Below are 55,320 nucleotides of genomic sequence, written 5' to 3'. Positions count from 1 at the left end.
GCGAGGTCCTCGACGACCGTGGTGATGCCCGTGGCGCCGAGGTTCTCGTCGAACTCGCTCCAGCCCACCAGGCCGTCGTCGGTCGTCACGCGGACGAAGTGGTAGTTTCGCCATCCCGCGTCGCAGTGTCGCGTCTCGACGGATCGGATCGTGGTCATCGTTCTCACACCGCTCGTCAAGCGGACGCTCGAAAAGCGTTCCGGCCGAAGCGTCGAGCGGGGACGGACGGTCGCGTCCGGAGCGTCCGAGACGTCGGGGTGGACGCATCCGAAGGCTGAACGCTTAAGAAGGACCCCGGACAACCGGCGGACATGATCCCGCTTGCAAGCGAGTCGCCCACGCTGGCGATCCCGGAGACCGCGACCGCCGTCCTGCTCGTGAGCCTGCTTCTCGTCGCCGTCTGGCTCGCGTACCTCTATCGGTAGGCCCGTTCCGCCCCGATAGTCAGTCGCCGTTCGTCGGCGAGGAACACTACTCGCCGGCGGATTCCGGATGGGTCACCCGGTCGGCGAGCCACGCCGCCGCCTCCTCGGCGACGGAGGGCGAGTCGGCCGTGATCTTCACCCGAACGGTCCCTCCCGGATAAGACCCGACCGTCACTCCGAACCGATCGCGAAGCTCGATAAGCCGGTCGACGAGGGCGCTTTCCGGCTCGTCGGCCTCGACCGTCGTCGTGTATTTCGGGGTCCCGTCGAACGCCGATTCGATCCGCTCGAACATCGCCTTCATCTCGTCGGGGACGCCCGGAAGCACGTAGACGCTCTCGAGGGCCGCGCCCGGCGCCACGCCCTCCTCGTTCGGGATCATGCGTGCGCCGGACGGCAGGTCGGCGGTCCCGTCGGTCAGGTCCGCGGCGCTGTATCCTCCCTCGCTTTCGAGCCACTCCACCGCCTCGGGATCCTGCGCGAGCGAGCGGCCGAAGGCGGCCGCGACGGCCTCCATCGTGACGTCGTCGTGGGTCGGTCCCAGTCCGCCGGTGACGATCACGGCGTCGTACTCGGCGCGGTACTCGTTGACGACTCTCGCGATCGTCGCCACGTCGTCGGAGATCGTCGTCACGCGTGCGACGTCGACGCCCCGATCGGAGAGGCGAGCACACAGCCAGGTGGCGTTCGTGTTCTCGATGTCCCCCGAAAGCAGCTCGTCCCCGACGGTGACGATCGCGACTCGCATGGCGACCCGTTGGCGTGGCGGGCTCAAAATCCCGTCGCTGTCGCGATCACGGACCGAGGCGCGTGTCCAGGGTGGACGATCGTGTCCGGAATCGACAGTCGTGATGCCGTATCGAGGATCGTGGTTCCGAATCGACGCCCGCTCCGGTCACCGCATTCCCGGCGGCGGCCCGTCGTCGCGGAAGTCGTCGGCTTCGTCCTCCTCCTCGACGTCGAGGCCCATCTCCCGGCGGGTCTCGCGAAGCTCCTCGAGCTGGCGTTTGAAGTAGAGGTAGCCGGCCGTCCCGATCCCGGTCGCGATCACGAGGATCCCGACGAAGATCGGGAGGTCGCGCTCGCGGTAGGCCTGCACGACGACGGCTCCGGACGTGACCTCCTCCCAGACGAGGCGCTCGCGTCCGTCGGCCGTCTCCTCGACCTCGTAGCCCCGCGGCGAGCCGTGTCCGAACAGCCAGAACTCGGTGGTGTATCCCTCCGGCAGGACGACCTCGTAGGAGCCGTCCACGTAGGTCCGCGCCAGGAATCGCCGCGGCGAGCCGTCGCCGGCGTAGGCGATCTGCCCGTCGGCCATCTCCTCGCCGAACCGCACCCAGACCTCGTCGGGCGTCTGTTCGATCTCGCCGCCGCGCTCGCGGAACTGCGAGCCGTTGATCACGGTGCCGTTCGCGTATCGGTACCGGAACGCCCGAAACTCGAGCGGCTCCTCGATCCCGTAGCCGGTCTCGTCGTAGAGGCGGAGCTCCTCGCGGTCGGTAACGTTGCTGACCGTGAGATACGTCCCGCCGGAGCGGAACTCGATGCGGACGTCCGCCTCCGTGTCCCACTCGTAGTCGCCCGGGGGCTCCGCGTCGAGCGTCTCGTTGGAGATCTCGCCGCCGCCGGTGACGTATCCGAGACAGCCGGCGCTCGCCGCGAGGAGAGCGACCGTGGCGAGCGCGAGCAGAAACCGTCGATTCACGTGTAACTGTGTGCGTTTGGAGGTGGTTCTCTCGATCAGACGACACACCGCATCTCGGCCGGCAGGTACGATCCGATCGCCGCGAGCAACCCCGGCGGGTCGGTCTCCTCCCGACAGATGACGCTCTGTTCGAGGAGGCCGAGCCGCTCCACGGTGACGATGTCGCGGGCGTGGCCGGCGCGGTTGATCGTGGCGCGAACCTCCCCGCGGGTCGCGGAGTTCACGTTGAGGCGGCCGGGGCCACGCTGCCACTCGTAGAGTCGGTCGCGTTCGGCGTCGGCGAGCCGGGAGGTCGCCGACGAGTTCGATCCGTCGCCGGTACCGTTCCCGTCGGCCTCGCCGCCTCCCGGATCCGCGTAGACGAACTGCATCGGGAGGTGTTGCACCAGGCCGAATCGTTCGACGACCTGTTCGGGCGTTCCCGTGCCGAGGCCGAGGCGATCGGCGGGGATCCGAACGTCCTCGCCCGCGTCGAGGACGAATCCGTCCGCGTCCCACGACTCGAGCGTTCCAACGTACTCCTCGCCGGGCTCGAACCCCTCGTCGTGGGCGACGATCTCGCCCCACTCCTCGGCGAGGGCGTTGCGTGCGACAGCGGCGTCCTCGCCGGTGAGATCGACCTGCACGAACCCGTCGGCGCGCACGCCGACCTGCCACTCGACGTGGAGGTCGCCGACCGCGTTCTCGACGAGCGATCCCATCCCGTCGAGCGAGCGCTCTCGGGCGTCGCCCTCGACGTAACACTTGGTCGCGAGGACGACCATCAGCGGGTCACGTCCACGTTGAGTTCGTCTCGCAGATCGTCGAGCCGTCGCTCCATGGACTCGACGAGCCGGTCGTTGTCCATCGACTCGATGGGCGAGCCGCACTCCGGACACTCGAAGCCGAGGTCCATCGCCTCGCCGAACTCGAAGCGGATCGAACACACCTCACAGAGGTAGAACTCGTGGGTGCGCTCGTACTCCTCGCGTTCCTCCAGGGCGTCGAGGAGCGCGTACATCTCCTCCTCGAGGTTCTCCGGGATGTTCTCGTACTCGAAGGTCCACAGATAGGTGAGCCACCCGGAGTCCTCGTCTCGAACGCGGCGGTAGGAGGCGAGGTCGTTCTCGTAGAGAATGAACAGCGCGCGACGGACGTCGTTGAGCTCCAAGCCGAGGTCCTCGGCGAGCTCCTCGTCCGTCACCTCGCCCTCCGGCGGCGCGGCGGCCACCGGCATCCCTGTCGGACCGACCAACTCGTGTAGGTACTTTTGAATGACGGGGTCGTTCAACAGGTCCTCAAAAGCCATTAGGGTCTCCTCCGGTCGGCGGTCGTTTAAAACATTCGAACCAGTCATCGACACGAGGGATTCCCCGTCCGTCGCCAGACTCTTGTGAGAACCGGTCGTGGCGACGAGCATGGACGAGGGCGCGAGCACGGACGGACAAGCGGACACGGAGCGTGGCGCCGGCGTGGGCGCGCAGGCGGACACGAACCACGGAACGAGCGTGGACGACGAAGCGGACACGAACGACGGAGCGAACGTGAACGACGGAACGAACGCGAAAGCCGGAACGAACGCGAAAGCCGGAACGAACGCGAAAGCCGGAACGAGCGGGAACGATGCGGCGGGGGTGGAAACCGACGGGGAACGAGACGGGGACGATCGCGGAACGCCCTCCCCCGCCGAGCTGGTCGGCGCGGCCCTGCTCGCCGCCGTCCCGATCACGCTCGCGGCAGTCCCCGCGGCGCTCGTGGCCCGTCTCGTCCCGGTCGACGCGATGGTCGCCGTTCCGGTCGCCGCGGGCGTCGCCCTGATCGGGTCCTACGCGGTTGGGCCCGCACTCGTCGATCGGGCGATCTCGGAGATGGCGCCGATGGAGGCGAACGGAGCCGAACGTCTGCGAGAGCGGGTTTCGGAGGCCGCACGCTCGAACGGCCACCCCCCTCCGACGGTCCGAGTCGTTCGGCGCTCGGCCGTCACCCTCGGCGTCGCGACGACGCGGACGGGAACGACGCTCGTCGTCCCCTCGCGGCTGTCCGAACTCGACGATCCGGCCTTCGAGGCGATGGTCCTGCACGCACTGGCGCGGGCGGATTCACGGAACGCGCGGCTCACGACGGCGCTGCTTCCCGCGGCGCTTCTGGTCGAGGCGATCCGGCTGCTCGCGAGCGGCCTCCTGTCGCACCGGCCCTCCGGCGGGGACGATCGCCCGCTGGCGTTCGGCGACGATGGCGGCGGCGATCGATCGATACCGTGGGTCGTATACGCCCTCTCCGGGGCGGTACTGCTCGTCGCCGTCACGCCGTGGTGGCTGCTGCTTGCGGTCGGCGACCGGCTCCTCGTCGGTCGGGGACGCGTGGCGGCCGATCGTGCGGTCGCGAGCCGTGGACGGGCGGACGAGCTCGCCGACGCGCTCGAGTACGCACGGGACGCGAGCGGCCACCGGGAGTGGGCTCCCGAGATCGATCGCCTCGCCGTGGTTCCGATGGGGGAGATAGAGAGCCGTCGGATGCGGGGCAGGGGTCGCGGCGGGCTCCGCGTCAGGATCGCCAAACTTCGATCGAAGCGGCCGGTGTGAACGGGTCCGCCGCTACTCCGTTTCTCCCTCATCCGCGATCTCCGAGGCGTCGACGACCGTCTTGCCGCGCGCCTCCGGACGGACGATGCGGTCGGCGTCGGCCCACTCGCGATCGAGCTCTCGACCCTCGAAGAGGCGGTCGAGGAACACGGCGAGCCCCGCGACCTCCGAGTGCGGCTGGTTGGTCACGGCGACGTTGAACGTCGCGTGTTCGTACAGCTCCCAGGGGACCTTCTCGCCGCCGACCACGACGAGCAGCGGGGCGTCGGCGTGGGCATCTCGAACGTCCGTTTCCACCGTCTGGACCGGCTCGCCGTACATGGTGAGGTGGGCGATCGCGCCGTCCCACTCGCGGACGAACGAGGCCTGGTCCTCCCGGAGTTCGACCTCGAAGGGGCCGCCGAAGCGGTCGGTGATGTCCCGGACGGTCTCGGCCGACTGGCCGGCGTTGTCGGGGAGGACGACCCGGTCGGCCCCGAGCGCCCGCGCCGTGAGCCCGACGTGGGTCGTCATGCGGTCGTCACGGCCCGGCCGGTGTCCGAACCGGAGGACCGCGACCTCGCGTGTCTCCTGCATGGACCGAAGTTCGCCGCCGGACGGGTAGTGGCTTTCGTCACGGACCGGAACGCACTTGCGGTGCGAACCGGGAGGTCGAGCATGGACCTCTCGGACGCGAACGTGCTGATCACGGGCGGGGCGGGGCTGGTCGGCAGCCATCTGGCGAGCGAGCTTCTCGGCGAGGCCGAAACCGTGCGGGTCATCGACGACCTCTCGAAGGGCGACCGCGACCGGATCCCGGAGGGCGTCGAGTTCGTCCGCGGCGACGTCACCGACACGGACGACCTGGCGGAGGCGCTCACGGCTGAGATCGACGTCGTCTTCCACTTTGCGGCCTACACCGACACGAACTACGACGACGACCGGACGCTCTTCGAGGAGAACACGGAGATGACCTACAACGTCCTCGAGCGGATGTCCGAGGTGGGCGTCGACGCGATCGCCTTCACCTCCTCCTCGACGGTCTACGGGGAGGCCCCCCGGCCGACGCCGGAGGACTACGCGCCCCTCGCGCCGATCTCCATCTACGGCTCCTCGAAGCTGGCCGACGAGGCGCTGTTGTCGACGTACGCTCACTCCTACGGGATGACCGTCTGGAACTTCCGGTTCGCGAACATCGTCGGCCCCCACCAGCGGGGCAACGTCGTGCCGGACTTCATCGAGAAGCTTCAGGCGGACCCGGGGACGCTCACCATCCTCGGCGACGGCCGCCAGGAGAAGTCGTACCTCCACGTGAGCGGGTGCGTCGACGCGATCCGCCACGTCGTCGAACACGCCGACGACGCGTTCAACGTCTACAACCTCGGAACCCGGACCACGACGTCGGTGACGCGGATCGCGGACATCGTAAGCGAGGAGATGGGCCTCGACCCGGACTACGAGTACACCGGCGGCGACCGGGGATGGACCGGCGACGTCCCGAAGATGCGGCTGTCGATCGAGAAGCTCTCGGCGCTCGGCTGGGAGCCGTCGGGCTCGAGCGACGAATCGGTCCGACGGGCGACCCGCGAGCTGATCGCGGAGATCGCTCCCGAGCACGCGGCCGAATAGGGACACACGGCCACCCGGCCGTGCAACATTCATAAGCGATCACGACCCCTTTCTCCATACGTGCAGGTCGTCGGATACGACACGGGCGTCGGCGGGGACGAGGGCTCTCGACCGGCGGGACTGCTCGTGGCCCGCCACGACGGGACGGGCGGCGAGGACGGCGGAAGCGACGAGGGCGGCGGAAGCGACGAGGGCGGCGGAGGCGACGAGGGCGGCGGAGGCGACGAGGACGAGCCATCACCTCCGGTCGAGCGCATCGATCTCGCGCCCGGGACGGACCTCGACTACTCGCTCGGCGAGCGCCGGTGTGCGGGAACGATCCACGACGGACGCCACATCTCGTGTTCGGCCGACCGGGCGCCCCGCTGTCCCTCCCACGAGGACGTCTGGGTCTGTGCGCGCTGTACGGGGACCTGCCTGAAGGCGGAGATGGACTGTCACGAGGAGCACGCGGTCTACCTCGCCGCGTTCGCCCCCGACCGGTTCAAGGTCGGCGTGACGCGCTCGTGGCGGCTCGCGACGCGCCTCGAGGAGCAGGGGGCCGACCGAGGCGTCCGGATCCGGACGGTCGAGAACGGCCGGATCGCCCGCGAGATCGAGGCGGAACTCGCGGGCGAGATCGACGGGCTCGTCGATCGGGTTCGCGTCGCCGACAAGCGGGCCGGGATCGCGGCGTCGATCGACGAGGCGGCCTGGAGCGATCTCCTCGAACGCTTCGACCCGGATCGCCGGTTCGCCTTCGACTACGGACTGGACCTCGCCGAGCGCCCGATGTCCGAGACGATGGCGTCGGGGCAAGTCCTGGGAACGAAGGGACGCCTGCTCGTCCTCGAGCGCGATGGATCGACCTACGCGATCGACCTGCGCGATCTGGTCGGCCACGAGTTGGTGGCCGGACGGTCGACGCGTGACATCCAGTCGAGCCTCGGCGCGTTCGATACGTGACGATCTCCCGAACACGATCGTTCGAAGACCGCGTTTCGTCCTCTCATCCGAGCGCGGCCGGCGAGCATCGATCGAGGGTGAGCCGGACGACGGCGACCGAGACGCACGCGAGCGCGACGGCCCCGACGACGACCAGATACACGCCGAGGTCGGCGCTGTCGATCGCGAGCCGGGCGGCGGCGTTCACCGGGCCGCCGTCCGCGAGCGAGCTGCCGGCGAAGACGGCGAGCACGCCGACGGAGTAGAGCAGCTGTGCTCCCCGACGGTCGGGAACGAGCAGCGCGACGGCGACCGCGAGCTCGACGACGACGGCGGCGACGGCGGTCGCGAGAACGAGCAGCCACCCGACGTTCGCCACCGGCGTCCCGTTGAACCACAACAGCGCGAGCCAGGCGGCCACCTGGGCTGGGACGATGCCCACCGCCGTGAGCGCCTTCCCGTCGAGGATCTCCGCGATCGTGACGGGCGCGACCCGGAGCAACTCCATCGTCCCCCGGTCGATCTCCTCCGTGACCGAATCGACCGCGAGCGAGCCGGAGATGAACACCGGCAGGAAGACCAGAAGCGGGACGAGCACGGTGTATGTGAAGCCGTAGTACGGGCTCGATCCGATCCGATCGGGAACGTCGAGGGGTCGGGACTCCAGATCGTCGACGCGACGGTCGCGTTCGCTCGCCTCGAGGGTTCGAAGCACCTCCCGAAGCTGGACGACGACCACCGTCGTCCGGACGTCGGAGTCGGGGACCGTGGCGTCGACGTGTATCCGACCCTCCCGTCGGTCGGTCTCCAGAACGGCGTCGACAACCCGCGCGTCGAAGGCGTCGTGGGCGGTTCCGGCGTCCTCGTAGGTTCGCGTCCGGACGCCTGGGACCTCCGCGGCCGCGGCCTCCATCCGGTCGACCGCCTCGCCGGTGACCGCGACGTCCACCTCCGCGCCGCCGAGCTCCCCCGGATCGTACATCGAGACGAGCCCGACGACGAGGAACGAGGAGAACGCGGCGATGAAGAGCTGGATCGCGAGCGCGAGGACGATCGTCTTCTCCGCGCGCAGCCCGGCCAGCTCCCGTCTCGCGATCGTCGCCCTGCTACCCATGGAGGCTCACCACCGAGAGGTTGTACGCCGCGTGGACGAGGGTGGCGATCGCGAGGGCGATCGCGTACTGCGAACGGCCGCGTCGCGCGCCCAACGCGGCGATCGACGTGGCGACGACGTGGAGAACGAGCGGCGCGAGAAAGAGGCCGAGCGCGACGAGCGCGACGAACCCGGGCGAGCCGGCGGGCAGCACGCCCGAGGGCGTAAACGCCGCACGCCCGAGAACGAGCTCCGAGAGGCCGACGACCTGAACGACCGCCGTGAGCTTCTCGCCGAGGAAGAAGCCGAGCCCGGAGGCGGCGCCCACGGCGAGCGCGCTTCGAGTCGACCGCTCGAAGGTCCCGGAGACGAACCCGGCGTAGACGGGGACGCTCTTCGCGATCTCCTCGATGAACGCGACGGCGACGAGGAGGATGGGCACGGAGACGGCGACCGGAAGCGCGAAGAGGACGGCGACGGCGAGCAACTCCGCGAGAAAGACGAACGGGATCGTACACGCGACGAGGATCACCATCGACCGAAGCCCGGAGAGGCGCACGGAGAGAGCGTCGAGGAACTTCGCGGGAACGCGTTTTTGGGAGAACATGTCCTCCTCACGATAGGTCCCCGCGCCGAGGACGAAACAGAGGGTGCCGGTCAGATAGAACGGGCCGGTCGCAAAGAGGTACTCCCCGACGGTGACCGCGGTACCCTGGAGGTCGCGGACCACGAGGGTCAGCGGGGAGATGGCGGCGATCGGCGTCACGTTCGTGAAGATGGCGGGGACGAAGACGTAGGTCGTGAGGAACACGGAGATGGCGACGGTCAGGAAGGTGAGCTCCTTGAACGACCGCGCGAACATCGCGGCGAGGAACGTGGCGGCGAGAAACACGAACGCCACGGGCACGACCGAGAGCACGGTGGTCGCCCCGCCCCCGACGACCGCCGCGATGCCGGCGGTCACGATCACCGCGGCGAGGAGGTACGGCAGTGACTTTCCGGCGACGATCTCCCCGCGGGTCGCCGGAGAGACGAGGAGCAGCTCCCCGCGGCGGTTGACCCGCTCGTCGAGGATGGCGGAGCCGTACGCCTGGATGAGGAAGTTGAACGGCACGAGGAACGCGAACGCGAGGAGCAGCGAGGCGAACGGGAACGGCGGCGAGATGGACGCCGGCGACCCGGACTGACTGCCGAAGAGGGCGTTCGTCCCGACGTTCGGAACGCCGGAGGCGTCGCCCTGCGAGCCATCGACTGCGTTCGAATCGTCGGTTCCGCCGCCATCGCCGTTCGTTCCGCTTCCCCCGTCACCGGCTCCGTCTCCGCCACCCCGGCTGCCGGTCCCGTCGGTTCTACTGGTTCCGTCGCTTCCGCCGTTCCCTCCGGTCTCGATCGCCATGGGCTCGTCCGCGTCGGGCCGCGAGCCGTATCGGAGCGTGACGCTCACGGGATAGGCGGCGGCCCGGTCGGACTCCGCCGCCATCAGCCGTTCGTTGTACGCGCGGACGGCCTCGCGAACCGTCGCGGCCGCGGCGTCGCCCTTCCGCGTTCGGCTCGCGTGGAGGCGAACGCCGTCCTCGGTGTCGACCACGATCACGTCGAGTTCCTCGCCGAGGGTGCCGGCATCCGGGGGACGTGGATCGAGCGCCGGATCGGCCTCGACGGCGTCGTGATACGGCGAGTCGGGAGCCACGCCGACCCGATAGACGTCGCTGTCAAGCGCGACACCGCCGACGCCGGCCGACAGCGTCGCGGCGCCGACCCCGCCCGCGACGACCAACACGACGATCCCGATCGCGGCCGTGCGACGGTCGATCCCGCCGGCGGTCCGGGTCGTCTCCCAGCGGGCGATCCGAGCGATCCGGCGAAGTCGTCGACGCGGGATCACGGCTCACCCGGTTCATCCTCGTCCGGCCTACCCTCACCAGATCCATGTCCACTTGGTCCACTCTCGCCCGGTCCATCCCCACCTGATCCATCGACCGTCGCCGAGTTGGATCCCGGGGTTCTGCCGTACCGGCTCGCCATTGGCCGGTCGACGATGGAGAGGAAGACCGACTCGAGGGTGGGCTCGTCGGTCCGAATGTCGACGACCTCGCCGCCGGCGTCTGCGATAGCCTCGCGGATCCGATCGACGTCGGCCATCGACGAGACTCGCGTTCGATATCGGCGAGCGCCGCCCGTGGACCCCTCCGGCGTGGCGTCATCGACCTCCGATCCTCCGCGACTGGACCGCTCCGCGTCCGGAAGTCTCGGATCGACGTTTGCGGGGTCGATCGTGGTGAACACGACGTACTCCACGGTCCCGTGCTCCTCGCGCAGTTCCGCGACCGTCCCGCGGGCGGCGATCTCGCCCTCGTCCATGACCGCGACCCGGTCACAGACCGACTCGACGTGGTGGAGGTTGTGCGCGGAGAGGACGACCGTCTTGCCGGCCTCGCGGAGCTCGCGGACGAACGCGAGCACGGAGTCGGTGGTGACGGGATCGAGTCCGGAGGCGGGCTCGTCGTAGATCAACACCTCGGGGTCGTTCACGAGCGAACGGGCGATCGCGACCTTCCGTTTCATCCCCTTGGAGACGTCGCCGAGACGTCGACGTCGGTGCTCGAGGTCCAGCCGATCGAGCGCGTCCTCGATGCGATCGTCGGCGACCGATCGGGGGACGTCATAGAGGTCGGCGAAGAAGCGGAGGTACGAAAGCGCCGTCATGTCCTCATAGAGCGGGGACTCCTCGGGGAGAAAGCCGAGCCGTCGCCGCATCTCGGGGTCGGCGGCGTCGTAACCCGCGACCCGAACCGTGCCGCTCGTCGGTTCGATGAGGCCGGCGAGCGTCTTCAGCGTCGTCGTCTTGCCGGCCCCGTTCGGCCCCACCACGCCGAAGACCTCGCCGTCGCCCACCTCGAAGGAGCTGTCGACGACGGCGGCGAAGTCGCCGTACGCCTTGTGGAGCCCCGACACCTCGATCATACCCGAGGGTGAGCGCAGATCCCCATAAATGCCCGCCCCGGACGGGTCGTCGTCCCCCGCGCTCGGTTTCGCGTCCGCTAACGTCGCGGACCAGCACCGTTCGACGGTCGCACCAGAACAGGGATTTATGCCAGGTACGAAGCCGGTAGTGATGATGAACCGCCGGACGGTACTCACGGGATCGGCGACGATCGGCGCGGCCGCGGCGACGGCGGGGTGCCTCGACCGACTGCCCGTCGGATCGGAGGACGAATCACCAGAACCGGTTGATCTCTCGGGGGGAAAGTTCGACGACGATCACGGAATGGAGATCGGCCCACACGGGGGCGCGAACGGGCAGATCTACTATGCCGAACACGCCCCCCAGGGCCGCGAGGACGGGCCGTTCTGGTTCCACACGCTCGTGTTCAGCCTCTTTCCGTTCCACTTCGATCGACTCGATCGCGGATGGGAGGCGGAGGTCGTCTACGTGACCGACTTCTCGGCCGTGGACTGGACGATCGAGGAACGGGACGCGGGACCGACGATGCCCTCCCCGACCGCCGCCGAGACGTTTGCCGACGCGAGGACCCTCACGTACGTGGTGGAAAGCGACGTGCGGGGCGGGATGGGACCCGGTCTCCATCCGTTCTCCGACGATGACGAGGCCGCGTCGTTCGTCGACGACCACGGCGGGCGGACGATCGGCTTCGACGACATCGATCGGACGCTCGTGCAGGGCCTGCGGGAAGACGAATGAGCGTCGCGTCCGTCCTCGGCATCGACGTGGCGTTGTTCCTCACGATCGGGCTGTTGGGCGGGGCCCACTGCATCGGGATGTGCGGACCGTTGATCACGGTCTATGCGGAGCGAATGTCGAAGACACCACAAACGGACGGCGCCACGAAAGCGGACGGCGGCGCGACGGTCACGGGATCGAACGTCAGAAGCGGTCACCTCACGCCCTACGAGGTGCGACAACACGCGCTGTTCAATCTCGGACGAACGGTGAGCTACACACTCCTCGGCGTCACCATGGGCGCGCTCGGGGGCGCGGTGTTCCTCGGCATCGGCGAGATCACCGCGGCCGCGAGTCTCGTTCGAGGCGTCATCGGGATCTGTATCGGCGTGTTCGTCGCCGTGATCGGGATGTACTACGTCGTGGGGCGCGCCTCGGTCGGGATCCATCTCCCCGGCGTAAAACGGGTCACCGGCGTCCTGACGAACTGGGTCGACGGCCTCGCGGGCGGCCCCGGGATCGTCCTCCTCGGCGCGATCCACGGGCTGTTGCCGTGTCCGATCCTCTATCCGGCCTACCTGTACGCGTTCGCGAGCGGCTCCCCGGCGGCCGGCGGAATCGCGCTCGCCGCACTCGGCGTCGGAACGATTCCGGCCGTGTTCGCCTACGGAACGGTGATTCAGGGACTGGGCGTCCGGAGGAGACGGATTCTCCACCGCGTGCTCGGCGTGGCCTTCGTGCTGCTCGGATACGTGCTCTTCGCACACGGATTGATGGCCGTCGGGATCCACGTCCCCCACCCGATGTTCCCGTTCTGGAACCCCCTCGAGGGGCCGGGCATGGCTCACTGAGCGCCGGTCGTCCCGCCGATCGGTTCGCCGGCAGTCTACTCGCCGCCGGATCCGCCATCGGTCGCCTCGACGACGGTCTCCACGTCGGTGGCGACGCGATCGCGGTCGACCGTCTCGCCGCGGTACGCCCGTTCGACGATCCCGTGTGGATTGACGAGCAGGGTGACAACGGAGTGCGTGAAGTCGTAGCCGGCGACGCGGGAGCTGTTCGTGTCGCGCTCGAACCCGATCCCGAGCCGGTCCTCCACGACGCGTTCCGCGGCGGCCGGCGACTCGGGGCGGAGGTAACGCCAGTTCCCGGCGTCCAGGTCGGCGCCGACCCGGCGAGCGTTCTCACGGAGCGCGTCCGCGTCGTCCCGTTCCGGATCGAAGGTGATCGAAAGGAACACGACCGAGTCGGTCAGCCCGCGTTCGTTGACGGTGGCCTGGACGTCCGCCAACCGATGGAGGAGGATCCCGCACTCGGCGGGACAGCTCGCGAAGAACGCCGTGACGATCGCGGTCCGATCGAGACTCCCGGCGTCGATAGGCGTGTCGGCCAGCGGGTCAGCCAGCTCGAAGGCGGGCAGGGGTTGACCGTAGGCCGGATAGGCCAGCTCCTCGCTTTCGGCCCGCTGATCCGACTGCGGGCCGAGCGCCACGTTCTCGGGGGTGTCGTCGAAAACCGACGAGAGGCATCCGGCCGTCGCGATGGTCGTTCCGGTCGCCATTCCGCACAGGAGTGACCGACGTCGCATGGTACGGATCGCGTCCGAGCCGTCCATAGGTGATCTGGTGCGTTCGACGAACGTACCACGACTCGAACGCGTTACCGCGTGACGCGCCGTCGCGTCTCGGTGGCCACCACCATCACCGATTCTCGGCGGTCGCAACCGACCCCGGAGCGTACATGTAGACCGCATAGAGCACGATAACGGCGGTCAGCAGGTCGAGCGAGTGGCTGATGAAGTGGTGTGCGGGCATCGGAACGAGGCCGAGAACGGTACCGGCCCCGACGACCGAGCGGACCCAGAGGGCGCCGATCGCGGCCGCGATCAGTCCGTACTGGGCTCGTCGACGGCGGCGATAGGCGACCACGCTGACGAGGAAGAGCACCCCGGTCCCGATCGACGCGAGCAGGATGACGCCGAGGATCGGGATGGCGGCCTCGACGCCCCACGTGGTGGTCGCTGGCGGCATCACGCGAGTCACGTCGGCACTACGAGCGCCCGCATAAGAAACACACCGGTCGTGTCGAGGGGAGACCGCGGTCGCCGCGTTCCCGTTCGGTGAAAACCATCACCACGAGTTTAACCGCTCCGGAGGAACGATACACCGATCAATGTCCGACACCAGGGATCGGATCCGGCGGCACGTCCACGCCACGCCCGGAGTGCACTTTCGACGGATCGGCCGGGAGCTCGATCTCGCGACCGGCCAGGTCCAGTACCACCTCAGGCGGCTCACGCGTGAGGGGTCGATCGTCGAGGAGCCCGTGGGCGGGAAGACCCACTACTTCGATCCCTCCTTCGATCCGTGGGAGCGTCGGGCGATCGCGTTCCTTCGGCGGGAGACCGCGCGTGGCATCATCGTTCGACTCGCCGCGGACGGACCGAAACGACCGGGCGCGCTCGCGAACGAGCTCGATCTCGCCGAGAGCACGATCTCCTGGCACCTCTCGACCCTGGAGGAGCACGACGTCATCGACCGATCGGCGACGTCGCCGATGACGGCATCGCTCGCGCGTCCGGAACGAACCGCGGAGCTGTTGGACGTGGTTTCGCCCTCGCTTCCCGACCGGATCGTCGATCGGTTCGTTCGCACGCTCGACGACATCCTGTGAATCGCACGGGGGTCAAGTGGTTCGAGAGGGCTACCGGTCGCGGACCGATCCCATCCGTCCCCGGAGCCGTTCGAGGCGATCGCCGACGGCCCCGCCGAACGTCATCGCGACGGTCGAGACGCCGACGCCGATCGCCGTCCAGCCCAGCAGGCTTGCGATCGCCCGGAAGGGCGAGACGAATCCGGAATCGGGAGGAAGAGCCACTCCGATGACGCGCTCGAAGACGAGCCCGCGAAAGGCGCCGTTTGGCGGTATCGCGACCCGAGTCGAGAGCACGCCGGCGCCGACGTCGTCGCCGAGGGACACGATCACCGCGAGATCGCCCCCGAGAACGCCGCCGACGAGAACGAGAGCGGCGATCGCGAGGGCGCCGCGTCGGCTTCCAGCGATCGTCCCGACGGCCATCGCCATCGACAGGTAGGAGAGCCCGAGTAGAACCACGAGGGCGAGAAAGCGGACGAACAGGACCGGCGAGTCGACGCCGGTGTGGATGGCGTAAATGCCCGTGTCCGGGCTCGCGGTGAGCCAGACGTACCCCCCGAGAAGCGCGATCGGCGCCAGCATGGCGACGAGCCCCGCGACCCGTGCGAGGAGGACGCCACAGACGTATTCGGGCATCGAGACGGGATAGGTCCGAATCATCGCCAGCTCGTCGCCGTCGGCCAGTAACGAACGATACCCGAGCACGACCGCGACCAGGGGGACGAGCACTTCCGTCGGGAGCAACAGGTCCACGATCGCGGGAACGAACCCCGTTTCGCCGCCCCCGCCGACCGCGAGGACCGCGGCGAGCACGACGAGGAGGCCGAAGGACAGGAGCCAGTACCCGGGCGTTCGACGGATCGTTGCGATCTCGCGGCGGAAGATCGTCCCGATCACGCGGGCTCGCGATCCCGTCATCTGTTCGACACCCCGGTGACGTGTATCGATTCGGTCGGATCCGTCGACGGCTCGGTCTCCGAGGTCGCCCCGTGGACGATCGAGCGGTAGAGGTCGGCCGCAGTGTCGGCGTCGTGTGCGGCGTACAACTCCGGGAGCGTTCCCGAGGCCGCCACCGAGCCGTGTCGCAAAACGACCACTCGATCCGCGTATCGATCCACCAGTTCGAGGTCGTGGGTGCTCACGACCACCGCGGTGTCCGCGTCCGCGTACTCCCCCGCCAGCTCGAATACCCGTTCGCGCATTCCGGGGTCCAGGCCGCTCGTGGGTTCATCAAGTACGAGGACGGGGGGATCGCCGATCGTCGCCTGCGCGATGCCCAGCAGTCGACGCATTCCGCCGGACAGCGCGTCGACCGACCGATCGGCCGCGTCGGACAGCCCGACGCGTTCGAGGGACGCATCCGGGTCCTCACCGAGCAGCCGCCCGTAGAACGCGAGCGTCTCACGGGCGGTGAAGGATTCCCGAAACGACGCCCGTTGCGGGAGGTAGCCGATCGGACGGGCCGCGTCCGAGCCACGATACCGGATCGCCCCCTCGGTCGGCGCGGTCTCGCCGACGATCGTTCGAAGCAGCGTCGACTTGCCGGAGCCGTTCGGCCCGATCACGGCAGTCACGCCGGGGACGACGTCGATCGAGACGTCGCTCAGCACCGCGACGCCGCCGTACGTGCGCGTGACGCGTTCGATCCGAACGAACAGTTGATCGCGGTGATCGTTGTGAACGTGCGGTTGATCGTCCGTCATGTATCGGTCGCCGTGCCGTTTTCCGTCATGTCGGTCCTCGCATCGTTTTCCGTCATGTATCGGTCGCCGTGCCGTTTTCCGTCATCGATCGTCACCATGCCGTTTCCGTCGTCCATCGTTTCCCTATCCGTGGTTGACGCGTTCGTCAGTTCCTCACGCCACTCCGGGTGGATCGGATCGGTCAAGTCGTCGGACCAATCCGTGCCGTTCAAACCGTCCGTGTCGTTCGAACCATCCGTATCGTTCGAACCATCCGGGTCGTTCACTCGCTCGATCCGGCCCGGCGAGTGTGGCGTTCGAGCCGGCGCCGGATCGATCACGCTTCCGGACCGGGACCCGGCGACCGATCCCCGAAGCTCGTAGAGCGCACGGACTGCGGGAGACTCCGCGAGCGTCGTGGCGGCCGGCTCGCGGTGTAGGGCGGCGTCGACCGGCGAGCTCGGCCGATACGCTCGATCGAGCGTCGCCGATCGCGTCCCGTCGGTCGTCTCTCCCGGATTCGATCCCCACCGGGCGGGCGATTCGTATGCGCCCTCCCAGTAGTTCCCGTGATCGCCGTCCGCCCAGATCCGCAGCGGTCCCGACCCCGCGGACGCGTGTCGATCGTTGCCGACGAAGTCGTTGCGGGCGATCAGACTCGAGGGGATCACGGTCGTCGATCGCGCGCCCATCTCGTTTTCGGCGATCACGTTGTACTCGTAGACGGACTCGCGTGCGCTCGTCGACAGTCCGAGCTCGTTGTCGACGAGCGTGTTGTACCCGACATAGCTTCGGATCCCCGACGGCTGGATCGCGGTCGGCGTGCGGCGGACGTCGTTCCCGACGATGGCGTTCCCCTCGGGACGCGTCATCACGGTGATCCCGCCGAACTCCTGGTCGCGAAACGCGTTGTCGGCGATCAGCGCGTCGCTCGTGTACATCAGGTGAACGCCGTACCGATCGTCGCGAAACGTGCTGTTTCGGATCACGGAGCCGTCGGCGCGGTGGAGGTAGATCCCGTCCCGGCCGCCGGTGAACGCACTCTCCGTGACGGTGACCCGGGAGTTCAACGCGGTGACGCCCATGAATCCGTTCTCCCAACCGGCCGTGCCGTTCACCCGAACGTTCCGGATCACCGCATCGGATCCGTTCCGGAGGAGGACGCCGCTCGCGTCGGCCTCGATCGCCGTGTTCGCGACCACGAGTCCGGACGAGTCGTCGGCCACGATCCCGGCGTCCCCGTATCCGTATCCGGTCTGGATGTGTTCGTCCCACGCCCCGTCATCGTCGTCCTCGGAGCCGGGGGGTTGGCGTATCGCCTCGTCGTTTCGCGTTCGGTTGCCGGTCCCCGAGATCCGAAAGCCGGTGATCGAGACGTTCTCCGAGCGGACCGTGATCACCGATCCCGTCCCGTTCCCCCGGAGAGCGGCGTCCCGGCCGGCGAGGGTGATCGGTTTCTCGATCCGTATCCGCTCCTCGTAGGTGCCCTCGGGAACGACGACCGTCGTGTTCGGTTCCGCGCGGTCGACCGCGTCCTGGATCGTATCCGCCTCCCGACCGACGACGACAGACGTCGGTCGATCGGTTCGCTGGCTCGCGCGGGCGATCCGTTCGTCCGCCCGGCGCCACCGATCGGGCACCTCCCGACGAACGGTCGCCGCCGTATCGACCTCGAAGGAGCGGTCGCGAACCGCCGCCCACGTGAGGATCGATCCGCCGTACTCCGCCGTGAACGACTCGGCCGCCTCGCGATGCTCGAACGGGACGACCGTTTCCCCGGCCGGGCTCCGTGCCCCGCTGTCGACGACGTAGACCGCCTCGTTCGGGGGCGTCCACGCCTTGGAACCGGTCGCCGTCAGGTGGCCGTTCCCGTCGATCGTCGGCGATGCGCCGTCGTAGGTCTGGACGTACGCCGCTATCGGATAGCCGAGCTGTCGATCGGTCGATGGGTCCTCGAAGTCCGAGACCATCGTCTCGATCCCCGCGTAGCCGACGACGTACTGGAACTGGGAGTAGAAGACCTGCGCTTTCGGTATCTCCCGTTCGCCGGCCATGGTGGCGTCCGTCTCGGCGGAGACGCCGAGCGCCGCGGTCCGGTCGTACGCGACGGGGTCCGGTGCCGCGGTCCCGACGTCGACGACGAACGAGAACGCGACGAGCGCCACGAGAAGCGCCACGAGGACCCACCCGAGACGGACGATGGAGGGTGAGCGATCACGATATGGATCGATCCGCGCCACGCCCGGAAGGACGGGAGGGATCGATATAGGCCGTCTGGTTCATTCCTCGAACGACACCGTGAACGACCCGACGTCGATCGAAAAGACCCCGCGTGTCACGGCGGCCGTTCGAGTTCGAACCGGTCGTCGGTTCGGGTGAACCAGTTTCCGGCCAGACGCCCCACGGCGTCGAGCTTCGTGACGTCGATCTTCCCCTCTGTCGTGACTGCCTCGTCGACGTGGGCGTAGACGACCTCGCCGAGGACGAGCGTGGAACCGCCGACCTCGACCGTCTCGCGAAGCTCGCACTCGAACGTCACGGCGGCCTCCTCGACCCGCGGGGCGTCGACGCGGTCGCAGTCGATCGACGTGACGTCCGCGCGCTCGAACTCGCTCTCCTCGGACGGGAGGGTCGCGGCGGACTCGTTCGCGGCCTCGAGGAGGTCCTCGGTCACGACGTTCACGGCGAACGCCTCGGTCTCGATCGCGTTCGCGAGCGAGTCCTTCGGCGCGTCGGGCGTCGCGACGGGCGCGAAGAGCAGCGTCGGGGGATCGACGGCCGCGACGGTGAAGAAGCTGTAGGGCGCGAGGTTCTCGCCCGCCGGGCCGCGCGAGGAGACCCACGCGATCGGTCGGGGAACGACGGCTCCCGAGAGCAGTCGGTACGGGGATCCGAACGCGTCGGGCTCGCCGCCGCGGACGCGCCGGTCCGGATCCGATCGCGGATTCGTCCCCGTCACTCCTCGTGTCCTTGCTCGAAGGGATCGATCTCCGATTCGCCCGGCGTCTCCTCGTCGACGCCGAAGCCGGGGCCGCTCGTGGCCAGCTCGAAGACGAGGCCGTCGGGATCGCTGAAGTAGATGCTCTTGAAGTAGGTTCGGTCCTTGATCTCGGAGACGCGAACGCCCCGCTCGCGGAGGTGGTCCCGCCAGGCCTCGAGCGTCTCCTCGTCCTCGACGCCGAACGCGAAGTGGTGGCTCGCGCCCGGCCCGGGGGCGCCACGGGAGTTCGGATACTCGAAGTAGGTCACGTTGGTTCCGGGCTCGCCCGCCGGCGTCGGCGAGAAGTAGTAGTGTTTGGTCCCGGGGTCGTCGTAGTTCTGCGTGCGCTTTACCGTGTGCCAGCCGAGCACGTCCTCGTAGAACTCGACGGTCTCGTCCATGTCGGTACAGATGTTCGTCACGTGATGCAGGCCGGTGGTGGGTGGCGCGTCGGTCATGGGGTATGAATGGACTCGATGTGGGATAACTGCGGTGGTGGTGAAGCGATTCGTGCAGCAACGGTGAAGCGATTCGTGCAGCAACGGTGAAGCGATCCGTCCGATCGCCCCGGGCGCCTACGGCCTTACAGGAACCCGACGCCGACGGCGTAGGGCCACTCGACCGCTGCGAGGCCGAGGAAGGCCAGCGAGGCGGCGATCAGCTGGACGTTCTTGAGGAAGCTCGTCATCTCGGACTGTTTTTGATCCTCGGGGACCGCCCAGAAGTCGTGCATCACGGGCGTCGTCACGAGCAGGAAGACGACGAGCGCTCCGGCCGCGAGAACGGGGTACGCGCCGAGGGCGATTCCGGCGCCGGCGACGACGAGCAGTCCGCCGGAAAGCACCACCGAGAGCGAGGGCGCGGGGACGCCCTTCATCTCGGCGTAGCCCGCCATGCTCTCGGCGTCGAGGAAGTGGTTGATCCCCATGAAGACCATCAGGCCGCCGAAGAGCACCCGCGCGATCAAGAAGATCTCGCCGGCGAGCGGGGCGTCGAACTGTAACGGTATCGTCGTGATTTCTGGTATCATCGTGTAACCTGCTGTACGAACCGAACTCTTATAGTCGTTCCCGGACGACACCACTACCAGGTAACATCGATGTCATCATCTGATCCGATCACGGCGGACCGGGAGGCGGACGGGATGGAATCGGACGCGAACGGAGCGAAAGCGGAGATGGACGAGGCGGCAGCCGCGAACCCGGACGCCTGCCCCGTCGTCGACTCGCTCGAACAGATCGGCTCGAAGTGGCGGCTGGTCGTGCTCCACGAGCTACAAAACGGCGAATCGCGGTTCAACGAGCTGAAGCGGGCGACCGAGGCCAACTCGCGAACGCTCTCACGGGTGCTCGACGACCTCCAGGAGATGGGGTTCGTCGACCGCCGCCTCGAGGAGGACGCGCCGGTCGCGACCTACTACAGCCTCTCCTCGAAGGGACAGTCGCTCTGTCCCGTCTTCGACGAGATCGAGCGCTGGGCGAACGAGTGGCTGGCGGCCTGCGACGGCGCGAACGCGGAGACGGACGGGAACGGCGAAACGCCGACGAGGTAGCGACGTCGAAGCGCCGGCGTCGCGGCGACGTCGTGCCGGCGTTGAATGCCGATAAGAGGACGCCACCCCCGGGATCGGAGCCGGCGACTGCGGCGTGCAACACGCGACATGGGGGCGGGACACGCGACGTGTGCGTGTCGATGGCACGCGGGAGACTTTTTAGGGCAGGGACGGTAGCGACCACCATGATATCGCTCGAGGATGCCGTGACGGCTCGGCTGGAATCCCACGGCGAGCGCTTCGAGGTGCTCGTGGACCCGGACGCGGCGTTGGCGATCAAACGCGGCGAGTTCGAGGGCGATCTCGAGGACGTCATCGCGGCCGAGGACGTCTTCGAGAACGCCTCCCGGGGGGATCGACCGGCCGAGACGGCCCTGGAGGAGGTCTTCGGGACGACCGAGCCGCTCGAGATCATCCCGGAGGTCATCGAACGCGGCGAGATACAGATCACGGCGGACCAACGCCGGGAGATGCAAGAGCGGAAGCGAAAGAACCTCATAAACACCATCGCGCGAAACGCCGTGAACCCGCAGATGGACGACTCGCCGCACCCGCCGGAGCGCATCGACCGCGCCCTCGAGGAGGCCGGATTCACCGTCGATCCGATGGAGCCGGTGGAGAACCAGGTCGACGACGCGCTCGAGGCGCTTCGTCCGGTGATCCCGATCCGGTTCGAGGAGATCACGGTCGCGGTCCAGCTGCCCCCCGAACACGCCGGATCCGGACAGGCCAAGATCCGCGAGTTCGGCGACCTCGAGCGCGAGGAGTGGCAAAACGACGGATCGTGGGTCGGGGTCGTGACCTTCCCCGCGGGGCTGCAAAACGACTTCTACGACCTGGCCAACGAGGTCTCCTCCGGGGAGGCGGAGACGCAGGTCATAAAGGACAAGGACGAGCTGAGCACGCGGTGAGACGGCCAGAACGGGGGGGAACACGCCGAACGGGAGGGACACGCCCCGCGTTCAACACGACCAGCCGCGGTCGGTCCGGTTGAGCCGCCGCGCGCCGTCCGCCGTGACGACGACGAGATCCTCGATCCGGATCCCGAACTCCCCCTCGAGATAGACGCCGGGTTCGACCGAGAGGACCATCCCGGGTTCGAGGATCCGATCGTTCCCGGCGACGGCGTACGGCTCCTCGTGTACGTCGAGGCCGACCCCGTGACCGGTGCGGTGGACGAACGCCTCGCCGTAGCCCGCGGACTCGATGACCGAGCGGGCGGCCTCATCGACCGCCGAGGCGGACACGCCGGGTTCGACCGCTTCGACGCCCGCCCGCTGTGCGCGCCGGACGATCCGATGGACCTCGCGAAACCGGTCGTCCGGCTCGCCGTCGAAGACGAGCGTGCGCGTCTGATCCGAGGGATAGCCGTCGACGCGCGTGCCGAAATCGAGAACCACCGGGTCCCCCTCCTCGATCGGTCGGTCGCCGCGGTGGTGGTGGGGCTTCGCCCCGTTTGCTCCCGAGGCGACGATCGTCTCGAAGGCCGGCGCCTCCCCGCCGCGCTCGGAGAGTCGATCGTCGATCAGCTCGGCGAGCTCCGCCTCGGTCATCCCGACCACGTCGGACCCGAGATCACGGAGGTCCGCGAGGACCGAATCGGCGATCCCCGAGGCGCGTTCGATCGCGGCGATCTCCGCGTCGTCCTTGCGAACGCGCACGTCGTCGAGGACCTCGCTCGCGAGCCCCCACTCGGCCTCGGGGGCGGCCGTACGCAGATCCTGGGTGAAGCGAGCCCACATCGTGTCGTCGACGAGGAGCCGTCCCTCACGGACGCCGCGATCGACGAGCAACCGGCGAACGGCCGGGACGGGGTCGTCCTCGTCGCTCCAGGATCGCACCTCCGTATCCGGAGCCGTCCCGCGAACGTCCGCGGCCGACAGCTCGGGAACGAGGAGCGCCGGGTCGCCCTCGATGGGGAGGAGATACAGGAAGTGGCGCTCCCCGGGCGTCTCCGCGATGCCGGTGAGATACCGGAGATTCGAGCTCGGGAAACAGACAACGCCGTCCGCCGCATCGTCGGCGAGCCGCTCGCGCACCGCGGCGACGCGTCGATCGAGCGCCTTCCGGTCGAACGGATCGGTCGAGCCGGACATACCGAGGGACGTCGCCGGAGGGACAAATACCGTACGGTCGCAGCGATCTCACACCATGACGCCGTGGCGGACGCCCGGATTCGCCCTCGAAGGTTGTTTAGACCCGCGCCGCCATCGACGACCATGACCTGGAGCGTTCGACGCGACGAGGAGGGATTGATCGAGTGGGAACGCCGTGACGGGCTCGCGACGATTCGAAGGCGACGCCGCGGCGGCGGGGACGGCTACGTCGTTCGGATCGACGTCCTCGAGCAGGCTCCCGAGGGCCGCACGTACCGGCGGAAGACCGTCGAGTCGGAGGGGGACGCCGACGAACACGTCGATCGGTGGCGCTCGGAGTTCGCACTCGAGGAGTGAACGCGAGAGGCGGCGATCAGCGTAATTCAAGGTGGAGCCTCCGACCTACTCGCTCGCTACGCTCGCTCCTTGAGGTCGGAGAGGAAACCGACACGGTACTACAGTAACTACGCTCGATGGCTCACCGACTCCCCTCTCTGAATCGTTACTAATATAAAAACATAGACTTACATCTGAAGTACGGATGGAGGTACGTCGCACCGTCCCCGTCAAACTCGACGTGGCCGACGGCGACGCCGACCTCCTCCACGAAACCATCTCCGAGTTCCTGTGGGCCGCCAACTACGTCGTCGACCACGCGTGGCAAGGCGAGTACAAAACCACGAGTAAAGCCGATCTCCAACGGGAAACCTACGACGACGTGCGGGCAGAGACGCGGCTGCAAGCGAATCTCGTCCAGAACGCCCGCAATAAGGCTGCTGACGCCATACAGAGCGTGGTTGCCCGTTGGAAGCAAGGTAACTACGCGGGGAAGCCGCACTTCACCGCTCCGACGCTCGTCTACGATAAGCGGTGTGCGACGTTCAACGACGACCACGCGACGCTCTCAACCGTCGACGGACGCATCACCGCCGAGTACGTCCTTCCCGACGAGAATCGCGAAACGCCCCACTCGGAGTACCTGTTCAACGACGATTACGAAGTGACGGGCGGAGAACTCCACTACCGCGACGGTGAGTTCTACCTTCACGTCCGCACAAAGGCGGACGTGGAGTTCGAGACTGCCGACGATGGCAACGACGGGCACAGCACAGTCCTCGGCGTTGACCTCGGTATCGAAAACGTCGCCGTCACCTCAACGGGTACATTCTGGAACGGGTCGGAGTTGAACCATTGGCACCGCGAGTTCGAGAAGCGGCGCGGGTCGCTTCAACAGCGTGGCACACGAGCCGCCCACGAAACTATCCAGTCCGTCGGACGCACTGAGACGGGCCGCTACGACCACTTCTTCCACACCGTCTCGAAGGAACTCGTCGCCGAAGCCGTCGAGTACGGCTGTGACGTAATCGCGTTCGAGAACCTGACGGGGATTCGTGAACGGATGCCTCGCGCAAAGAAGTTCCACGCGTGGGCGTTCCGACGCCTGGTCGAGTACGTCGAATACAAAGCCGAGGTGGTCGAGATCTCGGTCGAACAAGTGAGTCCCGCCTACACCTCCCAGCGGTGTTCGAAGTGTGGCTTCACTCACGAAAACAACCGCCCGAAGTCGGACGGGTAGGACGTGTTTGAGTGTTTGAAGTGCGGATACTCACCGCACGCGGACTACAACGCGGCGAAGAATATTGGTCTGAAACATCTCCGCTCGGCGCAAACGTCGTCGAGCGGAGGCGCACCCGTAAACGTGCGCTTGAATCGCGGGACGTTGAACGTGAACGGCGAGTATTCGCCTGCCAGCAATGGCCAGAACAGGAGTCCACGCGAAAGCCCCACCCTCAACGAAGCGAACGGCGAAGCCGTGAGCGAGTAGGGTGGGGTAGTTTACACGATCGACTCGTGTCCCTCGACGAGGTGTCGCTCGACGACCTCGGGGTCCAGTTCGACGCCCAGGCCGGGACCCTCCGGGAGGTCGACGTATCCGTCCTCCAGGATCGGGCCGCTGCCGCCGGTTCGGTCGACCATGTCGTCCCACCAGGGGATCTCACGGGCGTGGTACTCCATGCAGAGGTGGTTCGGGATCGACGCGGCGACGTGGGCGCCGGCGACGGTGCCGAGCGGGCTGGAGACGTTGTGCGGCGCGACCGGAACGCCGTGGAGGTCACAGAGGGTGGCGACCTCGCGCATGACGCGGAGCCCGCCGCAGTGGGTCACGTCGGGGGCCGCGATGTCGAGCAGCTCCTCGTCGAGCAGGGCCTTGAAGTCGCCGGTGCCGTGGATCTGCTCGCCGGTGAGGATGGGCGTGGTAGTGCGTTCGCGGACCTGGCGTTGCGCCTCCAGCTTTTCCGGATGAACCGGGTCCTCGATCCACGCGAGGTCGTACGGCTCCAGCTTGCGGGCGAGCCGCACGGCGGTCTCGACGGTGAAGTTCCAGTGGAGATCCACGCCGAGGTCCACGTCGTAGCCGATCTCCTCGCGGACCGCCTCGACGAGCGAGACCTTGTGCGCGATCGCCTCGTTGTCGAGCCGCCGCGCCGCGGTGTCGACGGTCGGGTCGGTGTAGACGTCGAGGTCGAACTTCAGCGCCTCGAAGCCCTCCTCGACGACCTCGCGGGCGGCGCGGGCGTACGACTCCGGCGTGTATATCTCGCGAGGGTCCCCGGATCCGGCCTCCGCCTTTCCGAGCCCCTCGCCCGCGTGCGTGTCGTTGTATATTCGCACGCGGTCGCGATACTTCCCGCCGAGGAGCTCGTAGACCGGGACGTCGAGCAGCTTCCCCTTGAGGTCCCAAAGCGCCATCTCGATCCCGGTCCAGGCGCCCTGACCGATCCGTCCGCAGTTGGTGTACGACTGGTTGAAAAGCTCCGTGAGCCGGTCGACGTCGAGCGGGTTCTCGCCGACGAGGTCGTGTTCGAGTCCCTCCGCGAACTCGAGCAATCCCCGAGGCGCGCGGTGAGTCTCGCCGATCCCGTAGTGATCCGTGTTCGTGTCGATCCTGACGATCCCCCAGGTGAAGTTCCCCGCGACCGCCATCGACCGGATCCCGGTGATCTCGACGTCCCGCTCCGGCGGCCGGTGGGTCTCGCTCACGTGCAGGTCCCGCCACGGAACGCCGCCGCTCTGTGAGATACGCGTGTCTTCGCTGTCGTCGGCGTCTGTCACGGCTACCCCAACAGACGAGATCCTAATATTCTTTCGGGAAGGTAAAGGGCAGTGGGGGTCACCGCTCGATCGGGGGCGACGGACGCCCGGACTTCGAACCGCCCGTCCCGACGCTCGATCCCGTCACCGGGAGTACGGCTCGCGGGGTCGCCTACATCGTCTCGACGATGGCCTCGTACTCCCGTTCCAGGGTCGCCGCGTCGTCGCGGGAGAGCGGGGACAGCGGCGGAAGCGGCGGCCCGACGTCGTGGCCGGCGAGCGCGAGCAGGCGTTTGAAGGCGGGGGCCGTCGGCATCGTACTGATGGCGTCCGTGAGGGGGTGCACGAACCGTTCCATCAGCTCGAGGGCGTCCTCGCGTTCGCCGGCGCGGTGGCGATCGTAGATCCGGACCATCTCCTCGGGAAAGACGTTCGCCACTCCGGGAGTCACGCCGTCACAGCCGAGATCGAGGGCGGCCGCCGCGAGGTGGGAGGTTCCCTGGAGGACGGCGAAGGAGGACGGGGTCGACGCGAGCACCCGATGGTGGTAGCCGAGATCGCCGCTCGAGTCCTTGATCCCGGCCACGGTTCGGTGCTCGGCCAGTTCGGAGACGAGTTCGACCGGCAGCGTCCGGCCGGTGTACGCCGGGATGTTGTAGAGGACGATCGGCAACGGAGCCTCGTCCGCGACGCCCTCGAAGAAGGACCGGAGACCCCGTTTCGACCCGGAGAAGTAGTACGGCGTCACGACGACGGCGGCGTCCGCGCCCGCGTCGGCCGCGTCGCGAACGTGGTCGATCACTCCGCCCACGCTCGTCCCGCCACAGCCGGCGAGGATCGGCGTGTCGTCCGCCGACGCGTCGGAGACGATCTCCACGACGGTCCGACGCTGTTCGCGGGTGAGGCTCGGAAACTCACCGGTCGAGCCGCACGGGAAGAGGCCGTGAACGTGTGGATCGAGGGACTCGACGTACGCGGAAAGCGCCTCGGCGTCGATCGCTTCCCCGTCCGCCTCGATCGGGGTCACGAGCGGGGGAATGATGCCGACGAGTGACATACCCCATCGTCGGATCTCGCGGGTAAAGCAGTTATGTAGGACGTTCGTCAATTCTCGCGGTTCGGTAGAAATCCCGATCCGGCACATCGGCTGAATCCGCCGGAAAAGGCGTAGTTCGTCCCTCAGAAGACGTACTCCGGTCCCTCGACGTACTCGAATCGATCGGCGTAGTCGTCCCTGAGCGTGAACCCGAGCCCCGGTCGATCCGGCGCGTACACGCGTCCGTCGCGGATCTCGTAGTCCTCCTCGAAGAGGTCGTACATGAGCGGCATGTGCGCCTGGCTCACCTCGAGGAGGTGGCAGTTGGGAAGCGCCATCGCGAGGTGGATGCTCGCCGCGAAGAGGACGCCGCTTCCCCACGCGTGGGGCGCGATCCGGAGTCCGCGGGCCGACGCCATCGCGGCGATTCGGCGGATCTCCGTGAACCCCCCGGCTCGCGCGACGTCCGGCTGGACGACGTCCATCGCGCGTTCCTCCATGAGGCTCAGGAAGTCGAAGCGGGTGAACTCGCGCTCGCCGGTCGCGATCGGGATGGTCGTGGACCGTCGCACCTCGGCCAGGCCGGCGTGATCGTCCGGCGAGACCGGCTCCTCGAACCACTCGATGTCGTAGGGCTCGAGGCGCTTTGCGAGCCGTTTGGCGGTCGAGACGTCGAGCGACCCGTGGGCATCGACCATGAGGTCGACGTCGTCTCCGATGCCGCGACGCGCCGCCTCGACGCGGATCACGGCGTTCTCGATGGAGAAGTCGTCCTCCCCGACGACGCGCATCTTCACGGCGTCGAACCCCCGTTCGGCGTAGCCGCGCATCTCCGTTTCGGCCCGTTCGCCGGGCGCCCAGCCGCCGCTCGCGTACGCCTGCACGTCGTCACGAACGGGGCCGAGGAGCGTGTAGACCGGCTGATCGAGGAGTTTTCCCTTCAGGTCCCAAAGCGCGATGTCGATCCCCGAGATGGCCTCGAGCGTGATCCCCCGTCGGTCCTCCCGCGGCTGTGAGTAGCCGCGTTCGAGCGACGGCTTCCACCGCGATCCGGCGTACATCCGCTCCCAGAGGCGTTCGGTGTAGAGGGGATCCGCATCGAGCAATTGCGGCGCAAGCTCGTGTTCGACGATGCTGGCGATCGTCGGCGGGGAGCCGAGCGCGGCTCCGACCCCCGTGGTTCCGTCCTCGGCCTCGACGAACACGAGAGTTGCGTCGGTCTTCACCTTGGTCCCGAGATCCGTCCGGTGGCGCTTCTCCTCCGGAACGGGATCGGAAACCGGCATCGCACGCACGTCCGTGATACGCATGCGGGTAGGCAACGTGGGTCGCGCGTAAATAGGTACCACACGAAGCCACGTTGTGGTCGAATACCGGTGACTCGATCACGGAAGTACGTCGAGGGATCACCGAAGCGCGTCGAGACGAGCGCCGAGCACGTCCCGCACCGCGCCGATCTCGTCTCCGACGCGGAGGATCCGATACCCGTCCTCGAGCGCGTTCTCGGCGTCGTCGACGCCGTGACGGGGCGCGCCGAGAGGTACTCCGGCGTCGAGACACGCCTCCTCGACGCGGTCGATCGCGGCGGTCACCTCGGGGTGGTCCGTCTCCTGTGGATACCCCATCGAGATCGAGAGGTCGGTCGGACCGACGAAGGCGAACCCGAGGTCGGGAACGGCGAGGATCTCCTCGAGGTTCTCGACGGCGGCCGCCGTCTCGATCATCGCGCCGACGAGGACCGTCTCGTCGGCTCGCTCCGTGAACCGTTCCGCGTCCGCGCCCCACGCCGCGGGACGGCCGCCGCCGAATCCACGGTTCCCCGGTTCACCGTCGTACTCGAACCGGGCCGCCCGCACGGCGCGTCGGACCTCGGCGGCGTCATCGATCTGGGGGACGAGGAGGCTCGTGACGCCGGCGCTCAACACCTTGTGGACGAGCGGCGGGTCGGCGTGGGGAACCCGCACGAGGAGTTCGACGTCCGCCGCCTCGGCCGCGCGGACGAGCGGATCGAGCGCCGTCGCGTCGTAGGGGCTCGCCCCGGCGTGTTCGAGATCGACCCAGACGAAGTCGTAGCCGAGCCGGCCGTACTCCTCGATCAGGATCGGCGACATCGAGTGGGTGCGGGCGCCGAGGGCCGTTCCACCAGACTCCAACCGTTCACAGACCGCGTTGTCGAGTGACATGGTGGTCGACTCATGAACCGGCGACAAAACGCTTTGGGTGGCGATCCCCCGACACCGCGAGCGGTGGACGCCGATCCGACGGAGGCGAGCTTATGAGGCCGGAGACGGAGGGGAACGTATGCGCGAACTCGAGTACGCCGAGGTGACACGTCGCGTCGTCGAACGGATGGGCGAACTGACCCCGGACGAGGAGGCCGTGGTCGTCGCCGATCCCGGGACCGTCGAGCTGGGACGAGCGCTCACCCGAGCCGCACGAGCGGCGGACGCGGACGGCACGCTGGCGATCGCTCCACGGCTCGACGGGCACGGGTCGGAACCGGTCGCCAGCGTCGCCGCCGCGATGACGGCCGCCGACGTCGTCTTCGTCGTCACCGAGCACTCGCTGGCCCATACCGCGGCACGAAAGGAGGCCGTCGCGAACGGCGCCCGCGTCGCGATCCTCAGGGGGGTCACCCCCGAGATGCTCGTCGAGGGGGCGATGACGGCGGACTTCGACGCCGTTCGGGAGACGACCGGGCTCGTCTGCGACGCGCTCGCGGCCGCCTCGGACGCCCGAGTCACCTCCCCGGAGGGAACGGACGCCCGGATGAGCCTCGACGGCCGTCCGTCGTTCCCGTTGGACGGGTTCTTCCACGACTACGGGTTCTCGAACCTCCCGCCCGGGCTCGCCGTTTCCTCTCCCGTCGAGGGGAGCGCCGAGGGACGCATCGTCGTCGATCACGCGGTGGACGGCATCGGAATGGTCGACGAACCCGTCGAACTGGACCTGGAGGCGGGTCGCGTCGTCGAGGTTCGCGGCGGGTCGTCGGCCGCGACGCTCCGCGAGACGCTCGACGGCGCCGACGACGGCGCTCGCAACCTCGCGGAGTTCGCTCCGGGAACGAACCCGGCGGCGCGGCTCACACCCAACCTCGCGGAGTGCAAAAAGCGCCTCGGCGTCCTCGACGTCGCCCTCGGCGACAACACGAGCATCGGCGGCACCGTCAAAAGCGGGATCCACGTCGACGCCGTCCTCACGCGACCGACGATCGAACTCGACGGACGGACGGTCCTGGCGGACGGCACCTACGACGAGGACGCGCTTCGGGCCGTCGCCGAGGGATGATCTCCGGAAAGGTCGGGTTTTAACTCGCCGTGGTTTGAGACGGTGAGCCATGAGACGGATCCACGCATCCGATCTGCGGCCGTTCGTGGCGGAGCTGGTGTCGGGACTCGACGCCTCCGAGGACGTCGCGGAGACGGTGGCGGAGTCGTTGGTCGAGGCGGACCTCCGAGGACACGGGTCACACGGCTCGATCCGGATGGGGACGAGCTATCTCGAGATGATCGAGACCGGGGAGATCCACCCCCGCGCGACGCCGGAACTCGAGCCGTTGAGCGGGGTGACCGCCCAGGTCGACGGGAACGGGCAGTACGGCCAGGTCGTCGGTCGACGTGCGGTCGAGGCCGGGATCGAACTCACGGAGGACCGTGACGTCGCGATGGTCGGCGTCCGGGACGCCTCCCACCTCGGTCGAATCGGCGAGTGGGCCGAACGAGCCGCCGAGGCCGGACGCTGTTTCGCCGCGTTCGTCAACACCGGCGGAACCGACCCGCTCGTCACGCCGCCGGGGAGCGCCGACCGGCTCTTCTCGACGAACCCGCTGGCGTTCGGCGTCCCCTCGTTCGGCGCGCTCCCCCATCCGATCGTCCTCGACATGGCGACGAGCCAGGTCGCCCACGGGAAGGTGACGAAGCGGGCCGTCGAGAATCGACCGCTTCCGGAAGGGTGGGTCGTCGACGAGGCGGGCGAGATCGTCACCGACTCCGACGAGTACGAGGAGGCCGGACGCGGCGCGTTGATGCCGCTCGGGGGGCTCACCAGCGGACACAAGGGGTTCGGCCTCGCCATGATCGCGGAGCTGTTCGCCGGAATCGTCGGCGATCACCCGGTGACGGGCCAGGGCGGCGGCGAGTGGGTGAACAACGGCGCGATGTTCGTCTTCGCCGACCCGGACGGGTTCTCGAACGAGGCGGCGAACCGCGAGCGCGTCGAGGCGCTCGCGGGGATGATCCGCGACGCCGAGGGACCGGACGCGGTGCCGATGGGCCCGTCCGCGAAGGGCGACCGCGCGCGCATCCCGGGCGAGCCCGAACACGAGACGAGGGAGAAACGGCTGGCGGAGGGAATTCCGTTCCACGAGGAGACCCTCGAACTGCTCGCGGACGTCGCCCGGGAGGTCGATGCGGAGGCGGCGATCCCCGACTCGTTCGGGGTCTGAGTCAGTCTCTGTGTCGGGAATCACTGCAGTCGCTTCGTCGTCTCGACGAGCGGGTGGCGGGCGTAATCGACGACCTCGACGTCCGAGAGCGACTCCAGGCCGGCCTCGCTGGCGGTCCGAGCCATTCCCAACTCGACGCGCTCGGAGAGGACGACGACGTAGGCATCCATCTCCTCGAGCCCCAGGTCCTGGGCCGCCATCACGCGGTGGTGGCCGTCGGCGAGGAACAGCTCGCCGTCGTTGTCGATCACGACGAGGGGTTCGGCGAGCCCGTTCTCGAGTTCGTACTTGCGTCCCTCGAGCTCGTCGGCGTAGACGCGTTCCTGGGTCGGGGTGAGCCGGTCGAGGCGAACCGTTCGGCGGTCCTCCTCGAGGTCGATCCCGTGGATCTGCTCGAGGGTGCGCATCAGCTTGCCGACCTTTCCGGGCGTGGCGCGTTCGATCTGTGACCGGACGACGTCGGTGTTCGAGATGATCCCGACGAGGTTCCCCGCGTCGTTGACGACCGGCAGCTTCTGGATCCCGGATCGGAGGATCACACGGGCGACGTCGTTGATCGCCATGTCCGGATGGGCGACGATCAGGTCGTTGCTCATCACCGTGAATATCTGGGCCTCCTCGTCGGCCAGGAGCAGGTCGCGAGCGGAGACGAAGCCCTCGACGGTCCGGCCGTTCGTGACCGGAAAGCCGTTGTGGCCCTCGTTGTCGACGACGCGCTGGGCCACCTCGCCGATCGTGTCGTCGGGCGAGACCGTCTTCACCTCGCGCGTCATGTACTCGGCGACGGTCGGCTTCCGACTCATTGGACCACCTACGTCGGAGACGACCTAAAAGGGTGGGGGAGAGGGGCGGCGAGGGAACGCCGGAACGACGCCTCGATCACCGCGACGTCGCGCCCGAGGAGGGGAACCCGCGCTCCTCTGTGAGCACGGCGAGGACGTACCACGCGATCGCGATCAACACGATCGTGCCGCCGGCCGGAAGCCCGGTGGCGTAGCCGACGAGCAACCCCGTTATCACGGATATCTCCCCGATAACGACGGCCAGGTAGAGCGCCTCACGGAAGCTCGAGGCGACCTGCGAGGCGGCCGCCGTGGGAACGACGAGCATCGCGGCGACGAGGATCACGCCGAGCACCTGCATGGATCCGACGACGACGAGCGCCGTGAGGACGATGATCAACGTGTTGTACGCGGAGACGTCGAGGCGGGCCACGCGGGCCGCCTGTTCGTCGAAGGTGACGTACAACAGCTGTTTGTACCGGCTCGCGACGGTCGCGATCACGAACGCCGAGATGGCGACCATCAGCCAGGCGCCGCCGACGGGGACGAACGAGATGTTGCCGAAGAGGAACGAGTCGATGTTCAACCCGGAGAAGCCGCCGCCCCACGAGATGACGATGGTGCCGAGCGCGAACGATCCGGTGAGCATTATCGCGATGGGCACGTCGCCGTAGGCGGCGGCGTGTTCGGCCAGCCACTCGACGGCGAGCGCGCCGAGGACGGCGGCGACGAGCGCCGAGAGCAAAAGCGGGGCCGACCAGTCGGTGGCGCTCGCGACGAGCAGCCCGACCGCGACCCCCGCGAAGGCCGTATGAGCCAGGGTCTCGCCGATGAGCGCCATCTCGCGGTGGACGATGTACATCCCGACGAGCGGCCCGACGACGCCGATGAGCGCACCCGTGACGAGCGAGTACCAGACGAACCGGAACGCGAACAGCTCCAGGCCGGTGACGGCGCCGAACGCGCGACCCGCGAGCACGACGAACGCCGCGAACCCGCCGCCGGAGAGCCCGAGCGTGCCGAGAGCGTCGCTCACCATGAACGCGAGCAGGAACGCGATCAGGACCGCGACGACCGCGATGAGTCCGCGGAGCAACCGAAATCGGGTAGTGTCGTGGCGCATGGTGAATCCGTTCCGCTCGCCTCAGTGGTGGTGGTGGACGACCGTGCCGGTCGCGCCGTAGGCGCGCTCCAGCGCGTCGCTCTCGACGAACGACTCCGTGTCGCCGTGGTGGTACAGCTCGCGGTTGAGACAGGCGATCCGCTCGGCGCGGTCGGTGACGACCCCGATGTCGTGTTCGATCAGGACGATCGCGATCCCCTCCTCGTTGAGCTCCTCGAGGAGCCCGTAAAACCGGTCGCGCGATTCGGCGTCGACGCCGACGGTCGGCTCGTCGAGGGCGAGGAGATCGGCCTCCGAGGCGAGCGCCCTGGCGATGTAGGCCCGCTGGCGCTGGCCGCCGGAGAGGGCGTTGATGCGCCGGTCTCGGAGGTCGAGCACGTCCACGCGCTCCATGGCCTCCTCGATTATTCGCCGGTCGTCCGATCGAAGCCGTCCCGAGCCGCGGTGTGGGTACCGACCCATCTCGACGACCTCCTCGACGGTGACCGGCATCGTCGAGCCCTTCTGGGTCGCCTGCTGGGCGACGTAGCCGATCCGGTGGCCGTCCTCGAACGAGGAGACGGGCTCGCCGAACAGCCGGATCTCGCCCGAGTCCGGCTCGAGCAGGCCCAACATGAGGTGGAGGAGGGTCGTCTTGCCGGAGCCGTTCGGGCCGATGAGCCCGAGAAACTCGCCGTCCGCGACGTCGATCGAGACGTCGTCTACGGCGACGGTGTCGCCGTATGTGTAGGTGACGTCCCGGACGGACACGACGGCGTTCACGCGTTGATCCCGAGCGCGGCTTGCAGCGCCGGGAGGTTTATCCTTTCCATCTGTTCGATGTAGCCCCAGCCCCGGTCGTTCCACTCGGCCGTCGTCCCCTCCGCCGGGGAGATGCGGCGGATCTCCGAGGCGTTCGAGTCGCCAATGATGGCGTTCGCCAGATCGGCCGACCCGAAGTGATCGACGAGGATCACGTCGATATCGTTCCGGTCGACGACGCCGACCGTCTCCTGTATCTCCTCTTGGGTCGGCTGTGCGTGCGGCGAGACGCCCTGCGGGGAGTGAATCTGCAATCCGTAGCGCTCCGCGAGATACTGGTAGGAGTCGTGGCTGGCGACCACGACGGTATCGCGCTCGCGGTCCGCGAGCCCCTCCTCGAAGGTCCGATGCAACTCGTCGAGCCGGTCGAGGTAGGCCTGTCCGTTTTCGGCGTAGACGTCCTCGTCGTCCGGATCGGCCGCCTGAAGCCCCTCGATGACGTTCTCGACGCTCTCGGCGGCCAGGACGGGGTCGGTCCAGTAGTGGGGATCGAAGTCGCCGTGGCGGTCCGCCGCGTCGTCGTGAGCGCCGTCCGAATGATCCTCCTCCTCCACGTGATCGTCGCCCTCCGTGTGTGTGTTGTCGTCCTCGTGTGTGTGGTCGTCCTCGTACTCGCGAAGCTCGATGCCCTCGAGGACGTCGACGAGTTCGACCTCGGGATGGTCGCGTTCGATGGTCTCGGCGGCGTCGAGGGCCCACCGCTGGAATCCCTCCACGTCCATGTAGAGGAACGCCCGGTGGGAGGCCACTTCCGTCGGGAGGTCCGGGCCGGGCTCGTAGCGGTGGCCCATCGTCCCGGGCGGGACCGGGTTCTCGACCGGGAAGACCTCGCCGCCGACGTGGCGCGCGAAGTCGTAGAGCGTGAAGAAGGCCGCATAGCCGCCGTCATCGAGCGTCTCCTCGCCGGCGATCTCCCGAAGCCGACCCGTGCATCCGGAGAGCGCCCCGGCGGCGAGCACGCTCGCCGTCCCCGAGAGCAGTCGGCGTCGCGTCCGTTTCATACCCACGGATCAGTCGTCCTCGCTTATGAATGTTATTATTGAGAACAAGATTTTTAATAACAAATCGTATCTTTGGAGTCTGTGTTAATATTCCGTCGCGTCGCCCCCGTCGGACGAGCGAGATGCTCCAATGGAAGACGCGAGGGATCGCAAAGAGGGGAGCGGGGAGTAGGAAACGGAAAGGGGGTGTGGAGAGCGGAAATCGGGGCGGGAGGCGGAAAGTGGAACGTTTTCGGCGGTTCGGTGGCAGGTCGCCGGATCCGTGCGGCCGTTCGGGTCCGTGATCGGCGCGGGCGATCCGTGCCGTCGATCAGTGCGAGTGACCCAGCGCGTCCTGGAGGGATTCGCCGAACCGCTCCTCGAAGAGCTCCTCGGCGGTGTCGTTGATCTCCTGGACGTCCTCGGGGACGTCGCCCTGCGAGTGGTGGGTGATGGCGTGTGCCTGCTGGGCCATCACGTTCAACAGCATGTCGGTGACGACGCGGGTCGGCCGCTCGCCCTGGTCGGAGAGCATGTCGACGAGCCCCGCGGGCAGCTCGACTGTGTCCTCGTCGCCGTCGGGTCCGGTCACGGTGTAGGTCTCGGTCTCGGCCATACTTCCCCCTCGTCATCGGGACGTAAGGGTCTGTGGGAATCGGTCGAGGTGCCCGACGTCGCGGCCGTCCCTCGAGTCGAACCTCTTTAAGCGTCGCCGCCGAAACCCGACTCAACCGATGGAGCTACTCGTCGTCGGCGCCGGGGAGATGGGGCGGTGGATCGCCGACACGGTCGCGTCCGTGGAGGATGATCCGGCCGTCTCCGTGACCTTCACCGACCTCGATCCGGAGCGTGCACGCTCCGCCGCAAAGGCCCGTGACGCTCGGGTGCTGGATCCGGAGGCGATCGTGGATTCGGTCGGGGACGAGGGGCCGATCGCGGGGCAGGACGAGGAGCCGATCGCGGGATCGGAGGCGACCTTCGACGTCGTCTGTCTGGCCGTCCCCATCTCGGCTGTCGAGCGGGCGATCGCGACGTACGCCCCGACGGTCGAGGAGGCGATGATCGACGTCTCGGGCGCGATGGCCGAGCCGATCGCGGCGATGCGCGAGCACCTCGACCCGTCGACCGAGCGCGCCAGCCTGCACCCGCTTTTCGCCCCGCCGCGCGTCCCCGGCAACGTCGCAGCGGTCGTCGACGAGGGGGGACCGACGGTGGATCTCGTGCTCGAGGCGATCGAGGCCGGGGGGAACGACGTCTTCGAGACCACGGCGGCCGAACACGACGACGCGATGGAGACGGTCCAGGCGGGCGCACACGCCGCGATCCTCGCGTGGCGCCTCGCCGGCGACGACGTCCGCGAGGAGTTCCACACGCCGGTCTCCGCCCTGCTCGACGATCTCGCCGACACCGTCACGGAGGGCTCTCCAGAGGTGTACGCGGAGATCCAACGTGCCTTCGACGGCGCGGAGGGAGTGGCCGGGGCGGCAGCCGATATCGCCGACGCCGACTTCGAGGAGTTCGCCGACCTGTACGAACGAGCCCGCGGCGACGCACCCGAACGCGAGCGACACGGATGAACGGAGCGAGTCGAACGCGGAAAGGCGATCACGACGACGGGGCGGAACGCCGATCGAGGACCACGGAGATAACGAAGACCACGAAGACCACCATGACCAGAAAAACGGACACTGAACGTGGAGTTCGAGGCGTCACGATGGACGCGACCGACGGGTGGCGTCCATGATCGACAGGGACGCGGTCCGGGACGCCGCGAGGTACCTCCGGCGGGTTCGCCCGATCGATCCGGACGAGATCTCGGAGTACGTCGAGGGCGGAGCCCACCCGGCGGTCGTCGAACGCGTCCTTCGCGAGGAGGCCTACGACCTCGGGCTTCGCGAGGGCGAGGACGGGACGTTCGTCCCGATCGAGGACGGCCCGGCCTCGCCGCCGGGGTGGGGGCCCGAGGCGCTCCCCGAGCGGTACGCGTTCGCCCTCAAGGACCGTCTCGTGGGCGAGTTCGGCGCGAACTGGCACGACGGGGAGTCGGGAGACGAGCTTCGGGAGGCGATCCGGCGGCTCAAGCGCGATTACTACTACGAGAATCACGTCGAGTACGACCGGATCGCGGCGCTCGGATACGCGATCTACCACCTCGCGGACTACTACGCCGCGATCGGCTACGTCCTCGACGACCTCGCGGCGAACGGCCTGCTCGGACGGCGCCTCCGCGTGCTCGACGTCGGCGCGGGCGTCGGCGGCCCGGCACTCGGGCTCCACGATTACCTCCCCGACGACGCGCTCGTGGAGTACGTCGCCGTCGAGCCGAGCGCCGCCGCGGACGTGCTCTCCGACCTCCTCGCGGAGACGGAGCGGAACTTCCGGACGACGATCCGTCGCGAGACCGCGGAGTCGTACTTCGGCCTGGAGGACGACCGCGAAGACGGGACCGAGGACGGCAGCGAAGGCAAGTCCGAGAACGACGGCCAAGACGAGGGTACACCCAGGAAGCCCTTCGATCTGGTGCTGTTCGGGAACGTCCTCTCGGAGCTTTCCGACCCGGCCGCGGTCGTCAATGCGGCGCTTTCGTCCACCGCGTCGGACGGGTCCGTGATCGCGCTCGCGCCCGCGGACCGGAACACGGCGATCGGGCTTCGAGAGATCGAACGCGCGGTCACCACGTCCGGGAACTCCGCGCAGGCCACCGTCTACAGTCCGACGCTCAGTCTGTGGCCCGACGCCACAGCGAGCGATCGAGGCTGGTCCTTCGACGTCCGTCCGGACCTCGAGGTGCCCGCGTTCCAGCGCCGGCTCGACGAGGCGGCCGATCGCGGCCCGACCGACGAGCCGGGCGAGTTCGAGAACGTCGACGTCCAGTTCGCCTACTCGATCCTCCGCACCGACGGGACCCGCCGCGTCGACGTCCACGCGAGTTCGCAGCGCCACATGCGAATGTCGGAGACCGACGCGCACGTCACCGACCGCGTGAACCTCCTCGCGGTCAAGTTGAGCCACGACCTCGCCGACGGCGGAAACCCGATCTACCTGATCGGGGACGGCTCCCAGTCGTTCGACCACTACGCGGTGTGCACGCGCGAGACCTCCTTGAACCGGACGCTCTCGGAGGCGGGATACGGCGCGGTGTGCGCCTTCGAGAACGCGCTCGTCCTCTGGAACGACGACGAGGAGGCGTACAACCTGGTGATCGACGACGAGGCGGTCGTCGACCTCGTCGCGCCGGCGGCGTGAGGACGTGACGTAACGATGTGGGGTGACGGATGTGACTCCGTCCCGCGACCCGCCTCACAGCGCCGGCGTCTCGATCCGGGCGGCGATCCGTCGCACCGCGGGGAACAGCGCGATCGCGATCGCGATCTCCATGCTCCCGACGACGAGGAACGCCGTCAGGTAGTCGAACCCCTCGGTGACCGTGCCGCCGACGAGGAAGCCGGTCAGGAAGCCGAGGGAGCCGAACACGTTGAACAGACCCATCGCCGCGCCGCGCTCGTCGACGCCGACGAGGTCGGTGACGAGCGCCATCGTCGCGGGAGCGACGAGCGCGCCGCAGACGCCGACGAGCACCATCGCGCCGGCCGCGATCGGGTAGGTCGGCGCGAGCCCGACCGCGATGATGACGAAGCCGTAGGCGACGGAACCGACCACGACGGGGAGGAACCGGCCGATCCGATCGGAGAGCACGCCCATCGGATACTGGAGGAGCGCGAACGGGACGAAAAACAGCGCGAGCGTGACCCCGGCGCCGAACGCCGACAGCGAGAAGGCACCCTCCTGGAAGTAGTAGACGCCGACGAGCGCGAAGAAGCCGGCGGTCAGCCGGTCGATGAACCCGAACGCGAACGGGACGAGAAGCGCGGGGACGGCACGGATCCGGGCGAACACCTCGCGGAATCCGGGATCCTCGTCGATCGGGGTCGAGGTTTCCGGGGTCGGAGCCTCCGGGTTCGGAACCTCCGGGCTCGAGGTTTCCGGGCTTGAGGCACCATCCCTCGTTTCGGACGCCTGGATCCGCCGTGTCACCGTCCGATCCGCCACCGTCGAGGCGAGGAGACCCGCCGCGGCGAGGACGCCGGCGCTCGCGTAGATCGGGTAGAACGGATCGAGATCCGCCAGGCCGCCGCCGACCACGGAGCCGAGCGCCGCGCCGAGACCGATCGCCACGCCCGCGGCGCCCATGTTCCGGCCGTGCCCGCCGCCGAGATCCATGAGCATGGTGATGGCGAGCGAGAAGGCGCCGATCGTGAGCGCCCCGCCCGCCACGCGAACCCCGAGCGCCTCAGAGAACCCGAACCCGAGACGCGGCGCGGCCGCGAGCGTCAGGTAGGCGAGCGACCCGCCGACCGCCCCGGTCACCACGAGCGGGCCGCGGCGGCCGAGCGCGTCGCTCGCGGCGCCCCACGGACCGGCGAAGGCGACGAAGGCGGCGAACTCGGCGACGAGGAACCACATCCCGGCGCTCACGCCCGCCGGGGCACCGAGGGCCACCACGATGTCCGGGACGCCCGGGTAGACGAGCACCTGGGAGACGAGCACGAGCCAGACGACCCCCGCGAGACGCCGGCGGGCGGCGCCGTCGCGGTCGGCCGTTTCGGCGTCGATTCCTTTCGCCCCCCGATCGCCGTCCGTCTCGGCGTCGCCGCGATCGGAACGCGCGCCGGCGATGGAGCTCGCGAGTCGAACCGCGATCGACGAGTCGTTCGAAGGCCTGGAGGGAACGATCCGTGTCATCGGTGTGTCATCGACGGGCCCTCTCGGGCCGCGATCCGCGGGACCGGCGGTCAGCGCGCGGCGTCGATCGCATCTGAGACGGCCGACGCGGTCGGTTCGGAGACGGCCTCGCCGTCGACGAAGACCGTCGGGGTCGCCTCGACGCCGCGTTCGACGCCGGCGTTTCGGTCGGACTGGAGGACCGCGTCGTAGGTGCCGTACTCCCCGTCCGCGATCGCGACACAGGGGTCGCCGCCGGCCTCCTCGGCGGCGTAGCCGACGACGTCCCACGAGTACTCCTCGTGGTGTTCGAAGGCGACCTGCGCGAACTCGAAGAACGCCTCCGCGCCCTGGCGGTCCTGGACGCCGCGGGCCGCGTTGGCGACGCCGTACGACCAGGTCTCGTCGACCGGGATCGGCAGGTCCCAATGTTGGTACCGGACGATGCCCTCGTCGACGTAGTCCTCCTTGATCGTCGGGAACTCCTCGGTCTTCCACCTCGCACAGTGGGGACACGCGAAGTCCTCGAAGGAGGCGACGACGATCCCCGCGTCCGGATCGCCGAGGGCGGGCCTCGGAAGCTCGGAGACCGTCTCCTCGGGCTGGTCGGCGTCACAGTCGTACTCGGGGACCTCGGAGTCCGAGCCGCCGAGACAGCCGGCGAGACCGAACGCCGTGGCGGCGCCGGCGGCCGAGAGAAACGTGCGACGGGAGCGGCGCATGTACGTCGTTCGGCGAGCCGGACACTTAGCCTCTCCGAGACGGGACTCCGGCGGCGATCAAACCCGTTTGGAACGCGCCTCCCGGACTCCCGCTCCGTCGCGGACCTTGTCCTCACAGTCGGGACAGACGCGGACGTTCTCGAGCCCGGGCGGGGCGAACACTCTCACGTACCGCTCGGTGACGAACGAGCCGCAGTTCCTACAGTTCGGCATACGTTGACACGTTGGGAATCGTCAACCGTAGTGCTTTGGGCCGAGGCGGATGTGACCGATGCACATTCAACCAGGGAGTCGTTCAACCACCGCGGATTCATACGTTCGGGCACCCTACCGTCCACCATGAGCGAGGAACGCGACTCGAAGCTGGGGCGGACGGACGACGGGGACGAACCGGGTGCGCTCGCCACCTTCGGCGGCGGATGCTTCTGGTGTGTCGAGGCGGCCTTCGAGGAGCTTTCGGGCGTCGAGTCCGTCACCTCCGGGTACGCCGGCGGCGAGGCCGAGGACCCGAGCTACAGGGAGGTCTGTACGGGAACGACCGGTCACGCGGAGGTCGTCCAGATCGAGTACGATCCGGAGGCCATCGGATACGGGGACCTGCTCGAGGTGTTCTTCACCGTCCACGACCCGACCCAGCTGAACCGACAGGGGCCGGACGTGGGCACGCAGTATCGGTCGATAATCCTCACCCACGACGACGAACAGCGGCGACTGGCCGAGGAGTACGTCGAGGCGCTGGAGGCGGAGGGAGGCTACGACGATCCCGTCGTCACCGAGATCGAGCCGCTCGAGACCTTCTGGCGCGCCGAGGAGAAACACCAGAACTACTTCGAGAAGAACCCACAGGACGCCTACTGCCGGATGCACGCGCAGCCGAAGGTCGAGAAGGTGCGCGAGCGGTTCCGTGAAGCCGTCGCGAAGTGATCTGGCCGCCGTCGCGAACTGATCGGACGGGGGCAAAACGGCCGGGGACCTCCGACAGAACGGTACATCTTTGAGCCGTGCCACGAACCGTCGGACATGGTTACGCTGGGACTGGTCGTCGCGCGGTTCAACGACTCGGTGACCGAGCCGATGGCGGCCGCGGCTCGCGAGGCGGCGGGGGAGCGGGACGCGGAGATCGCCAGGGAGGTCGCCGTCCCGGGAGCCTACGACGCCCCCCTCGCGGCCGACCGGCTCGCGCGGCGCGAGGACGTCGACGCCGTCGTCGTCGTCGGCGCGATCGTCACCGGCGACACGGACCACGACCGCGTAATCGGCGCCGCGGCGGCCGAGAAGCTGACCGAGGTGAGCCTCGAGCGGGACACCCCGGTGACCTTCGGGGTCAGCGGCCCCGGCATGTCCGGCGCGGAGGCCCGCGAGCGGATCGAGAAGGGCGCCGAGGCGACACACGCCGCGATCGACCTCCTCGCGGAACTCCCGCGGCCCCACGAACGGTAGGCCCCACACGACATCGACAACCGATCGTCCACATCGACTGGCCGAGACGACGACACCGACCGACCGAAACGACGACAGCGACCGAGACCACCACACCGCGTCACATCACCGACACGACAACGATGACCTACGACTTCACGGACCGAATCCAGCGCGTAGAGCCGAGCGCGACGCTCGCGATCTCAAACCTCGCGGCCGAAAAGGAGGCCGAGGGGGCCGACATCGTCGACCTCTCGGTCGGCGAGCCCGACTTCGACACCCCCGAACCCATCGTCGAGGCGGGAAAGGCGGCCCTCGACGCCGGCCACACGGGCTATACGTCCTCGAACGGGATCCCCGACCTGCGGGACGCGATCGCAAAGCGGCTCCGGTCGAACGGGATCGACGCGGAGTCCGACGAGGTGATCGTCACGCCCGGAGCCAAGCAGGCGCTCTACGAGACCGTCCAGACGCTCGTCGACGACGGCGACGAGGTCGTGCTTCTCGATCCCGCCTGGGTCTCCTACGAGGCGATGGTCAAGCTCGCCGGCGGCGAGTTGACCCGCATCGATCTCGCCCCGCACGACTTCCAGCTCGAGCCCGCGCTCGACGAGCTCGAGGCGGCCGTCTCGGCGGACACGGAGCTGCTCGTCGTGAACTCGCCGTCGAACCCGACCGGCGCCGTCTTCTCGGAGGCGGCCCTGGAGGGCGTCCGCGATCTGGCCGTCGAGAACGACGTGAGCGTGATCGCAGACGAGATCTACGAGCGGATCACCTACGGCGTCGAGCCGACCTCGCTTGCCTCCCTCGATGGGATGGCCGACCGAACGGTCACGATTAACGGTTTCTCGAAGGCCTACTCGATGACCGGCTGGCGGCTCGGCTACCTGCACGCGACCGAGGAGCTCGTCTCGCAGGCCGGCAAGCTTCACTCCCACTCCGTCTCGTGTGCGACGAACTTCGTCCAGCACGCCGGCGTCGAGGCGCTCGAAAGCGTGGAGACGGAGGTGACGGAGATGCGCGACGCCTTCGAGTCGCGACGCGACCTGCTCGTCGATCTGCTCGAGGAGCACGGCGTCGACGTCGCCGTCCCCGACGGCGCCTTCTACATGATGATCCCGGTCGACGCGGACGACCAGGCGTGGTGTGAGGCCGCGATCGAGCAGGCTCACGTCGCCTGCGTGCCGGGATCGGCGTTCAACGCGGCGGGCTACGCGCGCATCTCCTACGCCGCAAGCGAGTCCCGGCTCCGCGAGGCCGTCGAGCGGCTCGCCGAGAACGACCTGCTGTAGGCGTCGAGCCGCCGGCGGAAGACGGGATGGGACCCGGAAAGCGTGACGAACGAAATCGGGTTCGGAATCGACCTCGTCGGAGACCCGAAATCGGCGATCGCCGCCGCCCACCGCTATCCCTTTTAGTGCGGGGTCACATTCCCCGCGTATGAGCGACGAGCGGGCGGTACTCGACGTACTGACGACGAACGCTCGAGAGGACGTCTCCGACATCGCCGCACAGACGGGCCTCGAGGAGGGGGCCGTCGAGGAGGCGATCGCGGACCTCGAGCGGCGCGGGGTCGTCCACGGCTACCAGGCGGTCGTCGACTGGGACCGGATCGACGACGGCGGCGTTCGCGCGATCGTCGAGCTCAACGTCGCGCTCGACCGGGAGACGGGCTACGAGGAGATCGCGGATCGGATAGCGAAGTTCCCGGCGGTCCACGCGCTCCATCTCGTCTCCGGGAACTACGACTTCGCCGTCGAGGTGACCGGCGACTCGATGCAGGACGTCTCCGGATTCGTCTCCGAGCAGGTCGCGCCGATCCCGGAGGTCACCCAGACGGTGACCCACTACATCATGGAGACCTACAAGGACGGCGGGATCCGCTTCGGCGACCGCGACGACGACGACCGGCTCTCGGTGTCCCCATGAGGCTCGCCGACCGCGTGATCGACCTCCCGGAGTCCGGAATTCGGGAGTTCTTCGAGCTGGCGGAGGCTCGCGACGACGTCATCTCGCTCGGGGTCGGCGAGCCGGACTTCTCCGCGCCGTGGGCGGCCCGCATGGCCGCGATCGACTCCCTCGAGCGCGGGCGGACCTCCTACACCTCGAACCGGGGACTCCGGGAGCTTCGCGAACGGATCGCAGAGCACCACCGCCACCAGTACGACCAGGTCTACGACCCCGACGAGGCGGTCCTCGTCACGACCGGCGCGAGCGAGGCGGTCGATCTGGCCTTCCGCGCGCTCGTCGATCCGGGCGACGTCGTCGCGGTCCACGATCCGACCTACATCTCCTACGGGCCGGGCATCGAGCTGGCCGGCGGCGAGCCGCTTTCGGTCCCGACGCGGGCGGCCGACGACTTCGCGCTCACCCGTGAGCGCCTGGAGGCGGCCGGCGCCGAGCGGGCCGACGCGCTCGTGTTGTGTTACCCGAACAACCCGACCGGGGCGGTCATGACCGAGTCCCAGCTCGCCGAGGTCGCCGGGTTCTGTCGCGAACACGACGTCCGGGTGATCGCCGACGAGATCTACTCTGCCCTCACCTACGAGGGCGAGCACGCCTCGATCGCGACGCAGCCGGGAATGCGCGAGCGCACGATCGTGATAAACGGCTTCTCGAAGGCCTACGCGATGACGGGGCTCCGTCTCGGATACGCGATGGGGCCCGCCGAGACGATCGACGCGATGAACCGGATCCACCAGTACACGATGCTTTCGGCCCCGACGACCGCCCAGTACGCCGCGATCGAGGCGCTTCGGTCGTGTGCGGACGACGTCGAGGAGATGGTCGAGGAGTACGACCGACGCCGCCGGTTCGTCCACTCGCGGTTCCGCGAGATGGGCCTGGACTGCTTCGAGCCGCGGGGTGCCTTCTACGCGTTCCCCGACTGCGGCGGGGACGATGAGGCGTTCGCCGCGGAGCTGCTGGAGGCCGAAGGTGTCGCCGTCGTTCCCGGCTCGGTCTTCGGCGAGGGCGGCAGGGGACACCTCCGCGTGTCGTATGCGACGAGCATGCGCGAACTCAAGCGGGCGACGGAGCGGATAGAGTCGTTCCTCGCGACCGAGTGGTCGGTGACGGCGTGACCGAGCGATCCGTGACGGCGTGACCGACGCCCGACCACTTCACGGCTCGCCGGCGGTCGAGGTCGTTCGAGCGAAACCGTTAGACGCGCTCGATGCGTGAACTACTGACACATGACACGGGAAGTGACCCACGTCTCGGACGGTCCGGCGAAGCTGGACGCCGACGACATGGGCGAGGACGGACTGATATTCGTCTGTGAGTGCGGCCTCTCGGACGAGCGGCCGCTTTGTGACGGGTCCCACAGGGCGACGAGCGACGAGGAGGAGGGGACCCGCTACAAGTACGACGGGGACGATCGACGCGTCGTCGAGGAGATCGTCTACGCGGACGACACGGAGTGACCGCCGGAAACCGTCTACAGGACGTCCATCTCCCCGAGCCGCTCGGGGAGGTAGGTGTCGGTGACGAAGTCGAGGCCCCGGCTGGCGAGCGCCTGCTGTTCGGACTTCTTGCCGATGTCGAGTTGCAGTTCGATCTGCTCCTCCCAGTAGTCGGTCTGGAAGCGCGGGTCCTCGAGTTCGGACTCGAGGGCGCTGACGTCGGAGTCGGAGAGCGGATCGCTGGGCAGGTCGTACTCCACGATGTCCTCCGGGCGAATGCCGATGAACCGCGCCGCCGGCGTCGCGAGGTACTCCGAGAGATGGGCGGACTTGATCGAGCCGTACGCCACCGAACCGAAGATGCGGTAGGACCACGGGTCGCCGTCCGTGAAGACGACCACCGGGAGGCCGAGTTCGTCGTTGAGTCGTCTGGTGATCCGACGGGTCGCGCGTGCCGGTTGGCCCTTGAGGTGGACCACGAGGCAGTTGTACTCCTCGTCGAAGCCGTTCTCGACGAGCCGGTCGCGCATGCCGCCGGTCTCGACACAGAGGACGAAGTCGATGTCGTGCTCGAGGAACTCGATCATGTCCGGGTTGTTGGGGATCTGATAGCCGCCCTCCCCGACGTCCTCCTGACAGTGGATCTCGCGTTCGCCGCGGCGGGTCTGCTCGCGGAGCTCCAGCGGGCCCATCAGGGTCGCACCCGACTCCTCGGGACGCATGTGGAAGTCCTCGCGGGTGACTCCGGAGACGATCTCCAGGTCCTCGACGAGGTCGTTCGATTCGTCCTGGCTCGTGAACTGCGCCTCGTCGTTGTCCCACGACTCGGAGAGGTAGTACAGCTCACGCAGCGTGGACGAGCGCCCCTCCTCGAGCTGGTCGGCCAGGAACTCGATCGTGTAGACCGCCTTCAACAGCTTTCGTGCCCCGCGGACGGAGTTGGCCGTCCGCGTCGAGGTGCGGTCGCCGTAGGTCCAGACGCCGCTTTCGGGGTCGTACTCGATGTTGCTCTTGGTCCGCGTGGGCAGGGTCATCTCCGGGATCCGCCCGCCCGCGAACTGGTCGTAGAACTCCGCCGCCAGGTCGATCAGCTGCTCTCGCGCTTGTTTTTCGTCGGTTGCCATCAGGCGTTCACCGTGAGTTTCTCGGTCTCGACGCCGTCGACGCTCACGTCGAAGTCGGCGTCGTCCGATACCGTGTAGGTCACCGTCTCCTCGTCGCCGGCCGCGACGGTCGGCGTCCACTGGAGGAACCACTCGCCGTCCATGTCGACGACGGTCCCGGCGGAGGGGTCGATCGGCTCACCGGAGACGATGTCCGTGATCTCGAGGTCCTCGTTCGTGTCCGAGTGGTTCTCGACGCGGAGCGTGACGGTTATCTCGTCGTTCTCGGCGTCGAGCTCGCGCTCCACGCTCACGTTGTTCATGATGCGCGCGAGCGCGCCGTCGATGTCGGGACGCTCACGGCCCGTGACCTCCGCGACCTTGTCGGCCATCTCCGGGAGGATCCGGCCGAGGACGTCCTGTTTCTCGCGGCGCTTCTGCATCGAGCGTCGCTTGTTGAGGAACGACTTCAGCTCGCGGGCCGCCTCGCGGATGGCGAGTTCGATCTCGTCTTCGATCTCCGGGACGTTCGCGATCGCGTCCTTCGACTCGCTCGTGAACGGAACGTTCGTCGAGGCGACGTGGATCATGATCACCGCGGGTCCGTTCGGGACCCCGCTGCCGCCGGGCTGGTCGAGCCCGTAGTTGCGCCAGCCGATGGACTTCACCACGTCCGTGGTCGCGCAGGCGCCGCGCTGGTAGACGAGCGGGACCCGGTTCGCGAACCGGAGGATCGAGGCGCTTCCGTCCTGGATCTCGCCGCCGTAGGCGATCCCCGCCTCGACGATGAAGGGGTCGCCGCCGTGGACCTCGGCGTCGCGCGTGGCGGCGGCGTAGAAGTCGGCGTCGTACTCCTTGCGGAGTCCCGCCTCGACGAGTTCGGCCGTGATCGGGGCCAGACAGTCGGTCGGCGGGGCCAGGATGTCGGTCTCGCGCATCGCCTCCAGCAGGTCGGCCGCGGCGTCGCGGTCCGCGGCCACCGCGGTCACGTTCGGGACCTCGTCGGGCACGGTCCGCATGAGCGACCAGAGCGCGTCGACGACGTTCTCGCGGGCCGTCCCGCCGAAGCTCACCTCGCGTTGATCGACGACGAACGACGCGGCGTCGGCGATCTCCCGCACCAGTTCGTCACGGGTGAGCCGGAACCGCTCGTCGCCGTGGTTGGCGAGCCGACGCGCGAGCGCCTCGGCGACCGCCCGAACCGTCTCGTCGTCCTTCCGGGTGCTCGTGGCGTCCTCGATGATGGCGTGGAGGTCGTCGGTGAGGAGGTCCCGCGTCTCCTCCTCGGGAGCGTCCTCGGCATCGCCGTAGGCCGTGATCTCCCGCCAGGCGGCGGCGGTCGCGTTCTCGCGAACGGTCGACCCGAAGGTCTTGCCCGTCTCCGACTCGACGTCGTCCGCGATCGTCTCGACGATCCGGGTCAGCTCCGCGTGCGAGACCCGCTCGTGGTTCCCGACCGTCTCCGCGATCCGGGTCGCGAAGGACTCGGTCGCCGCCGCGCCCTTGTTCGAGACCGCTCCCTCGACGGCGGCGGCCAGCGCTGCGTCCTCGTGGGCGGCCGGGGGGCGCCAGGCGAGCTCCCGACCGAAGTACCGGTCGCGGAAGTTCGAGAGGAGGGAGTCCGCCGTCTTCTTGCCGACCCGGGTGAACTCCTCCTGGAGGAATCCGGAGATCGAGTAGGAGTCGGTCGCCTCCAGCATCTTGATGAGCGCGCCGAGCTCGACGCCGTGGGGGTGCGGCCGGATCTCGGAGGTCTCGGCGGGAAGCTGGTCGGTAGCGCGCTCGAACTTGAGCGGCTCCTCGAGGCCGGGCTCGCGAAGCTCGATCCGGGCGTGGGGGTTGACGACCGCCGTGTGCTTGATGTAGTCGTGCAGCTGCGAGCGGGCGCGCATGTTCGCCTCCATCTCGAGTTCGATGCGCGTCCCGTGGGGGCGGTCCCAGCTCGTCTCCTCGTCGGCTTTGATCTCCGGCTCGTTCGCGTCGGTGTCGATGATCAACTCGAAGTACTGCGCCTGGGACTGCCCCTTCGGTCGGGAGGTGATCTTCGCCGGCTGGCCGGAGGTGAGCTGGGAGTACAGTACGGCCGCGGAGATCCCGATCCCCTGTTGGCCGCGGTTCTGCTCGCGGACGTGGAACCGACTCCCGTACAGCAGTTTCCCGAAGACCTTCGGGAGCTGTTCTTTCGTGATGCCCGGGCCGTTGTCCTCGATCACGAGCCGGTAGTAGTCGCCGACCTCCGTGATCTCGACGTAGATGTCGGGGAGCACCCCGGCCTCCTCGGTCGCGTCGAGGGCGTTGTCGACGGCCTCCTTTACCGCCGTGACCAGCCCGCGGGCGCCCGAGTCGAACCCGAGCATGTGTTTGTTCTTCTCGAAGAACTCGGCGATGGAGATCTCGCGTTGGCCCTCGGCCAACTCCTCCGCGATCCCCTCCTCGTCGCCGAGCGTCGACTGGAAGGACGTCATTCGGTGAGAGGCTCTTACCCAGTCGGGGTTAAAACCCCTCCGGCAGCGGGGTGGAAGTGAAATCGGGCGATCGAGACGCGGACGGGGTGAGACGTGACCGTCCTTCGCTTGGAACGCCGTCAGATCACGAGCAGTTCGTCGACGATCACGAGGAGGACGAACCCGACGAGGAAGGCGGCCGTCGACGCGTCCGCGTAGCCGTGACCGTGCGAGGAGGGGATCATCTCGCGGAAGACGACCGCCATCATCGCGCCGGCGGCGAAGCCGGCGGCCAGGGGAAAGATCCCGGTGGCCACGGAGACGAGCGCGAAGCCGAAGACGGCGGCTGCGACCTGCGGGACGAGCCCCGAAAGCGTCGTGTAGACGAGCACGCGAACGTTCGAGATCCCGGTCTCGCCGACCGGGACCGCGAAGGCGAACCCGTCGGGGACGTTCTGCAGCCCGATGACCACCGCGAGCAGCATCGCGACGTCCTCCAATCCCGAGGCGAACGCGACGCCCATGGCGAGGCCCTCCGGCGCGTTGTGGAGGACGATCGCGGCGCCGATGAGCAACGCACGCCGGGCACGCGAGGCGATCGCGGGATCGTCATCGGTGGCCGCGAGCGAGCCCCCCTCGCGACGCCACCCGACGTACCGGGCGTGCAGGTGCGGGATCGCCCGGTTGCCGCCGAGGAGGACGAACCCGCCGAGGAAGACGCCGGTCATCACCCCCGCGAGCGTTCCCTGCTCCATCCCCGGCAGGATGAGCCCGAAGACGCTGGCGGCGATCATGATCCCCGCCGCGAGCCCGAGCGCGGCGTCGTAGCTCCGGTGGGAGACACGGGCACGAAGGAAGACCGGAACGGCTCCGACGCCGGTGAGCGCGCCCGCGATCGTCGTCACCGCCAGCATCGTCGCGAACTCGGTCATGGGTTCCGATTTAGCAAGGAGCGACAAATAGCTATCCGAGTGGCGACCGACGGTCCGAACGACGCACGACGACCTGAATGACCGTCGGCTCGCGATCACGCGCCCGCGCGTGTACGGGAGGCTTTATCAGTGGGGCTGTACTACCCTCTCCAAGTTCAATGTCAGAGGAAACAGAGTACGGCGCGGGCCAGATCCAGGTCCTCGAAGGCCTCCAGGCCGTACGCAAACGCCCCGCGATGTACATCGGGTCCACCGACGATCGAGGGCTCCATCACCTCGTCTACGAGGTGGTCGACAACTCGATCGACGAGTCCCTCGCCGGATACTGCGAGGACATCGACGTGGCGATTCACGAGGACGGGTCGGTGAGCGTGAGCGACGACGGGCGTGGGATCCCCGTCGACACCCACGAGCAGTACGACCGTCCGGCGCTCGAGGTCATCATGACGGTCCTCCACGCCGGCGGGAAGTTCGACTCGAAGTCCTACCAGGTCTCCGGCGGGCTCCACGGCGTCGGCGTCAGCGTGGTCAACGCCCTCTCGAGCCGCCTCGAGGTCGAGGTCAAACGCGACGGCGGCGTCTACCGACACCGCTTCGAGGGCGGCCAGCCCGTCGAGGGCGCATTCGAGCGGGTTCGTGACATGGACCCCGAAGAGGAGACCGGCACGACGATCCGGTTTTGGCCCGACGAGGACATCTTCGAGACGACCGACTTCTCCCGCGGGACGCTCGCGAACCGCCTTCGCGAGCTCGCCTTTCTCAACTCCGGGGTGGCGATCACGCTCGCGGACGAACGGCCCGAGGAACCGGAGCGGGAGACGTTCCTCTACGACGGCGGGATCCGCGAGTTCGTCGAGTACCTCAACGAGACGCGATCGCCGATCCACCCCGACGTCATCTACTTCGCCGACGAGGACGAGGACGTCCACGTCGAGATCGCGATGCAGGCGACCGAGGAGCTGCAGGGCTCCGTCCACGCGTTCGCGAACAACATCAACACCCGCGAGGGCGGCACCCATCTCACCGGGTTCAAGACGGCGCTCACGCGCGTCGTCAACGACTACGCCAACGAGCACGGACTGATCGACGACCTCGAGGGGAACCTCAAGGGCGAGGACGTCCGCGAGGGGCTCACCGCGGTCATCTCGGTGAAACACCCCGACCCGCAGTTCGAGGGACAGACGAAGACGAAGCTCGGCAACTCCGAGGTTCGAGGCATCGTCGAGTCGGCGGTTCACGACGGACTCTCCACGTTCTTCGAGGAGAACCCCGACACCGCACGGGCCGTCGTCTCGAAGGCCGCCGAGGCCGCTCGCGCGCGCAAGGCCGCCAAGAAGGCCGAGGAGCTCACCCGCCGCAAGTCGGCGCTGGAGTCGACCGCGCTGCCGGGGAAGCTCGCCGACTGCCAGACGCGCGATCCCGAGGAGGCCGAGCTGTTCGTGGTGGAGGGCGACAGCGCCGGCGGGAGCGCCAAACAGGGCCGGGACCGGGCCAACCAGGCGATCCTCCCGATCAAGGGGAAGATCCTGAACGTCGAGAAACACCGCCTCGATCGCGTCCTCGAGAACGACGAGATCCGGGCGCTGATCACGGCGATCGGCACCGGGATCGGCGAGGAGTTCGACATCGACGACGCGAGGTACCAGAAGATCATCATCATGACGGACGCCGACGTCGACGGCGCCCACATCAGGACCCTGCTTTTGACGCTGCTCTACCGGCACATGAAGCCGCTCATCGAGTCGGGCTACGTCTACGCGGCCCAGCCGCCGCTCTACCGCGTTCGCTACAAGGGCGAGACGTACGACGCGATGACCGAGGAGGAACGCGATCGGATCGTCGCCGAGGAGTGCGACGGGAATCCGGCTCAGGTCCAGCGGTTCAAGGGGCTCGGCGAGATGAACCCCGACCAGCTGTGGGAGACGACCATGAACCCGGAAAACCGCATCCTCAAGCGGATCACGATCGAGGACGCGGCGGCCGCAGACCGGATGTTCAACGTCCTCATGGGCGACGCCGTCGAGCCGCGAAAGCAGTTCATCAAGGAACACGCCACTGACGCCGAGTGGGTGGACATCTAGGGAGAACGCGATGAGTTCCGAGACACCGACCCCAGACGACGTTCGAGCCGCACAGATCGAGACCGCCCGGATCGAAGACGAGATGGAGCAGTCGTACATCGACTACGCGATGTCGGTCATCGCGGGTCGGGCGCTGCCCGACGTCCGGGACGGCCTCAAGCCCGTCCACCGCCGCATCCTCTATGCGATGTCCGAGGCCGGCGTCACGAGCAACTCCTCACACCGCAAGTCCTCCTCCATCGTGGGCGACACGATGGGCGATTACCACCCACACGGGGACTCGGCGATCTACGACACCCTCGCGCGGATGGCCCAGGACTTCTCGATGCGCTACCCGCTCGTCGACGGCCAGGGGAACTTCGGCTCCGTCGACGGCGATCCGCCGGCCGCGATGCGGTATACGGAGGCGCGGATGTCGCCCATCGCGGAGGAGCTGCTCGCCGACATCGAGCGCGACACCGTCGACTTCCAGAGCAACTACGACGACCGCCTCGAGGAGCCGGAGGTCCTGCCGGCCGCGTTCCCGAACCTGCTCGTCAACGGGTCGTCGGGGATCGCCGTCGGGATGTCGACGAACGTCCCGCCGCACAACCTCGGCGAGGTGATCGACGCGACGATCGAGCTGATCGAAAACCCGGAGGCGACCGTCGAGGACCTGATGGAACACGTCGAGGGGCCCGACTTCCCGACCGGCGCGAACATCGTCGGCCGGAACGCGGTCCACGAGGCCTACAAGACCGGCCGTGGCCGTATTCGGGTCCGAGCGGAGTTCGAGGTCGACGAGGAGGACGGCCGGATCGTCATCACGGAACTCCCGTTCCAACAGAACAAGGCGCGGATGGTCGAGCGGATCGCCGAGGACGTCAACGAGGGAGCGATCGAGGGGATCCGCGACCTCCGCGACGAGTCGGACCGCGACGGCATCCGCGTCGTCGTCGAGTTGAAACGCGACGCGATGGCCGAGGTCGTCAAGAACCAGCTGCTCGAGTCCCACCTCGAGCGGACCTTCGGCGTGATCAACCTGGCGCTCGTCGACGGGCAGCCGCAGGTGCTCTCCTTGAAGGAGACGCTCGAACACTACATCGAACACCGGCGCGAGGTCGTGCGGCGACGCTCGGAGCACGAACTCGCGGAACGGAAGGACCGCGCCCACATCCTCGAGGGGCGGCTTCGCGCGCTCGAACACGTCGACGACGTCGTCGAGACGATCCGCGAGTCCGAGGATCGGGACGCCGCGAGGGCGCAACTGGAGTCGGTCTTCGACTTCTCCGAGGAGCAGGCCGCCCACATCGTCCGGATGCAGCTCGGGTCGCTCACCTCGATGGAGACCGAGGAGATAGAGACCGAATACGAGGACGTGAAGGCACGCATCGAGCGGCTCGAGGAGATCCTCGCCTCGCAGTCGGAGCTCGATTCGGTGATCGAATCGGAGCTGTCGGCGATCAAAGACGAGTACGACGACGAACGCCGGACCTCGTTCATCGAGGACTCCGGGACGGTCACCCACGAGGACCTCATCCCCGAGGAGGAGTGTGTCGTCGTGATGTCCGAGGACGACTACATCAAGCGAATGCCGCTTTCGACCTTCCGCGCGCAAAACCGCGGCGGGAAGGGGATCATCGGAACGGACCTCAAGGAGGACGACCGCGTGGCCTCGGTCTTCCTCGCCAACTCACACGACTACCTGCTCGCGATCACGAACCGGGGGCAGATCTACCAGCTGAAGACCTACGAGATCCCCGAGATGTCCCGGACGGCCCGCGGCAAATCGGCGATCAACCTCCTCAATCTCGACGACGGCGAGGAGATCCAGGCGGTCGTCGACTGCGACCGCGTGGGCGAGGACGTCGACGAGGAGCGGTACCTGACGATGGTCACCCGCGAGGGATACATCAAGCGGACCGCCGTCGAGGCCTTCGAGAACATCCGCTCGACGGGCATCCGCGCGCTGCGTCTCGAGGACGGCGACGAGCTGGTCGACGTCGAGGAGACGAACGGCGAGACGGACCTCGTCATCGGGACCGCGGACGGGATGGCGATCCGGTTCGACGAGGACGAGGTCCGTCCCATGGGCCGAAGCGCCCGGGGCGTTCGAGGCATCGACCTCCGGTCCGGCGATCGGGTCGCAGGGCTGGCCGCGGTCGACCCGGACCGTCACAACTGGGTGCTCACGGTGACCGAAAACGGGTACGGAAAACGGTCGGACGTCGGTGACTACCGCGTCCAGTCGCGAAACGGGAAGGGCCTCATCGACATCAAGACGGGCACCCGAAACGGATCCGTCGTTGCGATCGAGGCGGTCACCCACGGCGACCACCTGATCGCGATGAGCGGCGAGGGACAGATCGTCCGGACGCGCGTCGAGGACGTCTCGACGGTCGGCCGGAACACGATGGGCGTGATCGTGATGGATCTCGACCCGGACGACGAGGTCGCCTGTCTCGACATCGTGCCGGCGGCGATCGCGGAGAGCGAGGATGCGCCCGAATCGGAGGCTGTCGACGTCGACGCGGAGTAGTCGTTCGGCCCTTCGATACGGCGAGCAACCGGCTACAGCACCGTCTTTCCGAACGCGCTCGCCGCCAGCTCGGTGGCGAGTTCCGCCGTTCCGTTGTGTTGATCGAGGGTGGGGTTGATCTCCACCATCTCCATCGATCGAAGGGCGCCGGAGGCGGCGACGTGCTCCATCGCGGCGTGTGCCTCGCGGTAGGTCGCGCCGCCGCGGACGGGCGTGCCGACCCCGGGGGCCTCCGTCGGGTCGAGCCAGTCGAGATCGAGGCTCACGTGGATCCCGTCGACGCCCGCGCTCGCCGTCGCGATCGCCTCCTCGACGACGGCGGAGATCCCGCGGTCGTCGATCTCGGACATGGTGTAGGCGGCGATGTCGCGCTCCTCGATCAGTTCACGTTCGGCCGGATCGACGCTGCGAAGGCCGACGAGGACGAGGTTCTCAGCGCGAAACCGGGGCGCCGTCGCCCAGGGCATGTCCGCGAACGCGCCGTATCCGAGCGCCGCCGAAAGCGGCATGCCGTGGACGTTCCCGGAGAGGGTCGTCTCCGGCGTGTTCAGATCTGCGTGAGCGTCGAACCAGATCGCGCCGATGTCCGCGTTGCGGGCGGATCCGCCGAGGGATCCGATGCCGATCGAGTGATCGCCGCCGAGGACGAGCGGGACGTCGCCGACCGCGAGCGCCTCCGAGACCTCGTCGGCGAGTCGCGAGCAGACGTCGGCGGTCTCACGGAGGAACTTCGCCGAGCCGGTCTCCGGCGCG

General features: G+C 68.1%; 55 protein-coding genes and 1 pseudogene (2 of these 56 running past the window's edge). 22 read left to right on the top strand and 34 right to left on the bottom strand.

What is annotated here, in order from left to right; translation table 11 throughout:
* The 5 genes from ACZ5YD_RS02835 to ACZ5YD_RS02815 form a co-directional block, all read right to left on the bottom strand.
* Nucleotides 1-158, bottom strand: the 5' end (the start) of a protein-coding gene (locus ACZ5YD_RS02835; protein WP_379746269.1) for a mandelate racemase/muconate lactonizing enzyme family protein. Its footprint begins 1,012 nt before the window's first position; the window shows 158 of its 1,170 coding nt (coding positions 1-158); it begins with the start codon at nt 156-158; the stop codon falls past the left edge of the window.
* 313 nt (nt 159-471) lie between these two features.
* The gene (locus tag ACZ5YD_RS02830) at nt 472-1,173 is read right to left on the bottom strand and encodes a competence/damage-inducible protein A (RefSeq protein WP_379746272.1); all 702 of its coding nucleotides are present in this window, start codon (nt 1,171-1,173) and stop codon (nt 472-474) included.
* A 147-nt stretch (nt 1,174-1,320) separates the two neighbouring features.
* Nucleotides 1,321-2,130, bottom strand: a complete 810-nt coding sequence (locus ACZ5YD_RS02825) for a DUF5803 family protein (RefSeq protein WP_379746274.1) — start codon at nt 2,128-2,130, stop codon at nt 1,321-1,323.
* A 35-nt stretch (nt 2,131-2,165) separates the two neighbouring features.
* Nucleotides 2,166-2,894 (bottom strand): DUF2110 family protein, encoded by a 729-nt coding sequence (locus ACZ5YD_RS02820; RefSeq protein ID WP_379746277.1) that lies wholly within the window; start codon nt 2,892-2,894, stop codon nt 2,166-2,168.
* The gene (locus ACZ5YD_RS02815) at nt 2,894-3,418 is read right to left on the bottom strand and encodes a transcription factor (RefSeq protein WP_379746280.1); all 525 of its coding nucleotides are present in this window, start codon (nt 3,416-3,418) and stop codon (nt 2,894-2,896) included. Before ACZ5YD_RS02815 ends, ACZ5YD_RS02820 begins: the two co-directional genes overlap by 1 nt.
* Before the next feature lie 109 nt (nt 3,419-3,527).
* On the opposite strand from ACZ5YD_RS02815, the gene ACZ5YD_RS02810 reads away from it, so the two are divergent.
* Nucleotides 3,528-4,691 (top strand): M48 family metalloprotease, encoded by a 1,164-nt coding sequence (locus ACZ5YD_RS02810; protein ID WP_379746283.1) that lies wholly within the window; start codon nt 3,528-3,530, stop codon nt 4,689-4,691.
* A 12-nt stretch (nt 4,692-4,703) separates the two neighbouring features.
* On the opposite strand, the gene ACZ5YD_RS02805 is transcribed toward ACZ5YD_RS02810, so the two are convergent.
* Nucleotides 4,704-5,267, bottom strand: coding sequence for a tRNA (cytidine(56)-2'-O)-methyltransferase (locus ACZ5YD_RS02805; RefSeq protein WP_379746286.1), 564 nt, complete (start codon nt 5,265-5,267; stop codon nt 4,704-4,706).
* A gap of 81 nt (nt 5,268-5,348) precedes the next feature.
* Here ACZ5YD_RS02805 and ACZ5YD_RS02800 point away from each other — a divergent pair, with 81 nt between their 5' ends.
* The gene (locus ACZ5YD_RS02800; protein WP_379746289.1) at nt 5,349-6,299 is read left to right on the top strand and encodes an NAD-dependent epimerase/dehydratase family protein; all 951 of its coding nucleotides are present in this window, start codon (nt 5,349-5,351) and stop codon (nt 6,297-6,299) included.
* Between the two features lie 60 nt (nt 6,300-6,359).
* Entirely contained in the window at nt 6,360-7,244 is an 885-nt protein-coding gene (locus ACZ5YD_RS02795; RefSeq protein WP_379746292.1) for a DUF2797 domain-containing protein, read from the top strand.
* A gap of 43 nt (nt 7,245-7,287) precedes the next feature.
* Here ACZ5YD_RS02795 and ACZ5YD_RS02790 read toward each other — a convergent pair whose 3' ends face one another.
* From ACZ5YD_RS02790 to ACZ5YD_RS02780, 3 genes are read right to left on the bottom strand one after another with little or no spacing between them, the layout of a single operon-like run.
* Nucleotides 7,288-8,337, bottom strand: coding sequence for an ABC transporter permease (locus ACZ5YD_RS02790; RefSeq protein WP_379746295.1), 1,050 nt, complete (start codon nt 8,335-8,337; stop codon nt 7,288-7,290).
* Entirely contained in the window at nt 8,330-10,201 is a 1,872-nt protein-coding gene (locus tag ACZ5YD_RS02785; protein ID WP_379746298.1) for a PrsW family intramembrane metalloprotease, read from the bottom strand. The genes ACZ5YD_RS02790 and ACZ5YD_RS02785 overlap by 8 nt, the downstream gene beginning before the upstream one ends.
* Complete coding sequence (locus ACZ5YD_RS02780; RefSeq protein WP_379746301.1) at nt 10,198-11,280, bottom strand: ABC transporter ATP-binding protein; 1,083 nt, start codon at nt 11,278-11,280, stop codon at nt 10,198-10,200. Before ACZ5YD_RS02780 ends, ACZ5YD_RS02785 begins: the two co-directional genes overlap by 4 nt.
* Before the next feature lie 154 nt (nt 11,281-11,434).
* Here ACZ5YD_RS02780 and ACZ5YD_RS02775 point away from each other — a divergent pair, with 154 nt between their 5' ends.
* Both ACZ5YD_RS02775 and ACZ5YD_RS02770 read left to right on the top strand, forming a co-directional pair.
* On the top strand, nt 11,435-12,019 hold the full coding sequence (locus tag ACZ5YD_RS02775) for a nitrous oxide reductase accessory protein NosL (protein ID WP_379746304.1): 585 nt from the start codon (nt 11,435-11,437) through the stop codon (nt 12,017-12,019).
* A complete protein-coding gene (locus ACZ5YD_RS02770; RefSeq protein WP_379746308.1) occupies nt 12,016-12,849 on the top strand; it encodes a sulfite exporter TauE/SafE family protein in 834 nt (277 codons plus the stop codon). The genes ACZ5YD_RS02775 and ACZ5YD_RS02770 overlap by 4 nt, the downstream gene beginning before the upstream one ends.
* A gap of 35 nt (nt 12,850-12,884) precedes the next feature.
* Here the strand turns inward: ACZ5YD_RS02770 and ACZ5YD_RS02765 are convergent, their stop codons facing one another.
* Both ACZ5YD_RS02765 and ACZ5YD_RS02760 read right to left on the bottom strand, forming a co-directional pair.
* Nucleotides 12,885-13,586 (bottom strand): SCO family protein, encoded by a 702-nt coding sequence (locus ACZ5YD_RS02765; RefSeq protein WP_379746311.1) that lies wholly within the window; start codon nt 13,584-13,586, stop codon nt 12,885-12,887.
* Nucleotides 13,587-13,698: 112 nt separating this feature from the next.
* Entirely contained in the window at nt 13,699-14,028 is a 330-nt protein-coding gene (locus tag ACZ5YD_RS02760) for a DUF7471 family protein (protein ID WP_379746314.1), read from the bottom strand.
* A gap of 142 nt (nt 14,029-14,170) precedes the next feature.
* Here ACZ5YD_RS02760 and ACZ5YD_RS02755 point away from each other — a divergent pair, with 142 nt between their 5' ends.
* Complete coding sequence (locus ACZ5YD_RS02755; RefSeq protein ID WP_379746317.1) at nt 14,171-14,671, top strand: winged helix-turn-helix transcriptional regulator; 501 nt, start codon at nt 14,171-14,173, stop codon at nt 14,669-14,671.
* A 30-nt stretch (nt 14,672-14,701) separates the two neighbouring features.
* On the opposite strand, the gene ACZ5YD_RS02750 is transcribed toward ACZ5YD_RS02755, so the two are convergent.
* From ACZ5YD_RS02750 to ACZ5YD_RS02725, 6 genes are all read right to left on the bottom strand, one after another.
* Nucleotides 14,702-15,571: a copper ABC transporter permease gene (locus tag ACZ5YD_RS02750; protein ID WP_379746320.1), complete on the bottom strand. Its 870-nt coding sequence runs from the start codon at nt 15,569-15,571 to the stop codon at nt 14,702-14,704.
* A complete protein-coding gene (locus tag ACZ5YD_RS02745; RefSeq protein WP_379746323.1) occupies nt 15,568-16,356 on the bottom strand; it encodes an ABC transporter ATP-binding protein in 789 nt (262 codons plus the stop codon). The genes ACZ5YD_RS02750 and ACZ5YD_RS02745 overlap by 4 nt, the downstream gene beginning before the upstream one ends.
* Nucleotides 16,353-18,575, bottom strand: coding sequence for a NosD domain-containing protein (locus ACZ5YD_RS02740; protein WP_379746326.1), 2,223 nt, complete (start codon nt 18,573-18,575; stop codon nt 16,353-16,355). The genes ACZ5YD_RS02745 and ACZ5YD_RS02740 overlap by 4 nt, the downstream gene beginning before the upstream one ends.
* A gap of 95 nt (nt 18,576-18,670) precedes the next feature.
* Entirely contained in the window at nt 18,671-19,294 is a 624-nt protein-coding gene (locus tag ACZ5YD_RS02735) for a flavin reductase family protein (protein WP_379746329.1), read from the bottom strand.
* Entirely contained in the window at nt 19,291-19,773 is a 483-nt protein-coding gene (locus tag ACZ5YD_RS02730) for a VOC family protein (RefSeq protein ID WP_379746332.1), read from the bottom strand. Before ACZ5YD_RS02730 ends, ACZ5YD_RS02735 begins: the two co-directional genes overlap by 4 nt.
* Before the next feature lie 125 nt (nt 19,774-19,898).
* Complete coding sequence (locus ACZ5YD_RS02725; RefSeq protein ID WP_379746335.1) at nt 19,899-20,345, bottom strand: DoxX family protein; 447 nt, start codon at nt 20,343-20,345, stop codon at nt 19,899-19,901.
* A 114-nt stretch (nt 20,346-20,459) separates the two neighbouring features.
* Between ACZ5YD_RS02725 and ACZ5YD_RS02720 the strand changes: the two genes are divergently transcribed.
* Nucleotides 20,460-20,867, top strand: a complete 408-nt coding sequence (locus ACZ5YD_RS02720; RefSeq protein WP_379746350.1) for a winged helix-turn-helix transcriptional regulator — start codon at nt 20,460-20,462, stop codon at nt 20,865-20,867.
* Nucleotides 20,868-21,052: 185 nt separating this feature from the next.
* Complete coding sequence (locus ACZ5YD_RS02715) at nt 21,053-21,778, top strand: ribosome assembly factor SBDS (RefSeq protein WP_379746338.1); 726 nt, start codon at nt 21,053-21,055, stop codon at nt 21,776-21,778.
* A 51-nt stretch (nt 21,779-21,829) separates the two neighbouring features.
* Here the strand turns inward: ACZ5YD_RS02715 and ACZ5YD_RS02710 are convergent, their stop codons facing one another.
* Nucleotides 21,830-22,963 carry a M24 family metallopeptidase gene (locus tag ACZ5YD_RS02710; protein WP_379746341.1) on the bottom strand — a complete coding sequence of 378 codons (1,134 nt, stop codon included), beginning with the start codon at nt 22,961-22,963 and terminating at the stop codon, nt 21,830-21,832.
* 123 nt (nt 22,964-23,086) lie between these two features.
* On the opposite strand from ACZ5YD_RS02710, the gene ACZ5YD_RS02705 reads away from it, so the two are divergent.
* Entirely contained in the window at nt 23,087-23,320 is a 234-nt protein-coding gene (locus ACZ5YD_RS02705; RefSeq protein WP_379746344.1) for a DUF7543 family protein, read from the top strand.
* A 184-nt stretch (nt 23,321-23,504) separates the two neighbouring features.
* Nucleotides 23,505-24,788 (top strand): annotated as a pseudogene (locus ACZ5YD_RS02700) (RNA-guided endonuclease InsQ/TnpB family protein).
* An 11-nt stretch (nt 24,789-24,799) separates the two neighbouring features.
* On the opposite strand, the gene ACZ5YD_RS02695 reads toward ACZ5YD_RS02700, so the two are convergent.
* From ACZ5YD_RS02695 to ACZ5YD_RS02680, 4 genes are all read right to left on the bottom strand, one after another.
* A complete protein-coding gene (locus tag ACZ5YD_RS02695) occupies nt 24,800-26,077 on the bottom strand; it encodes a mandelate racemase/muconate lactonizing enzyme family protein (RefSeq protein ID WP_379746353.1) in 1,278 nt (425 codons plus the stop codon).
* A 151-nt stretch (nt 26,078-26,228) separates the two neighbouring features.
* On the bottom strand, nt 26,229-27,113 hold the full coding sequence (locus tag ACZ5YD_RS02690) for a dihydrodipicolinate synthase family protein (RefSeq protein ID WP_379746356.1): 885 nt from the start codon (nt 27,111-27,113) through the stop codon (nt 26,229-26,231).
* Between the two features lie 122 nt (nt 27,114-27,235).
* Nucleotides 27,236-28,402 (bottom strand): mandelate racemase/muconate lactonizing enzyme family protein, encoded by a 1,167-nt coding sequence (locus tag ACZ5YD_RS02685; protein WP_379746359.1) that lies wholly within the window; start codon nt 28,400-28,402, stop codon nt 27,236-27,238.
* Nucleotides 28,403-28,498: 96 nt separating this feature from the next.
* Entirely contained in the window at nt 28,499-29,275 is a 777-nt protein-coding gene (locus ACZ5YD_RS02680; protein ID WP_379746362.1) for an HpcH/HpaI aldolase family protein, read from the bottom strand.
* A gap of 118 nt (nt 29,276-29,393) precedes the next feature.
* On the opposite strand from ACZ5YD_RS02680, the gene ACZ5YD_RS02675 reads away from it, so the two are divergent.
* Together ACZ5YD_RS02675 and ACZ5YD_RS02670 are read left to right on the top strand one after the other, a co-directional pair.
* The gene (locus ACZ5YD_RS02675; protein ID WP_379746364.1) at nt 29,394-30,380 is read left to right on the top strand and encodes an aminopeptidase; all 987 of its coding nucleotides are present in this window, start codon (nt 29,394-29,396) and stop codon (nt 30,378-30,380) included.
* A gap of 49 nt (nt 30,381-30,429) precedes the next feature.
* The gene (locus ACZ5YD_RS02670; protein WP_379746367.1) at nt 30,430-31,536 is read left to right on the top strand and encodes an Ldh family oxidoreductase; all 1,107 of its coding nucleotides are present in this window, start codon (nt 30,430-30,432) and stop codon (nt 31,534-31,536) included.
* Nucleotides 31,537-31,556: 20 nt separating this feature from the next.
* Here the strand turns inward: ACZ5YD_RS02670 and ACZ5YD_RS02665 are convergent, their stop codons facing one another.
* The 5 genes from ACZ5YD_RS02665 to ACZ5YD_RS02645 all read right to left on the bottom strand — a co-directional run bounded on the left by ACZ5YD_RS02665 (nt 31,557) and on the right by ACZ5YD_RS02645 (nt 35,838).
* Nucleotides 31,557-32,339, bottom strand: a complete 783-nt coding sequence (locus ACZ5YD_RS02665; RefSeq protein WP_379746370.1) for a CBS pair associated ParBc domain-containing protein — start codon at nt 32,337-32,339, stop codon at nt 31,557-31,559.
* Nucleotides 32,340-32,415: 76 nt separating this feature from the next.
* Complete coding sequence (locus ACZ5YD_RS02660) at nt 32,416-33,441, bottom strand: metal ABC transporter permease (protein WP_379746373.1); 1,026 nt, start codon at nt 33,439-33,441, stop codon at nt 32,416-32,418.
* 21 nt (nt 33,442-33,462) lie between these two features.
* Nucleotides 33,463-34,203, bottom strand: coding sequence for a metal ABC transporter ATP-binding protein (locus ACZ5YD_RS02655; RefSeq protein ID WP_379746376.1), 741 nt, complete (start codon nt 34,201-34,203; stop codon nt 33,463-33,465).
* Nucleotides 34,200-35,243, bottom strand: coding sequence for a metal ABC transporter substrate-binding protein (locus tag ACZ5YD_RS02650; RefSeq protein ID WP_379746379.1), 1,044 nt, complete (start codon nt 35,241-35,243; stop codon nt 34,200-34,202). The genes ACZ5YD_RS02655 and ACZ5YD_RS02650 overlap by 4 nt, the downstream gene beginning before the upstream one ends.
* 310 nt (nt 35,244-35,553) lie before the next feature.
* Nucleotides 35,554-35,838, bottom strand: coding sequence for a DUF7545 family protein (locus ACZ5YD_RS02645; protein WP_379746382.1), 285 nt, complete (start codon nt 35,836-35,838; stop codon nt 35,554-35,556).
* A 118-nt stretch (nt 35,839-35,956) separates the two neighbouring features.
* On the opposite strand from ACZ5YD_RS02645, the gene ACZ5YD_RS02640 reads away from it, so the two are divergent.
* Nucleotides 35,957-36,799 (top strand): prephenate dehydrogenase/arogenate dehydrogenase family protein, encoded by an 843-nt coding sequence (locus ACZ5YD_RS02640; protein ID WP_379746384.1) that lies wholly within the window; start codon nt 35,957-35,959, stop codon nt 36,797-36,799.
* Between the two features lie 163 nt (nt 36,800-36,962).
* Nucleotides 36,963-38,468, top strand: coding sequence for a small ribosomal subunit Rsm22 family protein (locus ACZ5YD_RS02635; protein ID WP_379746387.1), 1,506 nt, complete (start codon nt 36,963-36,965; stop codon nt 38,466-38,468).
* A gap of 54 nt (nt 38,469-38,522) precedes the next feature.
* On the opposite strand, the gene ACZ5YD_RS02630 is transcribed toward ACZ5YD_RS02635, so the two are convergent.
* The 3 genes from ACZ5YD_RS02630 to ACZ5YD_RS02620 are packed head-to-tail and all read right to left on the bottom strand — an operon-like array spanning nt 38,523 to nt 40,879.
* Nucleotides 38,523-39,965: an MFS transporter gene (locus ACZ5YD_RS02630; protein ID WP_379746389.1), complete on the bottom strand. Its 1,443-nt coding sequence runs from the start codon at nt 39,963-39,965 to the stop codon at nt 38,523-38,525.
* A gap of 50 nt (nt 39,966-40,015) precedes the next feature.
* Nucleotides 40,016-40,666 (bottom strand): thioredoxin domain-containing protein, encoded by a 651-nt coding sequence (locus ACZ5YD_RS02625; RefSeq protein WP_379746392.1) that lies wholly within the window; start codon nt 40,664-40,666, stop codon nt 40,016-40,018.
* A 57-nt stretch (nt 40,667-40,723) separates the two neighbouring features.
* Nucleotides 40,724-40,879, bottom strand: a complete 156-nt coding sequence (locus tag ACZ5YD_RS02620) for a DUF7563 family protein (protein ID WP_379746395.1) — start codon at nt 40,877-40,879, stop codon at nt 40,724-40,726.
* A 126-nt stretch (nt 40,880-41,005) separates the two neighbouring features.
* On the opposite strand from ACZ5YD_RS02620, the gene msrA reads away from it, so the two are divergent.
* The 6 genes from msrA (at nt 41,006) to ACZ5YD_RS02590 (ending at nt 45,510) form a co-directional block, all read left to right on the top strand.
* Nucleotides 41,006-41,590: a peptide-methionine (S)-S-oxide reductase MsrA gene (gene msrA / locus ACZ5YD_RS02615; RefSeq protein ID WP_379746398.1), complete on the top strand. Its 585-nt coding sequence runs from the start codon at nt 41,006-41,008 to the stop codon at nt 41,588-41,590.
* 96 nt (nt 41,591-41,686) lie between these two features.
* Nucleotides 41,687-42,106 carry a 6,7-dimethyl-8-ribityllumazine synthase gene (gene ribH / locus ACZ5YD_RS02610; protein WP_379746401.1) on the top strand — a complete coding sequence of 140 codons (420 nt, stop codon included), beginning with the start codon at nt 41,687-41,689 and terminating at the stop codon, nt 42,104-42,106.
* A gap of 122 nt (nt 42,107-42,228) precedes the next feature.
* Nucleotides 42,229-43,377: a pyridoxal phosphate-dependent aminotransferase gene (locus tag ACZ5YD_RS02605; protein ID WP_379746404.1), complete on the top strand. Its 1,149-nt coding sequence runs from the start codon at nt 42,229-42,231 to the stop codon at nt 43,375-43,377.
* Nucleotides 43,378-43,525: 148 nt separating this feature from the next.
* Nucleotides 43,526-44,014: an Lrp/AsnC family transcriptional regulator gene (locus tag ACZ5YD_RS02600; protein WP_379746407.1), complete on the top strand. Its 489-nt coding sequence runs from the start codon at nt 43,526-43,528 to the stop codon at nt 44,012-44,014.
* Nucleotides 44,011-45,168: a pyridoxal phosphate-dependent aminotransferase gene (locus ACZ5YD_RS02595; RefSeq protein ID WP_379746410.1), complete on the top strand. Its 1,158-nt coding sequence runs from the start codon at nt 44,011-44,013 to the stop codon at nt 45,166-45,168. The genes ACZ5YD_RS02600 and ACZ5YD_RS02595 overlap by 4 nt, the downstream gene beginning before the upstream one ends.
* A gap of 111 nt (nt 45,169-45,279) precedes the next feature.
* Nucleotides 45,280-45,510: a CDGSH iron-sulfur domain-containing protein gene (locus ACZ5YD_RS02590; RefSeq protein ID WP_379746413.1), complete on the top strand. Its 231-nt coding sequence runs from the start codon at nt 45,280-45,282 to the stop codon at nt 45,508-45,510.
* 14 nt (nt 45,511-45,524) lie between these two features.
* Here ACZ5YD_RS02590 and ACZ5YD_RS02585 read toward each other — a convergent pair whose 3' ends face one another.
* The 3 genes from ACZ5YD_RS02585 to ACZ5YD_RS02575 form a co-directional block, all read right to left on the bottom strand.
* Nucleotides 45,525-46,613 (bottom strand): DNA topoisomerase IV subunit A, encoded by a 1,089-nt coding sequence (locus tag ACZ5YD_RS02585; RefSeq protein ID WP_379746415.1) that lies wholly within the window; start codon nt 46,611-46,613, stop codon nt 45,525-45,527.
* Nucleotides 46,613-49,057, bottom strand: coding sequence for a DNA topoisomerase VI subunit B (locus tag ACZ5YD_RS02580; protein WP_379746418.1), 2,445 nt, complete (start codon nt 49,055-49,057; stop codon nt 46,613-46,615). The genes ACZ5YD_RS02585 and ACZ5YD_RS02580 overlap by 1 nt, the downstream gene beginning before the upstream one ends.
* Nucleotides 49,058-49,176: 119 nt before the next feature.
* Complete coding sequence (locus ACZ5YD_RS02575; protein ID WP_379746421.1) at nt 49,177-49,968, bottom strand: ZIP family metal transporter; 792 nt, start codon at nt 49,966-49,968, stop codon at nt 49,177-49,179.
* A 158-nt stretch (nt 49,969-50,126) separates the two neighbouring features.
* Between ACZ5YD_RS02575 and gyrB the strand changes: the two genes are divergently transcribed.
* Both gyrB and gyrA read left to right on the top strand, forming a co-directional pair.
* Nucleotides 50,127-52,049, top strand: a complete 1,923-nt coding sequence (gene gyrB, locus ACZ5YD_RS02570) for a DNA topoisomerase (ATP-hydrolyzing) subunit B (protein ID WP_379746424.1) — start codon at nt 50,127-50,129, stop codon at nt 52,047-52,049.
* 10 nt (nt 52,050-52,059) lie between these two features.
* On the top strand, nt 52,060-54,567 hold the full coding sequence (gene gyrA, locus ACZ5YD_RS02565) for a DNA gyrase subunit A (protein ID WP_379746427.1): 2,508 nt from the start codon (nt 52,060-52,062) through the stop codon (nt 54,565-54,567).
* A 32-nt stretch (nt 54,568-54,599) separates the two neighbouring features.
* Here gyrA and rocF read toward each other — a convergent pair whose 3' ends face one another.
* A protein-coding gene (gene rocF / locus ACZ5YD_RS02560; RefSeq protein WP_379746430.1) for an arginase crosses the window boundary here: on the bottom strand, nt 54,600-55,320 show its 3' portion. 182 nt of this gene lie beyond the right edge of the window; the window shows 721 of its 903 coding nt (coding positions 183-903); its start codon lies beyond the right edge, outside the window; it ends in the stop codon at nt 54,600-54,602.

This window comes from Halopenitus salinus, assembly GCF_055397165.1.
The sequence above is the reverse complement of the archived record's forward strand: the minus strand, read 5'-3'. Positions and strand labels throughout refer to the sequence as shown.

Coding starts and splice junctions, on each gene's coding strand:
- ACZ5YD_RS02830 (WP_379746272.1), bottom strand. CDS start 1,173: ATGCGAGTCGCGATCGTCACCGTCGGGGACGAGCTGCTTTCGGGGGAC.
- ACZ5YD_RS02820 (WP_379746277.1), bottom strand. CDS start 2,894: ATGGTCGTCCTCGCGACCAAGTGTTACGTCGAGGGCGACGCCCGAGAG.
- ACZ5YD_RS02815 (WP_379746280.1), bottom strand. CDS start 3,418: ATGGCTTTTGAGGACCTGTTGAACGACCCCGTCATTCAAAAGTACCTA.
- ACZ5YD_RS02810 (WP_379746283.1), top strand. CDS start 3,528: ATGGACGAGGGCGCGAGCACGGACGGACAAGCGGACACGGAGCGTGGC.
- ACZ5YD_RS02805 (WP_379746286.1), bottom strand. CDS start 5,267: ATGCAGGAGACACGCGAGGTCGCGGTCCTCCGGTTCGGACACCGGCCG.
- ACZ5YD_RS02800 (WP_379746289.1), top strand. CDS start 5,349: ATGGACCTCTCGGACGCGAACGTGCTGATCACGGGCGGGGCGGGGCTG.
- ACZ5YD_RS02790 (WP_379746295.1), bottom strand. CDS start 8,337: ATGGGTAGCAGGGCGACGATCGCGAGACGGGAGCTGGCCGGGCTGCGC.
- ACZ5YD_RS02780 (WP_379746301.1), bottom strand. CDS start 11,280: ATGATCGAGGTGTCGGGGCTCCACAAGGCGTACGGCGACTTCGCCGCC.
- ACZ5YD_RS02775 (WP_379746304.1), top strand. CDS start 11,435: ATGAACCGCCGGACGGTACTCACGGGATCGGCGACGATCGGCGCGGCC.
- ACZ5YD_RS02770 (WP_379746308.1), top strand. CDS start 12,016: ATGAGCGTCGCGTCCGTCCTCGGCATCGACGTGGCGTTGTTCCTCACG.
- ACZ5YD_RS02765 (WP_379746311.1), bottom strand. CDS start 13,586: ATGCGACGTCGGTCACTCCTGTGCGGAATGGCGACCGGAACGACCATC.
- ACZ5YD_RS02760 (WP_379746314.1), bottom strand. CDS start 14,028: ATGCCGCCAGCGACCACCACGTGGGGCGTCGAGGCCGCCATCCCGATC.
- ACZ5YD_RS02755 (WP_379746317.1), top strand. CDS start 14,171: ATGTCCGACACCAGGGATCGGATCCGGCGGCACGTCCACGCCACGCCC.
- ACZ5YD_RS02750 (WP_379746320.1), bottom strand. CDS start 15,571: ATGACGGGATCGCGAGCCCGCGTGATCGGGACGATCTTCCGCCGCGAG.
- ACZ5YD_RS02745 (WP_379746323.1), bottom strand. CDS start 16,356: ATGACGGACGATCAACCGCACGTTCACAACGATCACCGCGATCAACTG.
- ACZ5YD_RS02730 (WP_379746332.1), bottom strand. CDS start 19,773: ATGACCGACGCGCCACCCACCACCGGCCTGCATCACGTGACGAACATC.
- ACZ5YD_RS02725 (WP_379746335.1), bottom strand. CDS start 20,345: ATGATACCAGAAATCACGACGATACCGTTACAGTTCGACGCCCCGCTC.
- ACZ5YD_RS02720 (WP_379746350.1), top strand. CDS start 20,460: ATGGAATCGGACGCGAACGGAGCGAAAGCGGAGATGGACGAGGCGGCA.
- ACZ5YD_RS02715 (WP_379746338.1), top strand. CDS start 21,053: ATGATATCGCTCGAGGATGCCGTGACGGCTCGGCTGGAATCCCACGGC.
- ACZ5YD_RS02710 (WP_379746341.1), bottom strand. CDS start 22,963: ATGTCCGGCTCGACCGATCCGTTCGACCGGAAGGCGCTCGATCGACGC.
- ACZ5YD_RS02705 (WP_379746344.1), top strand. CDS start 23,087: ATGACCTGGAGCGTTCGACGCGACGAGGAGGGATTGATCGAGTGGGAA.
- ACZ5YD_RS02690 (WP_379746356.1), bottom strand. CDS start 27,113: ATGTCACTCGTCGGCATCATTCCCCCGCTCGTGACCCCGATCGAGGCG.
- ACZ5YD_RS02685 (WP_379746359.1), bottom strand. CDS start 28,402: ATGCGTATCACGGACGTGCGTGCGATGCCGGTTTCCGATCCCGTTCCG.
- ACZ5YD_RS02680 (WP_379746362.1), bottom strand. CDS start 29,275: ATGTCACTCGACAACGCGGTCTGTGAACGGTTGGAGTCTGGTGGAACG.
- ACZ5YD_RS02675 (WP_379746364.1), top strand. CDS start 29,394: ATGCGCGAACTCGAGTACGCCGAGGTGACACGTCGCGTCGTCGAACGG.
- ACZ5YD_RS02670 (WP_379746367.1), top strand. CDS start 30,430: ATGAGACGGATCCACGCATCCGATCTGCGGCCGTTCGTGGCGGAGCTG.
- ACZ5YD_RS02665 (WP_379746370.1), bottom strand. CDS start 32,339: ATGAGTCGGAAGCCGACCGTCGCCGAGTACATGACGCGCGAGGTGAAG.
- ACZ5YD_RS02660 (WP_379746373.1), bottom strand. CDS start 33,441: ATGCGCCACGACACTACCCGATTTCGGTTGCTCCGCGGACTCATCGCG.
- ACZ5YD_RS02650 (WP_379746379.1), bottom strand. CDS start 35,243: ATGAAACGGACGCGACGCCGACTGCTCTCGGGGACGGCGAGCGTGCTC.
- ACZ5YD_RS02645 (WP_379746382.1), bottom strand. CDS start 35,838: ATGGCCGAGACCGAGACCTACACCGTGACCGGACCCGACGGCGACGAG.
- ACZ5YD_RS02640 (WP_379746384.1), top strand. CDS start 35,957: ATGGAGCTACTCGTCGTCGGCGCCGGGGAGATGGGGCGGTGGATCGCC.
- ACZ5YD_RS02635 (WP_379746387.1), top strand. CDS start 36,963: ATGATCGACAGGGACGCGGTCCGGGACGCCGCGAGGTACCTCCGGCGG.
- ACZ5YD_RS02630 (WP_379746389.1), bottom strand. CDS start 39,965: ATGACACGGATCGTTCCCTCCAGGCCTTCGAACGACTCGTCGATCGCG.
- ACZ5YD_RS02625 (WP_379746392.1), bottom strand. CDS start 40,666: ATGCGCCGCTCCCGTCGCACGTTTCTCTCGGCCGCCGGCGCCGCCACG.
- ACZ5YD_RS02620 (WP_379746395.1), bottom strand. CDS start 40,879: ATGCCGAACTGTAGGAACTGCGGCTCGTTCGTCACCGAGCGGTACGTG.
- msrA (WP_379746398.1), top strand. CDS start 41,006: ATGAGCGAGGAACGCGACTCGAAGCTGGGGCGGACGGACGACGGGGAC.
- ribH (WP_379746401.1), top strand. CDS start 41,687: ATGGTTACGCTGGGACTGGTCGTCGCGCGGTTCAACGACTCGGTGACC.
- ACZ5YD_RS02605 (WP_379746404.1), top strand. CDS start 42,229: ATGACCTACGACTTCACGGACCGAATCCAGCGCGTAGAGCCGAGCGCG.
- ACZ5YD_RS02600 (WP_379746407.1), top strand. CDS start 43,526: ATGAGCGACGAGCGGGCGGTACTCGACGTACTGACGACGAACGCTCGA.
- ACZ5YD_RS02595 (WP_379746410.1), top strand. CDS start 44,011: ATGAGGCTCGCCGACCGCGTGATCGACCTCCCGGAGTCCGGAATTCGG.
- ACZ5YD_RS02590 (WP_379746413.1), top strand. CDS start 45,280: ATGACACGGGAAGTGACCCACGTCTCGGACGGTCCGGCGAAGCTGGAC.
- ACZ5YD_RS02585 (WP_379746415.1), bottom strand. CDS start 46,613: ATGGCAACCGACGAAAAACAAGCGCGAGAGCAGCTGATCGACCTGGCG.
- ACZ5YD_RS02580 (WP_379746418.1), bottom strand. CDS start 49,057: ATGACGTCCTTCCAGTCGACGCTCGGCGACGAGGAGGGGATCGCGGAG.
- ACZ5YD_RS02575 (WP_379746421.1), bottom strand. CDS start 49,968: ATGACCGAGTTCGCGACGATGCTGGCGGTGACGACGATCGCGGGCGCG.
- gyrB (WP_379746424.1), top strand. CDS start 50,127: ATGTCAGAGGAAACAGAGTACGGCGCGGGCCAGATCCAGGTCCTCGAA.
- gyrA (WP_379746427.1), top strand. CDS start 52,060: ATGAGTTCCGAGACACCGACCCCAGACGACGTTCGAGCCGCACAGATC.